At 44.3% G+C, this 57,671-nt stretch carries 39 protein-coding genes, 1 rRNA gene and 1 pseudogene; 9 read left to right on the top strand and 32 right to left on the bottom strand.

All coding sequences use genetic code 11. The features are described from left to right. Positions 1–14 precede the first annotated feature (14 nt). A complete protein-coding gene (locus J2Z65_RS29035; RefSeq protein ID WP_167055537.1) occupies positions 15–404 on the top strand; it encodes a PaaI family thioesterase in 390 nt (129 codons plus the stop codon). A 106-nt stretch (positions 405–510) separates the two neighbouring features. Here the strand turns inward: J2Z65_RS29035 and J2Z65_RS29030 are convergent, their stop codons facing one another. The 7 genes from J2Z65_RS29030 to J2Z65_RS29000 form a co-directional block, all read right to left on the bottom strand. After that, entirely contained in the window at positions 511–1,569 is a 1,059-nt protein-coding gene (locus J2Z65_RS29030) for a Gfo/Idh/MocA family protein (RefSeq protein ID WP_167055448.1), read from the bottom strand. Further along, positions 1,566–2,390, bottom strand: a complete 825-nt coding sequence (locus J2Z65_RS29025; protein WP_167055446.1) for a sugar phosphate isomerase/epimerase family protein — start codon at positions 2,388–2,390, stop codon at positions 1,566–1,568. The genes J2Z65_RS29030 and J2Z65_RS29025 overlap by 4 nt, the downstream gene beginning before the upstream one ends. Before the next feature lie 60 nt (positions 2,391–2,450). Beyond that, positions 2,451–3,230, bottom strand: a complete 780-nt coding sequence (locus J2Z65_RS29020) for a phytanoyl-CoA dioxygenase family protein (protein WP_167055444.1) — start codon at positions 3,228–3,230, stop codon at positions 2,451–2,453. Between the two features lie 37 nt (positions 3,231–3,267). After that, positions 3,268–4,149 (bottom strand): carbohydrate ABC transporter permease, encoded by an 882-nt coding sequence (locus tag J2Z65_RS29015; RefSeq protein ID WP_167055442.1) that lies wholly within the window; start codon positions 4,147–4,149, stop codon positions 3,268–3,270. 12 nt (positions 4,150–4,161) lie between these two features. After that, complete coding sequence (locus tag J2Z65_RS29010; RefSeq protein ID WP_167055440.1) at positions 4,162–5,139, bottom strand: ABC transporter permease; 978 nt, start codon at positions 5,137–5,139, stop codon at positions 4,162–4,164. A gap of 105 nt (positions 5,140–5,244) precedes the next feature. Further along, a complete protein-coding gene (locus tag J2Z65_RS29005; RefSeq protein WP_167055438.1) occupies positions 5,245–6,918 on the bottom strand; it encodes a type 2 periplasmic-binding domain-containing protein in 1,674 nt (557 codons plus the stop codon). 38 nt (positions 6,919–6,956) lie between these two features. Continuing rightward, positions 6,957–8,138: a Gfo/Idh/MocA family protein gene (locus J2Z65_RS29000; RefSeq protein WP_167055435.1), complete on the bottom strand. Its 1,182-nt coding sequence runs from the start codon at positions 8,136–8,138 to the stop codon at positions 6,957–6,959. A 393-nt stretch (positions 8,139–8,531) separates the two neighbouring features. Here J2Z65_RS29000 and J2Z65_RS28995 point away from each other — a divergent pair, with 393 nt between their 5' ends. Beyond that, on the top strand, positions 8,532–9,377 hold the full coding sequence (locus J2Z65_RS28995; protein ID WP_167055432.1) for an AraC family transcriptional regulator: 846 nt from the start codon (positions 8,532–8,534) through the stop codon (positions 9,375–9,377). Beyond that, positions 9,374–10,468 (top strand): DUF3626 domain-containing protein, encoded by a 1,095-nt coding sequence (locus tag J2Z65_RS28990; protein ID WP_167055429.1) that lies wholly within the window; start codon positions 9,374–9,376, stop codon positions 10,466–10,468. Before J2Z65_RS28995 ends, J2Z65_RS28990 begins: the two co-directional genes overlap by 4 nt. 81 nt (positions 10,469–10,549) lie before the next feature. Here the strand turns inward: J2Z65_RS28990 and J2Z65_RS28985 are convergent, their stop codons facing one another. From J2Z65_RS28985 to J2Z65_RS28935, 12 genes are all read right to left on the bottom strand, one after another. Continuing rightward, positions 10,550–11,377 carry a carbohydrate ABC transporter permease gene (locus J2Z65_RS28985; protein WP_167055535.1) on the bottom strand — a complete coding sequence of 276 codons (828 nt, stop codon included), beginning with the start codon at positions 11,375–11,377 and terminating at the stop codon, positions 10,550–10,552. A gap of 73 nt (positions 11,378–11,450) precedes the next feature. Continuing rightward, positions 11,451–12,407: an ABC transporter permease gene (locus J2Z65_RS28980; protein WP_167055427.1), complete on the bottom strand. Its 957-nt coding sequence runs from the start codon at positions 12,405–12,407 to the stop codon at positions 11,451–11,453. Between the two features lie 162 nt (positions 12,408–12,569). Then, entirely contained in the window at positions 12,570–14,396 is a 1,827-nt protein-coding gene (locus J2Z65_RS28975; protein ID WP_167055424.1) for a cache domain-containing sensor histidine kinase, read from the bottom strand. Continuing rightward, on the bottom strand, positions 14,393–15,409 hold the full coding sequence (locus J2Z65_RS28970) for a response regulator (RefSeq protein ID WP_167055421.1): 1,017 nt from the start codon (positions 15,407–15,409) through the stop codon (positions 14,393–14,395). Before J2Z65_RS28970 ends, J2Z65_RS28975 begins: the two co-directional genes overlap by 4 nt. Before the next feature lie 157 nt (positions 15,410–15,566). Next, the gene (locus J2Z65_RS28965; RefSeq protein ID WP_167055418.1) at positions 15,567–17,129 is read right to left on the bottom strand and encodes a type 2 periplasmic-binding domain-containing protein; all 1,563 of its coding nucleotides are present in this window, start codon (positions 17,127–17,129) and stop codon (positions 15,567–15,569) included. Positions 17,130–17,279: 150 nt separating this feature from the next. Continuing rightward, positions 17,280–17,498, bottom strand: a complete 219-nt coding sequence (locus J2Z65_RS35975; RefSeq protein WP_420850780.1) for a glycoside hydrolase family 95-like protein — start codon at positions 17,496–17,498, stop codon at positions 17,280–17,282. 155 nt (positions 17,499–17,653) lie between these two features. Next, a complete protein-coding gene (locus J2Z65_RS28960) occupies positions 17,654–19,264 on the bottom strand; it encodes an S-layer homology domain-containing protein (RefSeq protein WP_167055415.1) in 1,611 nt (536 codons plus the stop codon). An 88-nt stretch (positions 19,265–19,352) separates the two neighbouring features. Then, the gene (locus tag J2Z65_RS28955; protein ID WP_167055412.1) at positions 19,353–24,122 is read right to left on the bottom strand and encodes a pectinesterase family protein; all 4,770 of its coding nucleotides are present in this window, start codon (positions 24,120–24,122) and stop codon (positions 19,353–19,355) included. A gap of 22 nt (positions 24,123–24,144) precedes the next feature. Next, a complete protein-coding gene (locus tag J2Z65_RS28950) occupies positions 24,145–26,622 on the bottom strand; it encodes a hypothetical protein (protein WP_167055409.1) in 2,478 nt (825 codons plus the stop codon). A 593-nt stretch (positions 26,623–27,215) separates the two neighbouring features. Then, on the bottom strand, positions 27,216–27,962 hold the full coding sequence (locus J2Z65_RS28945) for a polysaccharide deacetylase family protein (RefSeq protein ID WP_167055406.1): 747 nt from the start codon (positions 27,960–27,962) through the stop codon (positions 27,216–27,218). A gap of 42 nt (positions 27,963–28,004) precedes the next feature. After that, positions 28,005–29,174: an MGDG synthase family glycosyltransferase gene (locus J2Z65_RS28940; RefSeq protein WP_167055404.1), complete on the bottom strand. Its 1,170-nt coding sequence runs from the start codon at positions 29,172–29,174 to the stop codon at positions 28,005–28,007. Then, entirely contained in the window at positions 29,158–29,826 is a 669-nt protein-coding gene (locus J2Z65_RS28935) for a phosphatase PAP2 family protein (RefSeq protein WP_167055401.1), read from the bottom strand. The genes J2Z65_RS28940 and J2Z65_RS28935 overlap by 17 nt, the downstream gene beginning before the upstream one ends. A gap of 177 nt (positions 29,827–30,003) precedes the next feature. On the opposite strand from J2Z65_RS28935, the gene J2Z65_RS28930 reads away from it, so the two are divergent. Continuing rightward, complete coding sequence (locus J2Z65_RS28930) at positions 30,004–30,720, top strand: response regulator transcription factor (protein WP_167055398.1); 717 nt, start codon at positions 30,004–30,006, stop codon at positions 30,718–30,720. Further along, positions 30,710–32,287, top strand: coding sequence for a sensor histidine kinase (locus J2Z65_RS28925; RefSeq protein WP_167055395.1), 1,578 nt, complete (start codon positions 30,710–30,712; stop codon positions 32,285–32,287). The genes J2Z65_RS28930 and J2Z65_RS28925 overlap by 11 nt, the downstream gene beginning before the upstream one ends. 58 nt (positions 32,288–32,345) lie before the next feature. Here J2Z65_RS28925 and J2Z65_RS35815 read toward each other — a convergent pair whose 3' ends face one another. Both J2Z65_RS35815 and J2Z65_RS28920 read right to left on the bottom strand, forming a co-directional pair. Beyond that, positions 32,346–32,480, bottom strand: coding sequence for a hypothetical protein (locus J2Z65_RS35815; protein WP_275691017.1), 135 nt, complete (start codon positions 32,478–32,480; stop codon positions 32,346–32,348). Continuing rightward, complete coding sequence (locus J2Z65_RS28920) at positions 32,480–33,340, bottom strand: AraC family transcriptional regulator (protein ID WP_167055392.1); 861 nt, start codon at positions 33,338–33,340, stop codon at positions 32,480–32,482. Before J2Z65_RS28920 ends, J2Z65_RS35815 begins: the two co-directional genes overlap by 1 nt. A gap of 208 nt (positions 33,341–33,548) precedes the next feature. On the opposite strand from J2Z65_RS28920, the gene J2Z65_RS28915 reads away from it, so the two are divergent. Further along, positions 33,549–35,063 carry a sulfatase family protein gene (locus tag J2Z65_RS28915; protein ID WP_167055390.1) on the top strand — a complete coding sequence of 505 codons (1,515 nt, stop codon included), beginning with the start codon at positions 33,549–33,551 and terminating at the stop codon, positions 35,061–35,063. Between the two features lie 42 nt (positions 35,064–35,105). Beyond that, complete coding sequence (locus tag J2Z65_RS28910) at positions 35,106–35,405, top strand: hypothetical protein (protein WP_167055387.1); 300 nt, start codon at positions 35,106–35,108, stop codon at positions 35,403–35,405. A gap of 35 nt (positions 35,406–35,440) precedes the next feature. Here J2Z65_RS28910 and J2Z65_RS28905 read toward each other — a convergent pair whose 3' ends face one another. The 6 genes from J2Z65_RS28905 to J2Z65_RS28880 all read right to left on the bottom strand — a co-directional run bounded on the left by J2Z65_RS28905 (position 35,441) and on the right by J2Z65_RS28880 (position 40,896). Continuing rightward, positions 35,441–35,782, bottom strand: coding sequence for a cupin domain-containing protein (locus tag J2Z65_RS28905; RefSeq protein WP_167055384.1), 342 nt, complete (start codon positions 35,780–35,782; stop codon positions 35,441–35,443). A 156-nt stretch (positions 35,783–35,938) separates the two neighbouring features. Continuing rightward, positions 35,939–36,397, bottom strand: a complete 459-nt coding sequence (locus J2Z65_RS28900) for a hypothetical protein (RefSeq protein ID WP_167055381.1) — start codon at positions 36,395–36,397, stop codon at positions 35,939–35,941. Positions 36,398–36,409: 12 nt separating this feature from the next. After that, on the bottom strand, positions 36,410–36,712 hold the full coding sequence (locus tag J2Z65_RS28895; protein ID WP_167055378.1) for a hypothetical protein: 303 nt from the start codon (positions 36,710–36,712) through the stop codon (positions 36,410–36,412). Between the two features lie 164 nt (positions 36,713–36,876). Next, the gene (gene efeB / locus J2Z65_RS28890) at positions 36,877–38,151 is read right to left on the bottom strand and encodes an iron uptake transporter deferrochelatase/peroxidase subunit (RefSeq protein ID WP_167055375.1); all 1,275 of its coding nucleotides are present in this window, start codon (positions 38,149–38,151) and stop codon (positions 36,877–36,879) included. Between the two features lie 24 nt (positions 38,152–38,175). After that, entirely contained in the window at positions 38,176–39,387 is a 1,212-nt protein-coding gene (locus J2Z65_RS28885; protein ID WP_167055372.1) for an EfeM/EfeO family lipoprotein, read from the bottom strand. Between the two features lie 18 nt (positions 39,388–39,405). Further along, positions 39,406–40,896, bottom strand: coding sequence for an FTR1 family iron permease (locus J2Z65_RS28880; protein ID WP_167055369.1), 1,491 nt, complete (start codon positions 40,894–40,896; stop codon positions 39,406–39,408). A 572-nt stretch (positions 40,897–41,468) separates the two neighbouring features. Here J2Z65_RS28880 and J2Z65_RS28875 point away from each other — a divergent pair. After that, positions 41,469–42,590: a PepSY-associated TM helix domain-containing protein gene (locus J2Z65_RS28875; RefSeq protein ID WP_167055366.1), complete on the top strand. Its 1,122-nt coding sequence runs from the start codon at positions 41,469–41,471 to the stop codon at positions 42,588–42,590. Between the two features lie 340 nt (positions 42,591–42,930). Here the strand turns inward: J2Z65_RS28875 and J2Z65_RS28870 are convergent, their stop codons facing one another. From J2Z65_RS28870 to J2Z65_RS28855, 4 genes are all read right to left on the bottom strand, one after another. Further along, positions 42,931–48,663: a beta-galactosidase gene (locus J2Z65_RS28870; protein ID WP_205300924.1), complete on the bottom strand. Its 5,733-nt coding sequence runs from the start codon at positions 48,661–48,663 to the stop codon at positions 42,931–42,933. 111 nt (positions 48,664–48,774) lie between these two features. After that, positions 48,775–54,231 carry an Ig-like domain-containing protein gene (locus J2Z65_RS28865; RefSeq protein WP_167055360.1) on the bottom strand — a complete coding sequence of 1,819 codons (5,457 nt, stop codon included), beginning with the start codon at positions 54,229–54,231 and terminating at the stop codon, positions 48,775–48,777. A gap of 881 nt (positions 54,232–55,112) precedes the next feature. After that, on the bottom strand, positions 55,113–56,060 hold the full coding sequence (locus J2Z65_RS28860; protein ID WP_167055357.1) for a bile acid:sodium symporter family protein: 948 nt from the start codon (positions 56,058–56,060) through the stop codon (positions 55,113–55,115). A gap of 114 nt (positions 56,061–56,174) precedes the next feature. Next, positions 56,175–56,453 (bottom strand): hypothetical protein, encoded by a 279-nt coding sequence (locus J2Z65_RS28855; protein ID WP_167055354.1) that lies wholly within the window; start codon positions 56,451–56,453, stop codon positions 56,175–56,177. A gap of 274 nt (positions 56,454–56,727) precedes the next feature. Between J2Z65_RS28855 and J2Z65_RS28850 the strand changes: the two are divergent. Beyond that, positions 56,728–57,495, top strand: a pseudogene (locus J2Z65_RS28850) (class I SAM-dependent methyltransferase). Positions 57,496–57,584: 89 nt separating this feature from the next. Here the strand turns inward: J2Z65_RS28850 and rrf are convergent. Beyond that, a 5S ribosomal RNA gene (rrf, locus tag J2Z65_RS28845) occupies positions 57,585–57,671 on the bottom strand; the annotation flags it as partial.

Here is a 57,671-nt window from a genome sequence, read left to right as displayed (position 1 = left end):
CTTTTATTTCATTTATGAAGGAAAGAAGCCAGCATACAGCCATCCATGCATTAGGCATCGAGTTTCTGGAGCTCACGCATGATCGCGTGGTGATGACAATGCCTGTTGGGCCTTCCTCACACCAACCTACAGGTATTTTACATGGCGGAGCTTCCGTCCTGCTGGCTGAGACCGCTGCCTCCATCGCCTCTGAGATTAATATCGATAAAGATAAATATGCCGCAGTAGGTCTGGAAATTAACGCCAACCACTTGAAGAGTAAAAAAGACGGCATCGTAACGGCTGTTGCAACCCCTCTGCACAAAGGACGGAAAACCATGGTATGGGATATCCGTATTTCCGATGAGAATGATCAATTGATTTGTATCTCACGCTGCACGGTTGCTATTATTGAAAAAAGATAAAGCAGGCACAAATTTGATCAACGCAAGAAACGGCAGTTTAAGGAGCTTGAAAATAAAAGTCCTAAACTGCCGCCGCTTCATTTAATAGTCTGCCGGATGTGATGGATTATGAATTTTGTCGATGACATTCTTCCATAACGGCAATTTGTTGGCGTACTTGTGATGGTGTAATTTCGAGCTCTTTCCCATGTACGATCGTATTATAAATCATGTTATAGAAGCTTTGGGCCATCGAAGGGAATAAATCTTTTCCCTGTTCAGCGGGAATGTCCCAGCTCTCTTCGTACCACTTTAGTTGTTCACGGCAGTAAGCCGGCTCATTTTTTTCGTTGACCATTGGCGTTGTCACTAATTTCAGCTCTCCCGCTTCCTCCTGTTTGAAATATTTCCAGTCCAGATGGGTTGTGCTCCCTTTGATTCCGCCTCTAGTCCCTTGGACATTATAAGTGAAACTCGGATATGCGCAGCAAGAGGAAATTTCCACATCAATGACAGGTCGTCCATGCCCATGTAAAATGATCTTCACATAGTCCTCGGCGTCTCCAGCCGTATTCGCGCGATCCATCATTGAAGTGATATGCGGCATTTCTTCGCTTCCGAAAAATTGGAGGGCTTGATCTACCGGGTGTGGACCCGTATTTAAGAGATTGCCTCCATCATTAGCTTTTAAAGTCTGCCAATCCCATCTTCTTGCAAAATTGTTGTAGGCAATACTGACCTGAACCACTCGTCCGATCACGCCGGATTTGATAATTTCCTGCACTTGGCGATAAGCGGGCGCATACCTGGACTGCTGAAAAATAGCAAGCAATTTCCCTGTTTTCTTCGCCGTATCAATCAAAATATCAACCTCATGTGCCGTTCGGGCAAGCGGTTTCTCAGATAGTACATGAAATCCGCTTTCCATAATTTCTTTAGAAATCGTGAAATGAAAATGGCTAGGCGATGCATTAATGATTAAATCAAGATCGTTTCTCTTGAACAGATCACGGTAATCACGGTAAACCTCACAATTCAACTCTTTTTTGGCTCGCTCCAGTCGCTCCTCCAACATGTCAGCTACAGCAACAATTTCATATTGCTCTTTCATTTGACTTAACGAATTGGCATGTATATCACGGCCGCTGCGGCCTTGGCCTATAATCGCTACTCTGATCTTTTTCATATCATTACCTCCGATGCTAACTTACGCATATAGCCTACATATTGGGGAAATGCTATTTCTGGGTTTTCCAGTTCAGGATGCCACTTTTTCTCCCATTCCAAAGTGAAATAGCCTTGATACCCCTCACGTTTCAGTAAGTTGCAGATTTCCTTCAACGGAATATCGCCTTCTCCGGTTAAACAGTATTGGAAGTCTTCCTTCCCATTATCCCCGATGCGCGAGTCTTTCACATGCGTGTATTCGATCCATTGTCCCAATGTCTTCCAGGTTTCCTCAGGCTGTTCTCCCACCATGCGGTAAGGATGGTGCACATCCCACAGTACCCCGACGGCTTCCGTATCCACCTGCTCCAGCACCTTTTTCATATTAACGCATGAAATCCAATCATCATGTGTTTCAATCAAAAGCTTAACACCATGTTCCTTAGCGATTTTTGCCATTTCGCTTACATGCTGGGCAACCATTTGCACGGCCGTATCCAGGCTAGTATCGCTAATTTTACCGCCAAACACACGAATGTAGCGAGTCCCGAAAATGCGGCAAAGCTTAGAAAATTCCCTAATCTCCTGCATATTCTTCTCAAAGTTTTCGGCCGAGAATAAATGGACGGAGCTTGAAAAGCAAGATACATGGAGTCCGGCATCGGTAATTTTACGAAGCGTTTGCTCCACTTGCCCCGAAAACTCCGGAAGCTTGTAGATATTCATTTCTCCGGTTAAACCTCTAAAATCAATTGCGTCAAATCCATATTCTGTCGCGCAGGAAATAATTTTGTCTAAGGGCCACTCGGGGCACCCTAATGTAGTAAAAGATAATTTCATCTACGTTCACTCCTAATTTGTTCATTATTTTATATATATCAGGCAATAGGTTGTCCACGATCAAGCTTTCACTAATGTCCCTTCATATTTATAGTTTCTGAATGTTGGATTGATGCCGTGAAGCATCAGCCCCTGCCCCCAATTTACATGTTTATCATTCGCCGGCTCATCCTCAGGATCACGAACCTGGACCAGTATGTTTCTACGCGTCCGATCGCTGCGGTTTATAGGCGAGCCATGAATCGTTAAATAGTTAAAAAATAAGACATCCCCGGATTCAGCTATACAAGGAATTCCGCTCTCAATAGGATATTCTTTATGATTCAAATAGTAGCTTCCTACATGAGGTAACGGCCCCTGTCTATGCGATCCCGGAATGACATGCAAACAGCCGTTTTCCTCATTCGTATGATCCAAATGGATACTGGCGAGCATCATACTGTGCTTGCTGTGCGGGAAATACGGATAATCCTGATGCATGGGGAAGGCCGCTCCCTTCTCTGGGGGTTTGACCATCATCTTGGTATGATGCAGTTGAACATTATCGCCAATCAATTTGGTGAAAATCGTGATCAAATTCCTTTGCGTTATCATGCGCATAAACTGGGCGTCATGATATTGAACATCATGGAAGCCCTTAAGTACCAGCTTCTTTAATTCTTCCGGCGGCAGGTAGTCTCCAGCCCAAGCATGGCTCCGGTCAAATTTAGATGCAGCCGCCCTCTTCAGGAATGTTTCTACTGATTCACGGAACGTTTCAACTTCCTCTGCGTCATATACACCTTTTACAAGTAAGTAACCATTCTCATGATAAAACTTCACTTGGTCCTCAGAGATCATGCCAATTCCTCGCTTCAACTATAATTTTGCCTATTACTCAACCCTTCACAGCGCCTACCAAAACCCCTTTGGTAAAGTATTTTTGCAAGAAAGGGTACACGGCAATGATCGGTAATGTGGCAATAATGATCGTGCAATATTTAATAATTTCGCTAACGGCCTCTTTATCGCTCCCGCCGGACCCAGTGATCATACTGTCGGTACTGCTGTTTATCAAAATCTCACGCAAGAAGAGCTGTAAAGGATAAGCATCTCGATCTCGCAAGTAAATCATAGCGCTGAACCACGAATTCCAATGGGCCACAGCGTAAAACAAAATCATAACGGCGATCACGGCTTGCGATAACGGCAGGACGATTCGAAACAAGATCGTAAGATCATTGGCTCCGTCAATACGTGCGGATTCTTCCAAACTATCCGGAATCGCCGCAAACGAGGTTCTCATAATAATCAAATTATAGGTGCTGATGGCCCCCGGAAGAATGAGTGCCCACATCGTGTCAAACATGCCGAGACTTTTCACAAGCAAATAGTTAGGAATCAAGCCGCCGCTAAAAAACATCGTAAACACAATCATCATCATGATCGAATCCCGCAGCATGACACCTTTTCTCGATAAAACGTAGGCTCCAAGCGAGGTAATAATTACATTGATGCTTGTTCCCACAACAACATAAATTAACGTATTGGTGTAACCCGTGATGATATTGGGATTTTTAAAAACACTGATGTAGCCGTCTACATTAAATCCCAAAGGCCAGAGCAACAAACCGGAATGACTCGCTAAACTAGAGGGGTTGCTTAAAGACGCCATAGTAACATATAGAAATGGATAAAGTGTAATTAAAGCTAGAAACAGCAAGAAGCATATATTAAAAAAACCGAAAATAGCTTCGGCTTTGCTTCGCTTTAGATTCATCGTCATCCCTCCCTACCAAAGACTGGTTTCGTTGACTTTTTTACTGATTTTGTTAGTAGCTACCAAGAGCGCAAAATTGATCACCGAGTTAAATAATCCAACGGCTGCGCTGAAGCTGTAGTTTGCTTCCAGAATCCCTTTGCGGTATACATAGGTTGAAATCACATCCGAAGTTTCGTAGGTAACCGGATTGTATAACAGGAAGATTTTATCAAATCCGACGTTCATCATGCTTCCCATTCTTAAAATAAACAGAATGATAATGGTGGGCATAATCCCCGGCAGTGTAACATTCAGCATTTGCTTAAAACGTCCTGCCCCATCAATCGTCGCCGCTTCATACAGGTCCTGATCGATCCCGGCTAAAGCAGCCAAATAGATAATCGAGCCCCAACCTACCTCCTGCCAAATATTAGAGCTCACATAGATGGTTCGGAATAATCCGGGTTCCAGCAGCATCGTAATTCTTTCCATTCCCATGAAAGCAAGTAAATCATTAACAATCCCGTTTCTTGCTGTGAAATCTACAATTAAACCGCATAAAACCAGGACCGAAATAAAATGCGGCAAATACGTCACCGATTGCACAAACCTTTTAAATACATCATTTTTTCGCACTTCGTTTAATAGCAGCGCCAAAATGATCGGTGCCGGAAATCCAAAGATAATATTATATACACTAATTAAAAGGGTATTCGTAAGAATTCTTCCGAAATAGACATCGTTAAAAAAATCGGTAAAATGCTGCATTCCCACCCAAGTGCTGCCCCAAATTCCCTTCATTGGGGAGAAGTCTTTAAAGGCTATCGTTGCTCCATACATAGGAATATATTGAAAAATAATATAATAGGCGATCACGGGCAAAGCCATGAAATAAATGATTCTGTTTTTATACAAATCTCTACGAAGTCTATGGACAATACCGCTTTGCTTCTTTGTCTGATAGACACTTCTGGAATGCGCCACCTCACCAACCCTAATATTCTCCATTGTTCGTTCCCCTTTGAGCGAAGAAATTCGCGCAGCAGGCATCCAGCATTGATCTTACCTTTGGTGGGCGATCAGATGCTGGCGCTCTTGCTGCTAGCCAATCAATTATCTTGCCATGTATCTGTCATATGCGGCTTGCTGAATTTTGATCGCATCTTCGATTCCCATACCTTTTAATTTGCTCATATAATTATCAAACTCGCTAATAGGTACTTGTCCCATGATCATTTTAGAGAATATCTCATCCCTATACGTATTAACCGCAGAAATAATGGACGCCATCTTGGTTGATTCCTCAATGGTTGGCGTTACCCCTGGCGGCATGGTTCTATCGTAGGAGCCTGCTTTCCATAAGCCAATAATTTGCTGCTGTTCAGGTAAAGCCATGCGCTGCTGCCAAATCTCAGGTGTCATGACAAAGGCCAGTCCTCCAGATCCTCTGGAATATTTAGATAACGCTTCATCAATCGACAAGCCCTTTGAATTATTCGTAATCTCTGGAAGCAGTTGAGGCGAACCGTTCACCATCTTGTAGCTTTCGCCTTCGATACCGAAGGTATTGAGCAGTGATCCTTCCGGACTGTAGCCATAGTCCAGCCACATCGCAGCTTCCTTCGCATACTTACTTTTTGCGGATATCGCGACACCGCCGCCACTAGCAACCTTGATTTCATCAACATTGAAATTGTAGGACTTCGTGCCTTTAACGTAAGGCGGAACCGTTCCCGATAATTTTACCGACGGATCTTTCGCTTTCATCAATTGAACAAATCTTCCGAATGTACCTGATGTCGATCCCGTCCATGAGCCTGCACGGTTACCCATTACTTTGGTATCGAATTGTTTGGCATCCGTAATTCCAAAATCAGGGTCGATCAAGCCCTCTTTATACCACTTTGCTAAGGTTGTTAGCGCTTCTTTGTACTCCGGGGTGTAAGGTCCATATTTGACTTTATCGCCGTCATGATAAAACCCATAGTTGATCCCCCATGCTCTGACCCAGTTCTGCAGGTCCCCCGCTCCTTTAGGCGCCAAAGGAATTTCGTCATTTTTACCGCTGCCGCTAGGATTTTTCGTTTTAAACGCTTTTAACACTTCATACCAATCGTCTATCGTTTCAGGTGACTTTAGATTCAGTTTTTCCAACCAATCCTGGCGGATCTGCCATCCAAAAGTCTGGAAAGCAGGATTCGGATTAGGGTTTACTTTCGCATACTGATTCGGTGATTGGGCCTCGGGATAAACATAGATCGTACCATCGTCTGTACGCAGCTGTTTATTCGCTTTAGGGTCGGAGTTCATAAATGCTTTAAGATTGGGTGAATACTTATCTACCAAATCATTCAGCGGCAAAATAACGCCATCCTTGATCGCTTTATTAGGCCCTCCGTTATAATCGCCTATCCAGTTATAATAAATCAGATCAGGTAAATCGCCCGACGCGACCATAAGGTTGAACTGTTCTTTGATCGCTGCCCCATCCATAGATGCAGGATGAATGAACTCGATATGAATCCCTGTCCTTTTTTCCAATTCTTTAAAGACGGCGATTTCATTATAATTTTTCATGGTTGCCGCTACTTTGGCATCCATGGGCACAAACATTTTTAAGGTGATAGGCTTATTTACGATAGGCAGCGGGATTGAAGATAAACTTGCTTCATTTTTTTCTGACGTACTTGTTTGCTTCGTAGCATTAGAGGTGCACCCTGTTAATACACTTGCGAGTAATACAACAGAAAGAGATAAAGCTGAAACCATGCCGAGTTTACCCTTCATTGGTAGTTCCCCCTAGACGTTTTGTTAGTTGATAAGACCTAACCCTGGGAATAGCTGATATCCATAGCGCCATCCTGTCTCACTGTCTTCTTGTATTTGGAGCTTCGGATCAGTTCCTCAAGCTTCTTCTCATATTCGTCTGCATCCATAGGCAGCTTGATGGTTTGATCGTTGAATGAAGAAAGCATAATCGCGTTCGCTATGGTTAATCCGTTGATCCCCTCCGGACCATGTGCGATAAGCTCCCCGCCGCCATTTTGTATGGCCGCGATAAATTTCTCTGTCACGACTTGATGCCCTGTAGGCACATTCACGTTCACAGGAATTTCCGTGTACCAATTTTCAACATTGCCCATCCTGCTTGGCGATTCCTTGATAAAACGAAGCATCGACTCACGGGTTCGATAAAAAACAAGTTGATTATCCTCATAAACCAATTTTCCGTACTCTCCCACGATCTCCATCCGGTTGGATCCAGGTGTTTCTGCGGTAGTCACGATAAAATGTCCAACCATCCCGTTCTCATGCTCAAAGTAGGCCGTCACTTCGTCTTCGACTTCGATATCATGATATTTGCCAATATGCGCAAAACCGTTAATCCGTGACGGAAGGCCGAATAACCACTGGTAGAGATCCAGATTATGCGGACACTGGTTGGTCAAAATCCCTCCGCCTTCTCCAGCCCAAGTTGCACGCCATTCGCCGCTATCGTAGTAAAGTTGAGATCGGAACCATTTGGTATTAATCCAGGTCGCTCTGATTAATTTACCCAGCTCGCCGCCATCAAGAATGTCTTTGATTTTTTTATGGTGAGGATAGGTCCTTTCTTGAAACATAATGCCAAACATCAGATTGGGATGGTGTTCCTTGGCACTTTCATAGGCGTCTATCGTTTTTTGAGCATCATTGACATGCACCGCAATAGGTTTCTCACAAAGAACATGGATTCCTTTATGGAAGGCATCAATCGATATAGGCGTATGATCGTAATGGGGAACGGCTATTAATACAGCCTCTATGCCCGATTTGTCGAAAAGCTCCGTATGGCTGTAATAGGCCTTGGCATGATATAGAGCCGCTGCTTTGTCAGCCTTTTCATGTACAACTTCACAAACGGCTACAACTTCAACCGTATCCATCTGTGTCAGGTACTTGAGATGACTGCTTCCCATTCCACCTAAACCTATAACACCTATTTTCACTTTGTTTTTCGGACTCATCCCAATAACCCTCCTGGTATATTGAAGTGTAATTTAAGCAAGAAAATTTCCTTAATATGCCGCAAGACATATAATAAAAGCGCTTACTTTTGCTATTCTAAAATATTACTCGAGATATGTCATAGTTTTTTGTGATTAAAATATCGTTTTTTGTGCAGTATCTATTAAGAAGAAATTAGGGGAAATTGGAGTTTAAGTGGATCAGGGGAAGCTGGATTAGCTACTTGCTTCTCTTCTCGGGAGTCTGTAAAATAGTTTGTGTAAACTTCTTTAATATGGAAGCAGAGGAAGAGTTGAGGCGGTCATTATTCACCACTGTGCTGGATGTTATCCGGCATCAGTAACACTACAATTCACCTGAACCTTTCAGGTATTTAAAGTGAGGTAATAGGGATGAACTTAGCTTATGAAAGTATTGACGAATGCATCCGTTATGAACGCAAACTCTATAATCCCAATATATGTAATGTTAACTTTCATTTGCACGAAGAGTTTGAGATTTACTTTTTAATCTCAGGTGATGTGAACTATTTTGTTGAAAAGAACATGTATCCAATCAAATATGGCGATTTAATGATTACAAATAATCAAGAAATCCATAAACCTTCCTTTCAAAACGATCATGTATACGAACGAATTACGTTACAATTTGCACCACATATCGTCCGTACGTTTAATTCTCCAAGTCTCGATCTTCTAAGCTGCTTTCTAAACAAACCTAAAGGCCAACAAAATAAGATTACGCTTCAACCTAGCCAAATTAAAGAAATTCTGCGTCTTTTTAATCAAATAGAGAATCTTAAACCCCATGCCGGCTATAAGATTTTGAAACTGAATTATCTCATTGAAGTGTTAGTCTTGATCAATATTATATTCAAAGACGTTAATCGTTCGGAAAATCTTTCTTCTATGCCAGAATTATTAACTTCACTATTAGACTATATTGATATGAATTTGGAAAAGGATCTTACGCTTGAATCTCTTTCTACTAAGTTTTATGTGGATCGATTCTATATGGGGAGAGTTTTCAAGAAATATATCGGCAGTAACATCCATGAATATATTCTTTTCAAACGAATATCCAAAGCTAAACAAATTCTCTCGGAGGGCTATAGCGTCACAGATACCTGCGAACTGTGTGGATTTAATGATTATTCTAATTTTTTAAAAATGTTTAAACGAACCGTTGGTGTCTCCCCCGGAAAATATAAGGGTAATTTAGAACTTATCGATCCATGAAATTATCAAAGTCACAATTATTGGCTATAGCGCATATGACCAAGTACGCAAGAAACCACAAAAGCGAAGCTGAGCGAGCAATTAAGGAAGTTCTTCAAATGTCTAATATCGCATTCGACACATTTGAAGATACCGTGGCAAAGCTAAAGGCGCACGCAAAAGTCGCCCTGCATTTTCATCCGGACAGACCGGATCCGACGATGAAAAGTGTAGCCGAAGCTCTGCTTGAGCAGGGAATTTATAAGAGCCAGTTTGAGACATTATTATCTAATGGCAGCGTATCGGCTTATCCTGGCGGCCAACGCGACCTTTGGGAGGATAAAATGTTTGGAGGAGCCTATCAACTTATGGGTTCAACCAATAACCAACGTCCCAAGTATGGGGCGCTGGATCTGATGGTACATCCTGATGGCCCAGCTCCGCGTTTTGGATCGTGCTATTTCCTTCTCTCCCCGAAGGTCTCCTATCGCTGCACATTCACTTATTTGGATTCGCATCAAGACCCTAAGGAAAAGGGTACCTACGAGGAGTTTGATCTCATTCTGGCGGCTCTCATGCAGGATGCGTTTTTTAGAGATTCTGCTCTCGGTGAAAGAGATCTGACGCCACGGGAACTCATCAATCATGTGCTGCTTCATCTCGAGAAGCCCTTCTCGAGTCCTGAGTTCAAAGAACCTGGCCGCAATCTTAACCATTATATTGAAGCCCAGGTACATGGCGATATTTCTCTTAAAGAAGACGTCGAAGTGCTTGTTGCAGACCCTTCATTCAAAGGCACTCAGGTAGGGCGGACTCTGGAGCAAATATGCCTGCAGTATTCAATTGATCTCCATTGGCACATGGGCTTTGGACTTTTGGTCGACGAGGTTCCCACCGATTTTAGAGGTCCCTCAATGCCTTCCTTGGCCAGACGCATTGCGCCAGAAGATTTTATCGATGTATGTATGATTGGATCTGCTGCAATGGACTTAAAACGCGATCCCGATTCTTGGAGCGATCGCGGAACCTATAAGGAAGTACTTCAAGAATTAAAGCTATTGTGGCATGTACTCGTGAGATATGGAAAGCCGCTTCGAAACTTTAAACGATAAAATGTGAGAAACACCAACCATCCGTAGTCATCTACGAGATTGGTTGGTGTTTCGTCTTTCAATAACGTCCTTAATTAGCTATTACGATTTAATGGATCCAACCATCATACCTTTAATAAAGTGCTTTTGAAGAAACGGATACACCAGCATAATCGGGATAGTGGCCACAACGATAACCGCCATTTTCAGTCCTTCCGGGGAAACGGACAACAGCAATTCAGATGATACGTCAGCCGAGCCCAAGTTGTCCGTAATAACGATTTCACGCAACCGTACCTGCAATGGAATCAACGACCTACTGCTGATGTAGTAAATGGCTTGCGAATACATATTCCAGTTGCCAACGGCGTACATGATTCCCATCGTAGCCATGATCGGCTTGGATAACGGGAGAACCACACGCCAGATCATGCGGAACTCGCCGCATCCATCCATTTTGGCAGAGTCAAACATCTCCGTAGGCAGCGTCATAAAGAAAGAACGCATGACGAACAAGTTGTAGGCACTAACTGCGCCGGGAATGATCAACACCCACAAAGTATCGAGCATATGCAGATTTTTTAGGAGCAGGTAATTCGGAATAAGAGGCGCATGGAAGATCATGGTGAACAGCACCAGTAAAAGCGCCGGTTTTCTGTAAATGTATTCGGCTCTGGACAATGGGTAGGCCAAGCTTGCCGTTGCCATTAAATTAATGCATGTACCGAACACCGTAATCATGACACTGTTTCGGAAAGAGATCCATATCGAAGGATCCTTTAAAATCATATGATAATTTTCGAGCGTAAAGCCTACAGGCCACAGCCCTACGGTTCCGCTGTTAATTGAAACCGCATTGCTAAAAGATTGCGAAATGACATTCAAGATTGGAAGAAACATCGTGAGGCCGATTACGAGTAGAAAAATCATATTGAATAGCTGGAAGGCACGCTGTCCTTTTGTTAAAATCACGTCTTTTATCCTCCTTTTGACTGAAATAAAGTTAGTACAGGCCGTTTCCGGTAGTTTTTTTACTCAGTGTATTACCAAGCATAATAAGCAATAAGCCAATAACAGATTTGAAGAGTCCGATTGCTGTTGTATAGCTGTACTGACGATCTATAAGACCAGCGCGATATACATAAGTATCCAGGATTTGACCATTCTCACTGTTAAGCGAGTTTAAGAATACATAAACCCTTTCAAACCCAAAGTCCAAAAAGCTTCCAATGTGCAATAAGAATAAGATTGTAATAGTAGGCAAAATCGAGGGAAGAGTAATCGAAATCACCTGGCGGAACTTGCCCGCTCCATCGATTTCAGCTGCCTCATAAAGGTCTGGATTAATACCCGCGATAGCTGCCAAATAAATAATCGTTCCCCATCCGCTATCCTTCCATATGCCTGAGCTGATCAGGATGGAACGAATGTAGCTATTCTCACCTAGAAAATAAATAGGTTCAACATGGAACAAGCCTAGGATGTGGTTAATAATTCCTGTAGAAGGAGAAAGGATCCCGATGACAATCCCGCCGACAATCACCCAGGAAAGAAAATGCGGCATGTAGATAATCGTCTGCATCGCTCTTTTGTAGCCATTGAACCGAATTTCATTTAACAGCAGAGCTAGTATAATCGGTATAGGAAATGCAAAGACCAAATCATACATGCCGATCAATATCGTATTTTTTAAAATGGTAAGGAATTCGTCATAAGCGAACATCCGTTTAAAGTGTTCCAATCCTACCCACGGACTGCCTGTTAGTCCTTTAAAAATATTGTAGTTTTGAAAGGCAATGGACGAGCCAAGCAAGGGAATATATTTAAAAATGACAAAATAAATAAGCCCCGGAATAGAAATCACGTATAAAGGCCAGTGTTTCATTACAAACGCTCTTTTAGCTTTTTGGGATGTAAATGTATATACGGTTTGTCCTGCCGAATCTGTTTTTGACGCCATGGTTGTCTTTCCTTTCTGTCCATCTGAATGTTTGATGGTCTCATCATACTATGAGCCCCCGAGTGAGAACATGGAGAAACTTCAATTCTAGGTGTGTTTTTCAACAATCAGGCACAAAAAAAGACCGCAGCGTCAGCGGTCCTTTCTCCTCATTTATGGTCTCTATATGAGTTCCTTTAAAGTCGTAGGCATGATCATGGTCAGCTTGGTTCCCTTTTCCACTTGACTCTCGATCTGCAAGCCGTACTGCTCGCCAAACACCATCTGAATTCTCCGATGAACGTTGACAATACCGATGCCGCCAATCCCTTTAGAAGAATCGTTCTCTTTATCCGCTAGCTGATTCGTGTGCAGTTTCTCACGCAGTTCCTCAAGCCTGGCCTCGTTGATACCAAGACCATTATCCTCGACGCTAACCCAGAACTTATCTTTATCCTCGCCAGCATCAATTCGAATATAATGATAATCCTCCACACCGTCTGCAAAAGCATGCTGAAAGGCATTTTCAATCAGCGGCTGCAGTGTTAACCGAACCATATTATTGAGCAAATAATTCGGATGAATGCATACATCTACTTCAAATTCCCGGCCGATACGATGTTTAAGAACCACCAGATAGAACATGACATGCTTTAATTCGTTAGATACAGTTATCTCTTCCAGATTGGTTTGCACGGAATAACGCAGCATATAGGCAAGCGCTTTGACAATTTCATAGATTTCCTTGGAATCCCTAATGACCGCATAGCAAACAATCGTTTCCAACGTATTGTATAGAAAATGAGGATTAATTTGCAGCTGCAAAGACTGCAGCTCTGCCTTTTGACGCTCCATTTGGCTCTTCTGATCACTTAACTCAGCCTGATACACTTTATCTACAAGCTCCGAAAGACGGGTCACCATCAGATTGTACCGGCTCATCAGCTCTGTGATCTCGTCACGATGCTCCGGAAGCGGAATTTGGACCCATTTCCCCTGCTCAGTTTGACGCATTGCCCCTCTCAATATGCGTATCGGCCCTGTGATCGATTTCCCGAACCGGAAAGCTATCCATAGCGCGATTCCCAATGTAAAGCATCCGACAACGATCGTCGTTGTCCGAATCGTATCACTCGGTCTGCGCAGCTCCTCCACCGACATTGCTACGACCAACCGCCAATTGCCATAGGTTGATCGGCGGCTCATGAACATTTGCGGCTTATCGTCGATTACGGCAATAAAGGCGTTGGAGCTTGCCTCTAACACCTGACTGCGTATGGCTTTGGGTAGTTCCGCTTCCGCAGCCGCAGCTGTTTTCTCCGTATCCGGTTGGTACACATACTTGCCATTTTCGTCCGTAATAAAAAAGTAGCCATCCTCCCCCAAATCTATGCCCTTCCACAGCTCTGACAACTCAGCCGCCCGTAATTCCACCACAAGAATCCCTTTGGGTTCCGTAGAGGAAAGCCCACGAATCTGCCGGGCCAATGTTATATTTTGTTGTCCTGACAAAATGCTGTGGTTCAGTACACTCAAGCTTCCATCTGGATTCGTATTCTCTTTGAAAAACTCCAGTTGTTGTTGAGCTTCCTCCTTACCAAACGATCCGCCTACTGAATCATTATAAAAATACATCGCATTATGATTAAAACTAATCATATAAATGTTGGAAATTTCCGGATTGCGCGCAAACGCCGGCTCGATGAGAAGCTCCTTTATCAGCTTCCGCAGCTCATAATATGGATAGCCGATTTCCTCCTCTGGCAAATCAATGAACCGCTTAACATAGTTGCTGCTCAATAAAGAAACCATGGACCGCTCATAGCTTCGGATATACAGATCTGTATGGTGGGCGGCGTTACCTACCACCTGCGTCAGCTGCTTCTCCACGATCTGATCAAGCTCGCTGGAAGAGCTCCAGTATGAAAATACACCGACGCTGGTCAAAGAAATCATAATAACAACGAAATAGGATAGGAACAGCTTGGGGTATAAATTAATTTTTTTCATTTCATTCCCAACGAATCCCGATAATCCGATGGAGAAATACCAAAGACTTTCTTAAAGGTTTTGGTGAAATGGGGGTAATCGTCATATCCTACCTCTGCCGCTATATCCACGGTTCGTTTATGAGGAATCGACAGCAGCTCACGAGCCTTGTCCATTCTTTTATTGATCCGGTAACTGACGAACGTTTCATTGCTCATTTTTTTGAACAAAGTACTGAAATAATTCGGTGTGATACCTACCATGTCCGCCACTTCCCTTAAAGAGATATCAACGGACAAATGATTGTCAATGTAAGCCTTGGCTTCCTCCATGGGGTCCTTAAAATTGCCACGGCGTACGACCAAAATATCCATCATAACGGTTTGCAGCCGTTCCTCAAATTCTTTAAAAAGCTCCGCCTTGGATGATGAACGGAAGGCTTCCGTCAAATCCGAGCTGAGCCGGCGGTTTTTCTCTTGAAATTGCTTTTGCAGCAGGACGGCCGCATCGAGCAGCTGCTCTTTCAGCTGAGGCGCAGACAAATGGGAGCAATGGTCTTTCCACTCCTCCATCGTCTTCAGCAATTCCTCCTCCTGCAATAGCCAAATACTGTTCTCTATCCGTTCAACCCAATCTACATACCGGGATACGGGGATATAGCCTTGCGATTGCGATTTCACAATGATATCGAACACATCGTGCAGATCCGGCGGTGTAACCGGCTTAAGCAAATAGTGTTTGACCCCGTATAACAGGCACTTTTGCGCATAATCAAAATCACTATAGCCCGAAACAACGACCATCATAATATGAGGATATTTCTCGTATACGTTCCGGCAAAGCTCTAAGCCGTCCATTTTGGGCATGCGGATATCCGTCAGAAGCAGGTCTGGTTCAAACTGAATGATTTGCTCCAGAGCATCAAGTCCGTTTACTGAGGTTTTAATTTCTTGAAACTTATGCGTATAGCTCTGCGCCATCATCATCAGGCCGCTGCGAATTACGGGTTCATCATCTACGATTAACAATCTCACGAAAGTCCAAGCCTCCACTTCTAACGTTTGTCACTTAGAAAAATTATACGCCCAAGAAAAGAAGAAAACCATGGCAATCAAAAAAGAGACTCCTTCTAAAGAAAAAAGGGACTTGCCCGCTGCTTGCGAAACAAATCCTTTTTCTATGGAATTGAATTTAATTTATGTTCTTGGTAACGATAGCTCCATTGCCCTTTTTATAACGCTCTGTAGCTTCCTTCAGGATATCGTTGCCGCCTTTACTTTTGTATTCCTCAATGACTTTCGGCCAATCTGAGATCGGTTCCTTACCGTAAATCATCTTAACCATATGGTCGAGAATTAATTTCGGTCCTACATCATCGGAGGCAGGAGCTACATCCGGATACTTCGAGTACGATTCAAGCTGCGGTACGAAGCGGATAGAACCCAAGCCTTCTTTGGAAACAATCGTATCTAAATACTTGATCATGTCGCGTCCGTCCTCAGACATCTCTTCTTTGGCTTTATTGTAGACTAGATCGTGTACAAACCAGAACATACCGCGGAATTGATCCTCTTCAATGGCTGCAGTGGCCGTTGGAGGCGTGAATTTGATTTTGCCATTCTCTGTTGTATACGTCTCGCCTTCGATACCAAAGGAGAAATATTTCTCGGCTTCCGGAGTTAGCATCCATTCAAAGAACTGAATAATCCGGATCGCTTTCTCCTTCGACACCTTGTTATTGATGTAATAAGAAGTACCTACACTGGAATAGAGCAAATGTCCGCCGAAATTTTCCGGTCCGCGCGGGGATGAAATAATTTCAATTTTTCCATCAGGTACCAGGTTCTTCAACTTGCTGCGGTAACCGGACAAGCTTTGTGCATTAGCCGACCACATGCCTACCTTACCAGCTTCGATGTTTTTGTTATAATCGGCTGAACTGATCGATGCGAAATCTTTCGGGATTAAGCCTTCGTCAAACATGGTCTTGAAGGTTTGAAGCGCTTTGGTCATGTTCTCCACATCGAAGAATTTCGGTACGACTTGATCTCCCTTTACTTCGAATTGAGCAGGAAGCACATCGTAGGCTCCAAGAATCGTATCTGCGTACTTGAAGTTTTCACGCATTTGATAAGGGTTCTCTACCCCTTTTGCTTTGAGTGCTCTCATCACCGTCATAAATTCATCAACCGTTTTCGGCGCAGGAAGCCCTGTTTTGGCAAGTAAATCAGTTCTAATGAAGGTGGCACGGCGGGAAGGATTGGAAAGCCACGATGGAATCCCGTAGATTTTACCGTTAAAGCTGGTTTCTTGCCACGCTTCCTTTGGCACCGCTTTCATGATGTTTGGAGCATACTGCTTCAACAAATCGTCCAAAGGCATGAACACGCCAGCTTCTACAGAACCGGACATCCCCTTTGTGGTAGCGCCTCCAACATTTTGGACAACATCTGGAAGATCATTGGAAGCAAACATCAGCGACATTTTTTGGTCAAAATCTTTCAAAGGAATCATACGAAGGTCTAGATCTACTTTTGAAAGCTCCTCCAGCTTTTTTACCCATTTTTCCTTATTAACATCTGCAGTTTGCTCTGCATATTTAAATCCGCTTGTACTCATTGACATAGAAAACTTCTGTACTTCTTCTTTTTTGGCTGCATCGCCAGACTTTGGATTCTTTTCTACACTACCACAACCCGAGAGCGTTCCAGTAGTCAAAACCAAGGTTAATGCGACAACCATCCCTATTTTCATTCGTTTCTGCCCCATTCTCTATCGTAATTATCCAACGTATTGGATATCTACATCTTACCTTCCCTTGGTTTGATCTGGAATGTGTTTTTTTCCAATGGTGTTGTGTTTGTGTTAACACTTAATTTATTGTACTACATTCGCAACCTCACTTCATCGTGCAATGATTTGGTATATGTTGCCATGCTGTACGTTGAAACTCGTTAGTTGTCCCATGTTTGAACAGGCGATCTCCTCTTCGTTTAAGACAACGACAATAGGCCATGAGGAGCGAACCGTACAAATACCATCCCTAGATGCTTGTATCGTCGCCTCGCTTAATCGCCCCTTTTCCCAAGCCAAATCAACGAGAAACCCGCCTCGCGCTCTCAAGCCTTTGATGAAGCCCGACGCCCAAGCGCCCGGCAGAGCCGGTAGGCATGTATTTCCCCATTCAAATCAGTAAAAAACAGCTTGAAAATATCAGACGAAAGCCATATGAACTTTCCCCCAAAAAAAGTGCCGAGCATTTGCAGCTCGGCACGATCTTATATCCCGAAATAAATATCGGAAACGCCTGGGTTAACGGTCTGAGTTAGTTGATTGTGATAGATCCTATAAAGCAATACTGCCGCTTCCGCTCTAGTGGCGTAGCCAACCGGATTCAGTATGTTTCCGCTGCCTTCGACGATACCGCCCTTAATCAATGCGGCAACATCGTTTACAGCGTATGAAGCGACATTCGACTTATCGCTAAACGCGTCAAGATCGCTCGCCGTCCCCTTGCCAGCGAATATCCCCGCTTTGCTCATCGCTCTTGAAAGAAGCACCATCATGTCCTGTCTGGAAATCTGTTCAGTCGGACTAAACACGCCGTCCCCTTGACCTTCAGCCAAGCCAAGCTGCTTTGCGACCCCAACCGCTTCATAGAAGTAATCGGTAGTCCGGACGTCGCTAAAGTTAGATTTAACATCAGCGGTAAATCCGAACGTTTTCGTTAACAACATCATGAAATCGGCGCGTGTAACATTCGCTTCGGGACTAAACGACGTATCCGAGGTGCCGGAAATAATCCCCTTTGACGCCATCACTTCGATCGCCTTCTTCGCCCAATCCACAGAAGCTAAGTCAGAGAAACTCTTCTTCACATAAGCTACAGCAAATGTGCTGAAATGTGTGGTTTTAAAATTCACAGTTCCCGTTTCAGCATCGTATACGCCGCTCGGAACTGATTGAGCTTTTCCCGTTTGATCGATATACCATACCACAATGTGCTCGGGATCCTTCAATTCCTCTACCGTAGGTTGATACGGAATGGCAACTTGAACGACCGCATTCGGATTATCAACGATGACGGGTTTGCCATCGACCGTTACTTTTACTTCAATAACCGGTTTATTCTCGATTTGATGTTTGATAGCGTCCGGAATCCCGCTGATGTCGGCAATAGCTATCACAAAACCTACTTCTTTAGCCTCATCGAGATTGATATGGCTTAACAGATGACTTGGAATCATAATGGATCCAAACTCCGTTACAATCGTCATATTTTGCTCGGAAGTCCCTGAGAACAGGCTTGCCGGTGCATATAATTGATACTGATTGGTACCTGCGACACTTTGGATCTCAACTACCAACTGAGTATCGCCGGCTGTTATAGCCTTTTCCACGTCTTCTTGATCAAGCTTAGCCGAAACTATTCCGTTGATTGGGTCCACTGTAACGTGTGGAGCAGCCTTTACGCCAGCTCCTCCCACCCCTACATATGAATTCGGAGGATTATCGGTATCGCGATCCGGTGATGTAGATGACTTCACCTCAAACGTTGTTCCAATTACTTGATCTGACTGTTGTACGCTAACGTTGACAAAATATTTACCGGCTATTCTTGTCTTCAACACATAGTTGAATTGGTATGATCCGTCTGAGCCGATTGCGGTTTGGTCTAATACATCCAACTGGTTCAGCGGATTTATGACGTGTAAAGTAACGAGCGTGCCTTGCTCTGAGCTTAATATACCGGATATCGTAACTTGACCATTTTGATCATTATATGATGCATGAACATCAACCGGCGAAGCAACTGCGGACGAAATCATCGTTCCGACATACATCAAAACGGCTACTAACAGAATCGTCCATCTTCGTAAGCTTATCAAACATATTCCTCCTCGGAATAAGGATTAAGGGAAGGTATGCCTATAAGAACCCTCCCGCATCTCCCATCACATGATTAAGTTAACTGATCTAAGGAATGATGACTTCGTTTGAGATTCTTATTCGACTTGATGTGTTGTTCCAAACAAAGGCTTTTAATTTGTACCCTATAACACTATCAGGCACCCTCATGATGGTCTTCATTTGCTTATTTTCACCAGCCGAGAACGAACTAGAAACAAAGGAGTACCGTACCAACCGGTTTTGCTGATCAAACATCCCTATAATTAGAACCCCATTCTGACTTATTGCCGAATTGTTTTGAACAGAAATACTCGCTACAACATCGGTAGAACGAATTAGGCCGGTTACCGCATTCCCGGTACGATCGCTCAGAGATAAGTCCTTCACGCCAAACAGTTGCTCTCCCCAGTTTTTAACAAAATTCACCTGAAAGGTTTGCAAACCAACGTTTTGATAGTCGTCAAGACTTGATACTTCGATTTCGTTCATTCCTTCTTTCAAAGTCATAGGAACTGTAAAAGTTACATTACTGGACGTTCTGGCATTTGTGAGCACTGCGTTTCCATTGACTTTGACAGTTACCTTGGCATCTCTGTTAATACTGCCCAATAAAGAAAAGGCTGGTGAGTCAACGACCATAGGAATATCGACAGAAGGTGTAAATATAACTGCTGCCTTATGATAGTTGACCACAATTGTCTTGGAGCTTGAAACATTGCCAAACAGCTCTTCATTAGATGCAGATACGACAATCGTATTAACACCTTCATTTAGTGTCACTTTTTTCGAGAAATTCTGACCCGCTTCTGTATATACGGCATCCACTACTGATACGCCGTTATTGGTTATCGCTATTTTCGCGCGATCGGTAACAGAGCCCGAGACGGTATAGTCAGGAATCTCAGACATATCGTTCGCAGCATTATCAAGTGAAAATTGCGGCGAAGAAGATACATGAAGGTCGGTAAAAGTGGCAGCCATTAAATAATCAATGTTTGTGGTCGACTTTGCTGCGTCTACAGCCATGCCGACATAAACTGTTTCACCATAATCGACAACATTGGAAGCAACCAAAGACCAATCTGTTCCATCCTTCGAAACGTATCCGGAAACTGTATTTTCTTTACGTTCAAGTTTTATCCAATAGGGAGCTTTTAAGCTCGTACTTCTACGCAGCTGCTCTTTATACCCGCTCCCAGCTTGGTTGCGGTTTATTACTGAGATCTTTATACCGCTGGTATCCACACTAAAATCATCGGTTGGATCCGTAGACAGGAATACCCCGGTTGCTTTTGATGAAGGATCAAGGCTTTCGCGCATCATAAACCCAGTCTTGACATCATCGTCGTATTCCGAATCAAACGCGACATTCGCATACATTTCAAAGTTCCCTTTCACCGGTTTATATACATAATGGAACGAGTCTGATACTCCCTTGATGTTGATTTCACCGGACCCTTTCACTTTGTATACATTTCCCGTCAGGTTGGCGGTACCGGGAATTTTGACTGAACCGATATCTTGAGACGTCCATGACACTACGTTATCTGGGCCGTTCGTGTACGCAATGGCAGGCTCGGACAAAGTCATTACCCCGTTATTATCAACTGCTTTTGCATAAATGTAATGCTGGCCTTCCGGAGCGTTTTCCCAAGTAAACTCGAAAGGTTCACTCGCATCCTCAAATAGCTTCTGGTCCCTATCGTAGAAAACCACCTTAGAGATGGATCCCCCGCTGGCAGCCGCTGCTGCTGTTGCACGAATATGGATCGGCTCGTTAATGTGATAAGACTGGTGCATGGTCGGCATCTCGATAGAAACAGTAGGATTAAGCGGCACAGGTACATCGACCAATCCATTGATGTAGTCCTCAATATTGGTATAACCGTTCCCGTTTATATCGCCGAAGCTGCCATTTGGGTTGCTTGGGATTTTATTGTGGGCGGAATCCAGACCGTTATCGTTTGGATCCAAACCATGTGCAAGTTCCCAATCGTCCGGCATGCCGTCGCCGTCGGTGTCAACCGGTGCTGGCGCGGACATTAATTCCGGCAAACCGCCATCGTTTGCAATCTTGTTTACGGTTCTTCCGGTTCCGTTTTTCACTTCACTCACGATACGGGCATCAAGCGAATCCCGCTTCGGAATGGAGGCCCCTCCATGGAGCAGTACTTTCTCATAGGCCACTTCAGCAGAATCTGTTGATGTCGGTCCGCCAACGGGATTATTCGCATCCGGATAAATAAATGGTGTCGATTTGAGTGTGAAAGTGGAATCCGGGTTTATTGCTTTGTAAGAACCGTTCGAATTTTTCACCAAGTTATTCGCTGTTACTTCAGGATCGCCTACAACATAATTTCCGTTGACATAAAAGGCTCCTCCGCCTGCATCCCCAGCCGAGGGCGCGACAATTCGGTTAAAAGCGTTATACGTATTAGGCCCCGGCTTATAATAATTGTTGATCATGTTAATCCCTGTTGCCATTTCCCCGCCATATGCCGTATTGCCTGCCCAGTTATAAATAACGTTGTTACGATAGTCAATCTTCTGAGGGTAATTCACGATATCCGTCGCCCGTGCAAACCGAACATTGCGGTTAATATGGTTAGTAATCAAATTGTGTGCAAACGTGATATTCGATCCTCCCCATATACCGCCGTAGCCATGAGGGCCTTTCGTGTGAATGGAGTGGTTTAAGCTGTTCGTGATGAAACTCCATTGGAGCGTAAAATTTTTGTTATTCTCCGAAGAGAATAATTCATCCGTACTCCAACTGCCTGAAACGTGATCGATAATTACATTGTCTCCTGTAATGTTGAACGTATCGTCAAGAAGTGCTTCACCGCCACGGAATCGGATATATCTGACAATAATATTTCCTCCTGCCGTACTCGTTCCACTGCCAACTTTAACCGCATACCCGCTAAGGGCAATGCCGTCGCCAGGAGCCGTTTGTCCGGCAACCGTAAGATTGGGCTGACCGATCGTCAACGGTCTAACCAAGTTGATGTTCCCGGATACGCTGAAAATAATCGTCCGGTTTGGCTGGCTTACGGCGTCGCGAAACGACCCAGGGATAGGAGCAGCACCGTCCGCGTAATCCAAAAGATTATTGACCACATATACGGAACCGCCACGGCCTCCGGTTACATATTTGCCTCCGCCTTCAGCGCCTGGGAACGCCGGTGTTCTAGCTATTTCGGCAGGGTCAATTTTAATCGAAATTTGTTTACTCGTGCTAGGAGTTCCTATTGCGTCAACGTACCGATATTCAATGGTGTGTGTGCCTGTATCGCTAACCGTAAATTCTTTTGTGTAAAATACCCATTGTCCATCATTTAAACGGTACTGCACTCGATCCGCAGCCGGGGCATCGTTGTTCACTTCCATATAAACGATGACTGGCTTGGTGTAAGCGCCCAAAGTTCCGTCCGGCAGCGCAGGATCCTTAATGGGTACAACAGATTCGAAGAGTTTCGGGTAAATAACTCTCCGGCTTGGATCCCATCCTCCAAATATACGAGGTATCGTAAACAGGCTTGCCTGTTCTGCAGTCATAGCAAAATGACTGGGATCTGTGTCGTTTTGCAGCTTTCGCGTAGTTGGACTTGCGCCAGGTCCCGAGCTATTGTACTCGGAGTAATGGTAAGTAAGATTATCCGTCATGACCGTCCAACCGTCTTGGTGAATATGTTCATCCATCCACGTATTAATAAAACGTACGGTTGGCTGGTCCTGCCAAGGACGCCCTAAGTAGTGTTTTCCTTGCGTCGTGCTGTCCTTCAATAAACGGGAGTTCATAAACACGATTCCGGGAAGTTCGCCGGTTGGATTTTGGGTAGCGGCTGCTGTAATGTATCCTCCAGAGCGTGAAGGACCGTTCCTGCTGACGATGTCAGAATGATCGAAAACAGCCGCAGTTGCCGGCCCATAAATAAAATCAACGGATCCCATGATTTCACAATTGCGATAATATTGTCTGCTGGTTTTATCGTAGTAGGTGACTCCTACGTAAAGGGTATCTTGATAACCGATAAATCTGACATTCTCGAAGACCACTTGATCTGCAATGACGCGCGCAGCTAGTGCTCGGCCTTTCGTAACATCAGAGGAATTCTCTAAGGTTAAGTTAGCTGCATAAAAATTATTTGCTGTCGTTTTTGTACCATCCGGCCTATCCTTCGTTCCACCGACGGTAATCGTCGCCGTATCCAAAGCAGCTAGTGTTGAGGTTGCGCCGCTCGAGGTTGGTGTAAATTCATTATCATTGTAAAAAATCCTGGTTTTATCCTTGCCCGCACCGATTAAAGACACATAAGGCACAGTGACAGAGATTTTTTCGTTATAGGATCCCTCTTTGATGTAAATAATCTTTCTAGATGAATTGTTGCTAGGGATCGATTCAAGAGCAGACTTGATACTGGAAAAATCGCCGGTTCCGTTTTGAGCCACAGTCAATACCATGGCAGGATTCGCAATAATTTCCCCACTAGGGCTGCTTTCACCGCTTGTATTGGAAGCACTTACAAGATAGTAGTAAATGGTACCATTCGTGACACTTGTATCTGTATACGAAGAAGCAGTTAACGTGTTGGTTAGTACGGTATAAGGGCCGCCGCTTTCTGTACTTCTCTTAACTGAGTACGCATTTGCTCCTGATACAGATGACCACGACAGCTCAACGCTGCCATCATTCGCAATCGCAGCGACATCTGCCGGTGCTGACAATTGGCCTGTTTGACTCGTTTCAGCAGCATCGACAACGGTCACGCCAGGAAACAGCAGAATATTTAGCATAAGCAAGAAACAGATCCCTATACTTAGGGCTTTCTTCATTGTGCAACCTCCTATTCAATGATTACTGCACTACGAGCTCTTCCGAAAGCGGACTTTGACCTAGAATATCCTTAAGACTGTCCCAAATAAAAACTTTTACTTTATATCCGGTCACTTGAGCAGGTAGCGTAAATCCAACGCCTAACGTTTTTGTTTCTCCTGGCTTAAGCTCCGCAATGGATGAAGAAAAGTCGATCATCGTATTGTTTACGTCATACAGAATAAACCATAGGGTTAGCTGCTTCTTGCTCGCCGTCGTATTAACGACTTTCTTTTCAGCAAATATATCCTTCGAAGCTGTAAGTGTATGTACAGAATTTCCACTCGAATCATTGATAATGCCTTGTCCTGCCCAGAAAATGTAGGCCATTGTGTAACTTGTTTTGTTGGTATTACCAGCTAAATCGATGGTAGAAACTTCAATGGAATTATTCCCTTCTTCTAATGTCAGCGGATAGGAGAAAGACTGATTGGCTTCTTGATAGACAGAATCCACTACATTCGCACCATTTAATTTAATGGTTAGGCTGGCCGCTTTACTTAAGGATCCTTCAAGCATATAGACGGCTTCTCTAACAGCTGTTGGCGGCGTTGGAATGCGTATTTCGGGAACGATACTGTCCTGATTAACGGTTGCCTCGACACGATCGAAGAACGTTGATTTATCGCGATTGGCATAAACTTCAAACAAGTTCGCACCTGACACTAAGTCCAGATTCCACTCAAAACTTCCTCCGCCGCTTATAAAACCGCCCATTGGCAGCGTTACGGGAGCTTTATTTTGATATACCGATACATAGACACTTTCGCTCACGGAGCCTGATAATTTATACGTAGATGTGTTCACCCATTCGGTAACTGGATCTAGCTTCAATCCGGTTGTGACTCTTTCAGCCATAACAAAGTAGCCGGCGTTCTTTGAGAGATCAAAATTAGCGTAATCGTTATAGCCCAGCAGCACGGAAGAACCTGCGGCAAAACTCTTTTTATAAATATTGAATGTGTATCCCGAATTCGCACCCGTCATCTTAATAACATCACCGGTGTTGGTCCAGTCGGCTAGCCATGCCGGCAGAGTAGCGTTTTTATCCATTGCCACATATACCGTCGTTTGATCCTTCACATTGAAACCGATAAGCTGATTTTGTACGGGACCGTCAGCACCTAAGGGGTATCTCATCACGTCCTTGTGTGTGGTGACTATGCGATCCATACTTGCATATTTATTAGGAATTGCCTCGAACTGAATGGTGGCGTTATCCAAAAACGGATAGTCCCCTATTTTCGAACCATCTTGCAATTTCCACAAGTATCCATAATAGTTCGCAGACGATGTAAGCTGGTCAATGACACTGGTATCCGTTGTCGGTACAGGTGTTGTTGCATATGGCGTGCCGTCAAATTCCGTTATTGTACTTTCAAAATCTCTTGGAACCCCATTATTGTATACACCGGATTCATCACGGGTAACAACAGACAAGCCTAATGTATAAGTCTGGCCGTTTACTAGGGGTGTGGATGCTAATTTTGCGCTATCGTAAAATGCGTTAATATCTGAAGCCGGGATTAGATTCGTCCCCGTATAATCCTTAAAAAATGTGGTAGCATTCCCAATCGGTCTCCAATTCGACTCACCCTTCACCTTAATTCGAAGCCGATACTTTGAAGCGTAGGCATAGTGCTCCGATGTCCACATAACCCTTGAGTTGCGTGATCCGGAAGAAACGATTTTCGGAGCCGGCGGCTCTGGCATGAATGGAGAATGAGTCACTTTAACGCCGCGAATCCAAAGATCCCCTGAGGTACCGGGTGCTGCAATAACTAATCTCTTCAGATTATAAATGGGAAGACTTTTGTTCATATTGTTCCGGGCTTGTACAATGTTACCGTCGTAGTATAAGCTGTATTTTTGGGAAACTGTATTAAAATCCAATCTTATGGTATGCCATTCGCCTAATTGATACTGACCTAACGAACCTGATGGCGCTGTCGATAAGAGGTATCCCAAACCTTTGTCAGCCGTCACGCCTGCGCCAACCAAAAATGTCGTTCCGGATGAAGGGAAAAATTGAATGATGCGGTCATCTTTTTTAGTGCCTGTTTGCATGAAAGTAATTTCCGTTGAGATCGTTCCCGTGTAAGGCTCTCCGAAGGTTTTACTGATTTGAAATTCATTTCTTAATGCTCCATCCGTTACAATACCGTTAGCTTTAAGATGAAGAGCACGAGTCCCCGTATAGGGATCCGCTTCGATCACGGCAGAAGCCGTGCCTGAAGTATAGGAGGAATAATCAAACCCCAGATCGGAACCCGTTAATCCGAGAGGCGTAGTGGTGAAATCCTTATCAAAAACCGAAACGGGTTCATAGGTATTGTCCATGACTGAGGAACTGCCACTTTCCGCTGATACCGTTGGAACGTTATCAGGGCAAACCATAAGCACGTTGAAAAGCAGCGCTAAGCATAACACTAGCGCAATCTGATTACCCTTTTTACGCAAGGCAATAGACACCTCCATTGAATATTTTCATCTGACCAGTTTAAGATAACCTGTTCTAACGATTTGGACGATAAGCTGATCCTCCCTTCTTTATACGAATGACAAAGTCATCCCCCCCTTCACAAAAGTTAAGAGCGCAATATACGTTGATCAGCAGCAAATATTCAGCGGATTTGGTAACGTTTTCATGAATGTTAAGGTTTTGTATTCTACTGTAGTCTTGAAGTCTTATGGCAGACAAAGGCAGGGGGAGCTGAGAGCAGCACTTGTGGTGTTAGATCTAAGGAGGAAAAATCGGTAGAAAATAGTCCGGATTTTATCTAAAGATACTATAAGTTTAAAAAATAATCATAGGGGATTCCTTCCACAATTACAGACGATCCGATCAATTATTATGGCTGCTTCTCGGCGCAAAATGGGAACGAGACGGCTTTCAGGCCCTCTCGGCCGGGCTCGGGGGGTTCCGACTGTGAGAGGGCCTTTTCGGCTTTCTCGCTGGAGATTTCGCGGGATTGCGGCTACTTTTCAGCAAGAGACGGCCGCGAAGCGGCCTTTTCGCCTCTCTTCTGGGAAATCACTCTATTTTGAAATCATTAAGAACTCGTTTGAATTTCTTTCAACTTAACGCATTCGACTTGTTCATCCTGCGCCATTTTTTCATCCACTCTGAGAAAGGAATACCCTCTAGATAAGACTTCATCTATAAATTCATTCAGCGCCTCCAACATGAATGTGGGAGCATTCCGATCTGCTCCAAAGGTTTGACCGCTATCATGAAGAACGATAACCGCGCCACCCTTTAACTTGGACAGCAGCCGCTGTTTAATTTTTTGTTTGCCGCCGGAGCTTCTCCAATCGCCTACGATAACCGACCAAAGAATCAAGCGAAAGTTTTTCATCAGAAGAAAATCGAAGATGTTGATAATTCCCCATGGAGGCCGGTAATAGATAGGTCTTTCACCAATAATGCGATAAATCACATTGACTGTGTTGTTTACTTGCAATCGGACTCTCTTGGGAGTCATCAAGGCGTTCGCCCCATGTACATAATTGTGAACACCAACGAGATGTCCTTCATGATGCATTCGTTTGATAAGTTCAGGATATTGCTTTGCCTTCAAACCAAGGACAAAAAAGGTCGCTTTTACATTATGCTGCTTCAATAAATCAAGCAAACGTGGCGTATACTCCGGATCCGGTCCATCATCAAAAGTCAGAGCGATCGAATGCGCGGCTGTTCCCTTCTTATAAACTCCGATACCAAAGAGTCTGATCATCATCGTTGGAATAATGGTATAGACGAACAATGCGATGACAATAAAAATAAATATCCGCTCCATAATCTTCCCCCTCATCGATAGAAATAAATCTTGCTTTACCTCTCAGGAGTACTTCCTTACTTTATTGCCTCTATTATTAACTTCTTTTGCTTCAAAAATTACTTCTACGGATGCATACGCGGATTCTTTAGGATGGAATTGTTTTGTATTTTCTCTCATTCGTTGAAGAAGTTTTGCATCATGAAGCAATTGTGATAAAAGTAATGTAAGATCACAAGCTGTTTCTGCTTGAATCGCTACACCTGAACCAACCAAAAATTGCGCATTATCCTGTTCTTGACCGGGAATTGGCTTATAAAGAAGCATAGGCAATTCCATGGCAATCGCCTCAAAAGTCGTAACGCCCCCTGGTTTTGTAATCATAAGATCGGAAACCGCCATTAATTCATGAACATAATTAATATATCCGGTAAGATGAATGCGATGTTTGGAACTCTTCCGTTTTTCACTCAGCTGCATACGGAGTTTTTCGTTATTTCCGCAAACAATGATGAATTGTACAGGTAGTGACAAGGCATCGAACGCTTGGATGGTGGAGCTGCCTTCTCCAATCATGCCACATCCGCCTCCCATTACTAATACGGTATGCATACGAGGATCTAAACCATGCTTCTCTGCTAGTAACTCCCGATTAAAGGACTGTGAAAATTGCGATCGAATAGGAATTCCTGTATCCGCAATCCGCGCCTCTTCAACGCCTAAGTCAATCAAAGAATCACGAACATTTCTCGAGCCGACGATATATTGATCCGTATAAGGATAAATCCAGGAACTATGGTCCGTATGATCGGTAATGGTCGTCACTGTAGGAATATCGGTTAAACCATATGATTTCAATTTTGACATCACGCCGGCTGCCAAAGGGAACGTGCTAACTACAACCGTTGGTTGTACTTCATTGATCAATTTCATCATCCGTCCGATGCCTGAAGAAAAAATGGTCTTTATCATATTCGACAATGAGTTCTCTCGCCGCGTTTTCTGATAAAGATAACCATAAACCTGAGGGAATGTTTTCACGCCTTGGAGGTAAACGAACCGGCTTAAATGATTCACATAGGGATGGACCCATTCCATAAAATCAATAATGACAGGCTCCGAATCTGGATATCGAACTCGCATCGCATCATGCAGGGCTTGGGCAACTTGAATATGGCCATCTCCGTAATTACCGGTAAGGATCAAAACTTTATGTTTATTTACGATTTTCATTGATCTCAACTCCTTTAATTGTGTTATACATGTTTGGTGCGGACAACCACCGATACACAAGTTCTACCCCTTTAAATAAACACTCAACCAATAATATGGCGGCTGCCACGTCCATGATGACATGTTGTTTGATAAACAAAGTCGCAAGGATAATGGAGGTTGAGCACAATCCGATGATCCACTGGATCCACGCGTTTTTCCACGAACTGTTACGAATGGCTCGAATCATTAAATAACTGCTCATGACGTGAATGCTCGGAAAACTATTGTATGGATGGTCGATCTGATATACATAATGAAGTAGATCAGATATCCAATCATGGCCCATGATCTCCGGGCGTACCGGCCCTTCCGTTTGAAAAAAATAATAAACGAGAAAACAGACCAGTAACCCAAGGTCAAAAACAAGGATCGTTTTGAATGCAAGCCTGCGATCTTTGAAACAGAGGTAAATTAACGTGATTGCCAAATAACCTATCCAAGCAATGTAGGGAAGCACAAAAATTTTTACAACTGGAATAGCTTTATCAAAATCCGTAACAAGCGTATGAACACCATTCTCGGGTGTATTTAAATAAGGATAAATCATCATGATAGCCGGTATACTTAGCAGAAAACTAAATAACCCAGCTAATTTCCATTTGTCATCCATTGTCTACGTCCTCCTCGTCTGAATGTAATGTTACCTGAAAGTTCTTAAGGAAAAATGACAATGCCTCTGAAGAATTTCTTAAAAGTCTAGAACGAACTTCAGAAACTCTTAAGAAAATACGTTCTTTTTTCTTAAGAGAAGTAGAGTACACTGTAAGCACAGAAAGGAGTGCTTTCAATGGCACAAGAAACCATTCTCATTATTGATGATGAAAAGGAAATTCGGAATTTAGTGGGGATATACCTAACGAATGAAGGATACAATATCCTTAAAGCAGCAGATGGACTAGAGGGGTTAGCTTACCTTGAAAATGAAACCGTTCATTTGGTGATTTTAGACATCATGATGCCGCGCATGGATGGCATTCAGGCGTGTATGAAAATCAGAGAAAGTAAAAATGTTCCGATTATCATGTTAACCGCCAAATCACAGGATATGGACAAAATCATGGGTTTGACTACCGGTGCGGATGATTATGTAACAAAACCTTTTCAACCATTGGAATTAGTGGCAAGAGTGAAATCTCAACTTCGCCGTTATCTCCGTTTGAATCAAATGAATGGAAACCTGCAAACCAATACATCCGAAAAGATGGATGTTATTTCCATAGATGATCTATGCATCAACGTCACAACGCACGACGTCACGGTAGAAGGCAGAGAAATCAAATTGACACCACGGGAGTTTGCCATATTAGAACTTTTGGCTCGAAACCCTGGTGTTGTGTTCAATACGGAGAAAATCTATGAACGCGTATGGAATGAACCCTTCTATGAGTCGGAAAACACCGTCATGGTCCACATTCGAAATATACGTGAAAAACTTGAAGACAACTCAAGATCCCCACGATATATAAAAACGGTGTGGGGGGTCGGCTATAAAATTGAACTATAAGAAACTGCCCTTAAGAATCCTCCATCAAATGAGAGCTAGCCTCCGAGTTCAGATGATACTAGCTTTTATATGCTGTATGCTTGTTTCCGTGCTGATCGATCTCGCCTCTGCTCCTTTATTTGCCCATAAAGAACGCAGATTGGATTTTACCGAGGGGATTGTCACGATTGATGAGAGCGGAAGAGATTTAGTTAAGCGTTTTAATCAAATGAATCAAGATATCAATGGGTTAGTGAAACAATTGGGGAACGAAGATCCTGCGTTCAAGAATAAGTTTCTCAACCGCCCGCTTCCCTCGTTAACTGGTAACGATGAGTGGATAACGGTTCCAAGCGATGGGGATTCTGTTTATCACTTAACAAGAAATGAGATCATTCAATTCCTACTCAATATACCGAAACAACAAAATAATCTCAATGCAGTCATGACGGATTCGGATGGTAAAGTTCTTTACAACTCGGATGGAGTGACTGACACTCAAGTTGATATTCCGAATGCGATGGCCGAAGCCAAAAAGCCCTTTTTTAACCAAGACCAAGGCAAGCATCCTAAAGTTACAAGGCTTTATACGATGACGATGAATGGTGGAACTGCCTATTGTATCGTACGAGGTTCCCCGCAACCCACCGTTGTATATGTGAATGAATCCGAAATTCCTCCCATTTTGCTTGGAGTCGTTACGTTTTTTATTTGTTTTTACTTCATTACGAAGCGCAAAATGAAAGAATTTGAAGAGATTGCTTTAGGTTTAATGGAAATAGCGACGGGGAATTTAAAATTTAGGATTCGAGAAAAAAGTAAAGATGAGCTGGGTTCTCTTGCAGCCAATATTAATTTCATGGCTTCGGAATTGGACCAAATGATCGAGAGGGAAAGACAGGCAGAAAAATTAAAAGATGAGCTTATTACCAATGTTTCGCATGACTTGCGTACACCTTTAACCTCGATCATGGGTTATATGAGACTTGTGAAAGATCATCAGTATAAGAGTAAAGCCCAATTAGATGAATATGTGGATATCGCTTACGGGAAGTCCGAACAATTGAAAAAATTAATTGAGGATTTATTCGATTTTACGCGATTAAATTATGAGGGAGTACAGCTCAAAAAAGAAAAAGTCAGCCTTAATCAAATGCTGAGACAGCTAACTGAAGAACTGGATCCTATTGCGAAGGAAAGCAATGTTACATTTATTAAAGATCTCCCTAAAGAACCAATCATCATGGAGGTCGATCCCAACCAAATGGTTCGGGCATTCGAGAATGTGTTAACCAATGCGATCAAATATAGTACACACCCTGGAACCATTCATATACAAATTGTTAATCATAAACATTCCGTTCAAATTACAGTGTCAAATCCATGTGAAGCTCTATCCGAAGACGAGGTTAATCGATTGTTTGACCGATTTTACCGAGTGGATACCTCGCGTTCTTCCAGCAAGTCCGGTGCAGGGTTAGGATTAGCGATAACCAAAAGCATTATCGATTTGCATCAGGGAACCATACATGTGGATTATGAAAATCAAGTCATCCGATTAACGATTACTTTGCCTTTCCATGTATGACAAAGGAGCTTGCATCGGCTAGCTCCTTGTTTTGATTTTGCCGACGCAAGCATGTCTGTTACCGTGTTACCGTCAGCGGTGAAATCGTCCAAGCCGTCGATACACCGCTTAGGCCGATACGGCCATGAAGAAACGCATTCGGGTCCGTCCATGTCAAGAGAGGCTCGTTGGTGAGGAAAAGGGATATCCCCATCACGGCTTGCTGCCCGGAGAATAGCCATAATAATTGCGATAAGCTCGTGAGAACGAATACAGACTCGGATAGCCGACCGTATAAGCGACCTCTGTTATATTCCGATCTCCTAATAAGATCAACGCTGCTGCCTTTTCCATTCTAAGCCGGTACAGATAGCGGTTAGGTGCTAGGCCTATCATTTTCTTGAAAATATCCGAGAAGTAAGATCGGTGTACCCCCGCCGCCTCGGCAACCTCCTTGATGCTGATTCCTTCCATATAATGCAATTGCATAAAATCAAGTGATCTCTTCAGCCACGGTATGTCAGGCACGCTGCCTTCGGCATCGCTATGCGTCTTTCCCTCTTTCATAAGCACGGCAAAAATAGCGTATAGCTTTTCCTGCAGATCTAATGAAAAGCCGATAGCCTGGACTCCGTCAGGTTGATCCGAGATATAATCAAGCAATGCATATAGTTTAGTCCAAACTTCCCTGCTGCATCTTCCACGCAGAATAGGATTGAACTGGGTTAATCCTAGCGATTCAAGCAAAGGTGCAGCCTGAGGTCCTTGAAAAGCAATCCAGATAAGCTTTAGGGTCTTTTCCGGTTCGTAGATACGGTATGTATAGGATTCATCCGGGAAGAAGCAGCAAATATCGCCACGATGGAGAATCGCTTCCCGATCCTCATATTGCAGCAGCAATTGACCTTCAACTACGAAATGAAGGCTGTAGCATTCGATTCTTTTAGGTCCCACCTGATAGTTTGGTTTGGCAACGTTATGCCCAAGGCGGAGACACCACAAACCACTCATTTTTACAAACTCACTCGGGTTCAAATACAGCTGTTGGGCATATTCGTGGGCAAGTTCCTGCATGTGTTTTTTCTCCTTAAAACTTGGTTATTACTCACAACACTTCCACTCCATCATATTCCTTTTACTTTTTCATCTCAAGATCGACTTAATCGACTGAACCTAACTCAACCTAACAAAATGTTAAACGAATCTGAAATTGTGATATTTCCAATCTCCCTCAGGGAGCTTATTCTTATTGTAGAAACATGATTATTGGAGGAATAACCGGATGAAGAAACCTAATATATTGTTAATTACCAGCGATCAGCAGCATTGGAATACGCTAGGTGCTTTTAATTCAGAAATTAAGACACCGAATCTGGATCGTCTGGTGAAGGAAGGAACTACATTTACACGCTCATATTGTCCGAACCCCACTTGTACCCCGACAAGGGCTTCTATTATTACCGGTATGTACCCAAGTCAGCATGGAGCATGGACACTCGGCACTAAGCTGTTAGAAAATGTTCATACCGTCGGTGAAGATTTTCATGAAGCCGGTTACCATTCTGCTCTCGTAGGCAAAGCTCATTTTCAGCCGCTAGCATCTACGGAGCAATATCCTTCTCTCGAGGCTTATCCGGTCTTGCAGGATCTTGATTTCTGGAAGGAAAATAACGGGCCTTTTTACGGCTTTGATCACGTAGAGTTAGCACGTAATCATACGAATGAGTCACACGTCGGCCAACATTATGCACTATGGATGGAAGAAAAGGGCTGCTTGAACTGGCGCGACTATTTCCTGCCGCCAACAGGCACGATGGACCGCTCCATTCTCCATAAATGGCCTATCCCGGAAAAATACCACTACAATACCTGGATTGCAGAAAGGACGAACGCTCTTCTGGAGCAATATAAAGAAGACGATCAAAGTTTCTTCCTCTGGTCCAGTTTCTTTGATCCACATCCGGATTATTTGGTCCCTGAACCGTGGGATACGATGTATGACCCGAAGCAACTGACCATTCCAGTCGTTACTCCCGGTGAGCATGATCAAAATCCGCCCCATTTTCATTTAACGCAAATGGAGCAACCGGATTTTGCACCCTGGAAGGAAGGCGAGTTTGGGATACATGGCTATCATTCCCATTCGGTGTTATATTCCGAGCATGACCGCAAACAACTGGTAGCAACCTACTACGGCATGATCAGTCTGATGGACAAATACATTGGGAATATCCTAAACAAGCTTGATGAGCTGGGGCTTGCAGATAATACAATCGTTGTATTTACTACAGATCATGGGCATTTCTTTGGTCAACATGGCCTTCAGGCCAAAGGAGGCTTTCATTACGAAGACTTGATCAAAATTCCATTTATCGTCCGGTTTCCTGGTAAAGTTCCTGCTGGGGCAACCTCGCCCGCCATCCAGTCATTGGTAGATTTGGCCCCTACCTTTTTATCTTTATGCGGCATCTCGATTCCCCACAACATGACAGGATTGGATCAGTCACAAGTATGGTGCGGTCAGAAGAGCCAGGCCAGAGATCATGCCATCTGCGAGTTTCTTCATACGCCAACGACAATTCATCAAAAAACATATGTTGATGAAAGATATAAAATTACCGTGTACTATAACCAAACTTATGGTGAAATCTTTGATTTGCAAGAGGATCCGGGCGAAATCCGCAATTTATGGGATAAGCCTGAGTACCAAACCTTAAAATCGGAGCTTTTGTTGAAATATATATGGGCAGAACTAGGCAAAGAGTCTATGGGCATGCCTCGAGTCTGGCATGCATGAAGATATTGAATAAACCACGAGGAACAATGGAGCTATATAAGGTTGAACGTTAGCGGAAACTGGCTTCTGAAGATGCTTGAAGCTTACCAACTGCTGTCCCATGTCGTAACGCAGGAACGCGGGTTGGAACGTTTGTTTAGAGAGGCTATTGAGAGCGCTAAGCAAAAATCAGTAGAGGACACGCAAACAGAGCTTCAGATCATCCTTATGCGAATTATCGTTAGTCTCTCCGAAACTTTGCGTAAAAGAGGGGATGCTTTAACCTCAACGGTTCAAGCGATTAAGCAATTTTTGGATAACAGTATCTTTCGAAAAACATTGATGAAGCTGCCAGCCATTTAGCGCGGCAGCCTCTTCTAATTTCGCTCTTCATTCGATTAATCTACAACAATCCTGTCACCTTTACTATTCGGTTGAGAAATCACCAAAAATTCAACTTCATCCTGTGACTTATTAAACATTTGATGTGGCGTTAGCGGGGGAACCTCGATTCCCTCCTGCTGATGTAATACAATCTCTTTATCCCCCACTTCCAAAGTCGCTGTACCCGATAGGACAAAGAAGAATTGCCGGGCATTTTGATGATAATGCTTTACTTCCGATGTGTTTATCGGCATTCGTTCATGAATAATGCTTAAGTTTTCACCTTTAACTAAATGCCAACCATCACAAATGTCTCCCCAAATGTAGTGTTCAGCGTTATGCTTGCTTACTTTCATTGCAGTAACTCCCTTCATCTAACGTTTATATCAATATCGAATTATTATACAAATTCATGAATAATAATTCAATGCACTCGAAGTCCTGGCACTTATAGCTAGCAAAACAAATACAACCTGCTCTCAAGAGGGCAGGCTGAATTTGTATAAAGGCTTTTAAGTCGATGGAATGATTCGAATATCCTTATCCAAATTGGAGAGCATCAGGAAATTGCGATTGAAAGTAAAGATACGTTTGACCTGATAATAGGACATGGTCACAGCAGTGAATGCTTCGCTGAGCGAGAAACGGAGCTCAGGTCTGTCCATAAGCAGTCTGCGCGATTCCCCCTCAAATTCGGGACCGCTGGTAATGACCGTCAACTTGCCTTTACTCACGGCTTTATCAATAGCATTCAGAAAATATCCTGCCAGCTCATAGCTGTATTCATTGCGAAGCCATTCGTGAAGATCAAATATGATGGAGTTGGTCGTCAAATAATTACGCTCAAGATCATGCAAATCCAGAAACAGGGAACGGGCTTTCGCATAATAAGGGTCTTCAGGGTTCATTAAAGCGGCTAAAGCTGTTTCATCCAGAAAAATTGCATTCTGAACGTTCAAGTGATTATCCATCGTCGGCACTCCTTAATCCTCTAATTTGCAAATACCATCCAAATACAGAAGCGGGTTATCTTCCTTTTGATCCACTGAGATGGGGGCTGATTCGTGGGGGGCGCTTGTCAGGTATTGGACAATGATTCCATTGACGATCGCTTCCACGGTCGTATGCTGCATATCGGCGATTGCTTTCAGCTCATAATAGTATTGCGGATTGATTTCTATGATGCCTTCTTCTGGTTCTTCATTTCTTGAAGAAATGAATTCGGAAGCGGTAGACTTTGCTTTTTCGAATTGATTTTGAATGAAGCGTTTGTAATTATTCGCCATCGTGATTCACTCCTTATGCATAGCTCATATAAGGATTCGTCGATTTTTGTCGATTTCAGGGGGTGCTGTCGGGAGGAAAAGCAGCTGCCATAGACAAGAGATCAATCCTATGCTGACGCAAAAAAACGAGAGACAAATGTCTCCCGTTTCTTCTCTATAGCTATTTAGGCAAATAAATGCTGTCCCAAATAATTACCTTTGGTTGTTACACCAGGAAGAACCGCAAAATATCCTCCACCTGTAGTCGTCGTGTAAGATAACATCTGATCGGGCATTTTGGGGTTTGTTAAACGCTTTTGAATAGACTCAAACTGTGTTTGTAAATTTCTATTAAAACATACAAATAGCAGCCCGGCATTCATTCTTCCCACGCTATCCAGATTCTCCATGAAGTTATAGCCCCGGCGAAGAATCCGTTCACGCTCCGATTTCTCCCCATCTCTTGGATTCGAGAGTCGTATATGGGAATCTAAAGCTGTTTTATCTCCTTTAGAATCTAAGGCAAAATTAGGTTGATCAAATTCATTTTTACCGTCCATCGGAGCACCTGAAACCTTTTGACGACCAATAATTTCTTCCTGATTGGAAAATGGCTGCTGATCCCATGTCTCGATTCGCATATTAATGCGGCGGACGACCATATAAGTTCCTCCTGCAAGCCATGGGGTTCCGTCAGCACTGTCAATCCAAACGTTATTTTTCATAAAAGCTTCGTCTTTCAGAGCCGGATTGTTCGTACCGTCTTTGAAACCGAACAAATTACGTTTTGTGCCATCAGATTTAATGCCTAACTGGCCGGTTTGCTGCCATCTCAAATGCGCAACGCCACGTGCCGCTTTAGCCAAATTCCGAATGGCATGGAAGCATACCATAGGATCGTCGGAGCAAGCTTGGACGACAATATCCCCGTGTGTCAACTGGTCCTGCAGAGAGTCTTTGTGGAAAATTGGCATCTCTGTGAGACCTTGAGGCTTGCGCGAGCGAAGTCCGTAGCGATCTTTTCCCTCTTTATCAAAAAGGGTACTGCCGACAGCAAAGGTTAGCGTGAGCTTGCCGGTAGCCAGTCCGATTTGTTCGCCAGTATCTACTGGAGGAAATTTGCCCTCTTGAGGCTCGGCTGCTAACGGTTTTCCGTCCATTAAGGTAGCTGCCATTTCCGTCCAGGTCTTGAATAATTCCTGTAATTGCTGCCGATCATCTGTGGTTACATCAAATGCTGCAACATTTGCAAAGTTTTGCTGCGGAGTTATGACACCGGCTTGATGGGTACCGTAGAAAGATATCGTTTCAGCCTTGCCTTCATCAGTAGCCTCTTGATTTGTTACAGGAGTAATTAGCTCATGCTGCTGCTCCTTGCCAATAAAATCTCCTAGAATCAATCCAGCAGCACCTGCAGCAGTCATCCCTAGAAATGTACGACGATTTATTTTATCTCCCATAGCGATGTCTTACTCCCTTCTGGATTATTGCCCTAGTGTTCCAGGCATTTTTACAAGCGGTTCTGCTAAGGCTTCCAGCTTATTTTTCAAATCTACTTGCTTCGATTGCTCGATTTTCGCGAAATCGTTCCAGGTCGTTCCCACTGGAGATAGGGTGTTCATAGCTTCGATAACGCTCGATAGGCTTTTGCTAATTTTATCGTCAAGCGCAGCATCTTTCTTCTTTAATTCTACTTTTACAAGATCATAAATCTGCTGAGCGCCTTCTACATTTGCTCTAATAACAGGAACCGTTGCGCCGCTCCAACGCTCTTCTTCACCTGTAATCTTCGAGGTCTGTGCCTCTTCCATCAGTTCGCCTACACCAGTAACAAAATCTGTTGCTTCGATGTTAGTTGCAGCAATACTTTGTTGCATTTTCTTACCGTCTTCCAGCAATCTAACTGCAAATGGTTCAGCGTCTTTTACTGCTTTTTGCACAAATAATAAGTTCTCAATGCGATGGTAACCTGTAAATTCAGGATCTTTTTCATCTTTAAAGTCGTCTACGCGCGCATCCATCACTCCATCAAGCTCTTTGAATTTTTCGATGACAGGCTCGATTCTTTCATAAGGCATCCGCGATGCAACATAGGCTTCCTGCGCTTTTTTCAAATCGCCGCTCTTCACAGCCGCGTTCAATTGTTCCAAAAGTGTGACCATTTGATTGCCTTGGTCTTGTACGTATTTATTATAAGCTTTTGTTGCCTCTTGCAGAGCTTGCGAACCTGAAATCGCCGCGTCGTTTACTGCACCTTTATTTTCATTTAAGGAAGCGCTCAGCTCTGTTAATGCACCTTTCAATCCGTCATTTAATTGGCCCAAAATCGCAAAGTCAAGCTTATCTTGTGTTAATCCCGCTTCTAACGGCGTCAAAAACTTCTCAACTTTCACATACAATTCAGGGTATTTCAGTTTAACTTCATCTTCAAAGGTAGCCCAGTCAACTACTAAGGAAGAAGATACCTTTTTAGAATCCGTCACCTGCTTTTGATCTAATTGTCCTTTCAAGCCATCAATAGACTTTAGAAAAGCTGCTGCGCCTTCTTTCGCAGGCACTTTCGTTACATTCGGTGTCGGGCTTGCCACGGGAGCTGCGGCAGTTGTTGCTGATGGTGTCGTTGCCCCTTTGCTGCATCCTACTGCTACAAGTGCGATAGCTGCTGTTAAAATGATTAATTGTTTGCGTTTATTCATAGGATAAACCTCCAAATTTTAGTTTTCTTTTATAATCAAAGATGCTTTTCTGAGTTGCATCGTTTTACGTGCATCCGTTAGAACCGCAATAAGCGCACAGATGAGAAGAACAAACTGAGGAATTGCACTTTCAAGCGTTGGATACAAGGCAAGGAACTCCAAACTCGGTACCCACGAAGCCGTTGTCGCAGGTAAGTAACCCGCCAGCTGCAAGCCATGTACGCCCATGCCAGCAAATTTAAAGCAGAGATAAAAAACGAACACACTTGAGATTAGGAAGAATGGGCGCATCGGCACCTTCATTCCGATCTTCAAAATCAAGAAAGCAACAACAATCAATATCCCAACCCCGATTAGAATGCCGCCTAGCAAAGAGGATATCGAGATCGAAGATGCCATCCCAATCATGAAAAGGGCTGTTTCCGTCCCTTCGCGGAAAACGGCTAGAAAAGCCAACAAACTCAGTGAAAATAGGCTGCCTGTGGCTAATGCTTTGACGCTTTGATTACGTATGTACTGCTGCCAATTGGAAATATTAGATTTGCTGTGAAGCCAGTAACTCATATATGCCAACATGAGTGCTGCAAATATCCCGGTACAACCTGCAATTAGGAAGTTGTTGTTACCAAAAGCACTTGTGGAAAATAATTGTTGAACGATAATGCCTAGCAGAATACTAACGAATAGTCCTCCGCCTACACCATACCAGATCCAACGCTTCTTATCCGCATGGCCTGACTTGGTCAGAAAGCCTAGCAAAGCAATAATGACAAGCAGGGCTTCCAGTCCTTCTCTTAACAAAATGGTTGTGGCATCAAGCATGGTGTAGCTTGTTTTACCTGCTAGTGGTCCGAGAGCTTCATGCATGCGCTCCACTGTCATCGCAGCTTCTTTGGCTTTAACGGGTTCTGCGCTCAGCAATGCATAGGCGGTGACCATGTCTCTTTCCATTAAGGAATATACCGCTGAAGACTGCGTTAAGACGATACTTTCGATGTCAAGCCAAGAACTCCGAAGCTTCTGAACGTTGGCTTTTGCTCCTTCATAATCGCTTTGCTTCAATTGCTCTTGCGTTGTTTCCAGCAAAGTAACCAGGGAGGCAATCGTGACCTTCTCTGTGCTTTGGGCCACTTGTCCGAATGCACCCAGCTTCCCGGATATGAAGCTTGCATTTAAATCATGCAGTACTTTCAATGTATCTGTAAGCTTGGTTTGATCAATCGGCTGTTTCAAAGTGGCAAAAGAAACCTCACCCATGGCTTGCTCAATCTTTTGGTAGGCGGCGAGTGAGGTGACTTTAATGCCTTCCTCTATCGTAAGCCAATTTGCTTGAAACTTGTCAAAAAGCTTGGAGGCATCTTCTACCTTGCCGCTCTGGGCTAATTGAATGGCTTGTTGTATGTCCGCGTCGGCCTTTTTCAGATCATCTTCCCCGCTAGCACTTGCCGAGATCGGAATAGACAACATCAAAAGTAGAGCGATCCAACTCATTATCAAAACTTTGCGCATAATCACCACACCTAACTTGAAATTTCCCTTAACAACATGCAATTAACATTGATAATCATTATCGATTCACTCAGTCTATTTTACTCTCCTTAATGAATCTGTCAATTGCAATTTTTACAACGTCGGTCTTGAAAAATTACCCATTTATTATTGAAGCGTTTACATAAAAAAAGACGTCCGAATATGTGAACAAAAATAGCCAGCCAGTTCTGTGAGAAATAGCCATGCCCCTACTAATGGAACCCCATTCCCTTATTCAAGCAAATAGCCGAATTTCGTAGGTTGGAGGGGAACTACAGGCTCTTATTCAAACTTTATCGACCAAATATCTGTCAAAATGTCGAAATAGCGGAATCTGGTTCCCTCTCCTTCACGCAAGGGGCTGTTTCTGGCAAAATAGCGCCCTGTAGTTCCCCTACACAAACATAGAAATGATATGTCAAAAAATATTATCACTCGATTTTCCATAATCGTATTGACATTAGAACTGATAATGAATATCATTTGCAATATCCGAAAAATGATTCTCAGTAATAAAATGGCATTTTACAAGCATACCGGAGGGATAATCTTTGCGAAAAATTGTTTTAACCATTCATTTGTTTCTCAGCTTAATTCTTGGTCTCTTTGTTGTAGTTACATGTACAAGTGGCAGTCTTTTAATGATCGAATCTGACGTAGAACGACTGGTTCATCCTATCGGTCAACAACCAACACCTGGTGATGTAGGCGTTAAAGTCATTCAGCAGCAGGCAGATGCGATGAATCCTGATTTGAAATCGGATCGTATCGAATGGCCTGCTCAAGATGGTTTCTACCACATCCATCTAATTAAGGAAGGAGGAAAGGATGCCGGTTTAGTCTATGCGGACCCTGGCACGGGTAAGGTCTTTGGAAAGGTACAGAAAGAGCGTCGTGAACCTTTTGCGACCATTTATAACCTGCACCGCTACTTTCTATTAACAGATGTAATCGGCAAACAGCAAGCCGCTTACTTCGTCGGATTTCTAGGCATTGGATTGCTGCTCATCCTTGTGACCGGTATTTATTTGTGGTGGCCGGGCATTCGAAAATGGGCGCTTGGTTTTCGATTCATTCGTAATCGCGGTAAACTAGCCTATAATATGAGCCTACATAAAATGGTTGGAATCATTTCTATCCCTGTGTTATTGATCATCACTCTAACTGGTGTTGTTAATGCCTATGAGAAATCAATTCCAGTATGGTTTGGCTTTACTGCAAAGGAAACGATACCTGCTTCAGCTTTACAGTCCAAAAGCAAAGATCAACCGATGCTTAGCATTGAGAATGTCGTAAATCTGGTTGAGAAGTCTTATCCCGAAAGTAAGTTAACGAAAATTCAGCTTCCACTCAAACCCGGACAATCCATTCAAGTTGGTTTGAAAGAAGGGTTTGGTGCATCAAGCAGCAACAACAGCACGGTTTATATGGATGCTTCAACGGGAGATATTTTGTATAAAACAAATCCCAATCTCGCCATTAACCTTTACAACACATGGAGAAAAGGACTTCATTTTGCCACTTGGGGCGGGGAAACTACTAAGCTGATCTACTTTGTGTTTGGAATGATGCCTCTTATATTAATGTTTACGGGCATTATGATGTGGCAGTTAAAAGCACGTGCCCGCAGAAAAAATACGAAGAAAAAAGCTAATGAAGCTATTGCCGCATAACCGAACAAATAGACATAGAAAAAAGCACCGCGACACGATTTAGCGCGGTGCTTTATTTTTTTTGGACGAACTTGCCACGCACTTACTGAGGGAACTACACTCCCTTATTTAAGCAAAAAGCCGAATTTCGTGGGTTGGAGGGGAACTACAGGCTCTTATTCAACCTCCATCTCGTCCAATTATGTGTCAAATGGCAAAATAGTGGACCCTGGTTCCCACTCCCTCACGCAAAGGGATCTTTTGGGTAAAATAGCGACCTGTTGTCCCCCTCCAAACATAAAAATCTTATATGTCAAAAGAGGTCAACCGGTTTTCACTGGTTGACCTCTCCCACCTATTTTTACTGCTGAAGAATCCTATTAGCAACAGCTGCAAGGTCAAGAACGTCGACTTTGCTATCACCGTTGATATCGGCAACCTTGTATTGATCCCAATCCGCATCCGCAGATGTCTTACCGTATGCTACGGCCACGAGTGCCAAGTCACCGATGCTGACTACACTGTCTCCGTTTACATCGCCTGGCGTACGTTGAACCACCGAGGCTTTGAACGCATTCAATGCCGCATTCAAGTCGATTACCGTTTGATCTACGTTTGCCTGCGTGGCTGCCACGTTAGTAATCACCGCTTTTGCATTGTCAATAGCGGTTTGCAGTGCCGCCTTCGAGCCAGGAACATATTGTCCTACTGCTGTTCCTTCCACTGCCGCATCGTGCTGTCCTTGGGCATTAGCAATCAATGCGCTAAGCGCGGTCGTGTCCACGACAACAATCAAGTTCGTGAATGTTTGCAATGCCGCGGTCAAGTTGTTTACCGCCTGCGTAATATCAGCTTGCGTAGCTGCTGTATTCGCAAGTACCGCCTTGGCACTGTCAATGGCGCTTTGAAGCGTTGCTTTCGAGCCAACAGGGTATTGTCCTGCCCCCATTCCTTCCACTGCCGCATCGTGCTGTCCTTGGGCATTAGCAATCAATGCGCTAAGCGCCGTCGTGTCTAGCGCCGTGATTTGCACGCTATGTGACGTGCCGTTCACTTGTGTTTCAACAGCCGTATCGTCCGCAATAACCACCTTGGTTACCGCTACCGTTGTGGCCGTCGATTCCGTTGATTTGGCACGGAACGTCAAGGTCAACCAATTTCCATTCGTCTGATGGTCTGCCCCAACACTTGCAGTAATCAGACGTACTTGACCTGATGTGGCTACTTTATCGACAATAATAAAATGATCATTCAACGAATCCGCTGAAACAAAATCCAGTTTCTGCGGGTCGTAGGTAAACGTAATATCTTGTGCAAACGTATTTTGCGAAACTCCTGTCAGGCCGTAAGTCAGCGTAAACGATTGTCCGGAGTTTGCTGTGCCGCTGCCTGTTAACGTCGCTCCCGCCAATACCTGCAGTCCTGTTACAGCCGTCTGCAGTGCTGCTGTTGCTGCGTCAACCTGCTCTTGTGTGGCATTCGCATTATTGTTCACACTGCCAGCCGCCGTCAACACGTCTTGCAGTGAAGCCCACGATGCCGTTGTGTAACTATTGCTATTCAATGTTTGTACGGTGGCAATTGCTGCATTTAGCGCCGTTTTATTGACTGTCAACAATTTATATACATTGAAATTGTCGAGCCATGAGCTCCACGCCATTGTAGCGCCGGAATTTCGTGTTGCGTAAAGTTCAAGCCCACCGAAATTATTATTGAAGGTGACGCCTGTTGCATACGGAACGGTAACCGTCACAGTTTGCGCTGCATCGGCTGCATTGGTCAGTGTGAAACTTACTTGTTTCGTTACCATATCAAGAACAGCATCTACATGGTACGTCGCATTTGCTGTATTAAACCCGCTATTCGCGACCTGTGTTGCATTGGATGTAGAAAGTGCAGCGCCGGAAGTAATGACAGTAGGATTTGTTGTATACACAAGCCGGCTTGTCGCGCCTGCCGCAACCCCAATTGCAACATACGTGTTATGGGAACTGTCTTGAATTCGAAGTTGTCCCGTACCCCCACTTGGAGAGCCTACATTCCAATCAAACATAAGCTCCACTTTGTTGTTTGCAATCGGTGTGGCAAATGTTTTGTAAGCACTTCGAGCACCGGTTCCACCACCGGTGAAATTGAGCACTTGGCCCGTCACGCTTGAAGCAGGACCAACCGCTGCGGAAATCGCACCTGCTGTGCTGCCCTTTGTAACATTCCAACTGGAACCTGATGTTTGATTTTCAAAACTTTCACTTATCGTCGGAACATAAACGGCCGTCGTAACTGTGTATCCACCATCTTGTGTGGTGGAGTTGATCCGGGCCTTACCTTCTTTAAGCCCTGTTACCACGCCCATTGCGTCAACCGTTGCAACAGTCGGATTATCGGATGTCCAAGTTACACGTGTATCTGTCGCATCAAAGGGTTGAATGTTTGCAACCAACTGTGTTTTTGGTGCATAAGCAGTCGGATTCGATGCTGAAAAATAATCCGAAGCAAAATGGTACATAGTCGTATTGACACTTACACCCGTTACAGCTGTTTTATCTGCTTGTACGGTAATGTCAGCTGATTTTGAGTATCCGCCGTCCGCTGTTTTTGCAGTGATCACTGCATTTCCAAGCGCAACGCCAGTTACGTTTCCATTTTGGTCTACAGTTGCAACAGTTGGATCTGATGAACTCCATTTAACTGCTTTGTTATAAGCATCTGAAGGCGTAATGACCGCAACCAACGGCATTGTGGTACCTGGAACGAGATGCAAAATCGACTTATCAAGCGTAACTCCAGAAACAGCTGTTGAGGAAATCGCTGCGTTTCCTAGCTGCAGCAACGCACTCGTTTTATCCGTTTTTGTATCGGTATAGGTCGCGTTTGCAGACAACTGCACCTGATACCCCGGGTAGTAACTTGGAGGTGTTACGTTCCACAGCAGCTTTTGCGATTGACCCGGTTGAAGGCTTCCGCTTGCGCTCGCACTCGTTAACGAAACTGTCCAATCTAATGGAGCATTCAGATTCACACTGCTCACTTGAATAGGCCCAGTTCCATTGTTTGTAAGAACGCCTGTGATCGTTTGTGTTTGTCCGCCAGCAATGGTTGTAGAAGGAGAAGACAATGACAACACTGCGTTGTCAGCAACCGTTGGGGTTTTGCCGGAAAATAGAGTACCGTAGTCCGGACTATCGTTCACTTGTACAGGAACGCCGCCTGCATAATTCCCAAGTCCTTGAAGACTTACTTGGCCAAGCCCCGTTGATGCTCCGTCGAGCGCCCAAACCGCAATCGCTACATCATTGTTGCCATTTGGATTCAATACCCCAGGCGGCAAGGAAAAGAGATGCTGAGGTCCTAAGTTGTTAATATATTGACCGACAAGCCATCCATTGACGTAGATGTATGACCGATAGTTCTTGGATGCGGAATCGCTAATATTTAATCCAAGTGGAACATCACTCATCATTGGGAAGTTCAAATTGAAAGATGTCCGATACCACGCAACACCTTCTGGAAGTCCACGCTGTGACCAATTATCCGGAAGACTTACGTCGCTCCAAGACTGATTTGGGAAACCTGGCAGCGCCCATCCGTTGTTTTCTCCAAATAGTCCGCCTACATTCATCACGCCGCGAGTTGGATCTCCAAGAACTTGTCCGCCTTCATTGCCATGAATCTTCCAAGCAATCGATGTGGATGCGCCTTGGAAAGACGCTTGGACAAGGCCACGAGGATTTTTCTGAGAATCGTTGGACCCTCCATCTTCGTCATGTCCCATATTTTGCACCATGACCGATACCACATTGTCACCGTCTTTATTCAAAACATTGGATGGAAATGAGAATACTTTGGTACCGCTTAAGGAAGAACCGAGATACGAACCATTCAGCCACACAGCATATGCACCGTTGTCTCCGCCTTCCCCATCGAGTGTAATTCCCGTTTCATTTCCGCTTGCGGTAAAGTGACCGCGATACCAGATCATACCGTGATGGAATCCATAATCATCCGCATATAAAACCGTTGGAGTCGAAGGTTTTGTCGGATTATTAGTTGTTGTGTGATCCGCATTGATCCATGCGGAATCATTAAAGCTAGGGTTTGCTTCATGTGTTTCATAGGAAAACTTCCAATTGGTTAGCTGCGGAATCGTAACTGGCGCTGGATCAGCAAGGGAAAATGTATAGGATCCAGATTGTGTTACTGCTGTTTCCATTGCAACGCCATTCCATGTGATTTGGTTTGTTGGTGCACCGAATACTTCAATCGGCGTCGCTTGATCATTGTCACCTTGAAGTGCTAGGTTTCCGTTTGCATCGGTCGATGCTGAGCGCAACAAATAGGGTCCTTCTACCAGTACAGACCCATTCCCTGTATCCCCTCGCCAGAACGTTCGCGCTGTTATTTCGGTCGTCAGAAGAAGCAGCAGCTCTTTGCCACCTTCTTGGATGAGAACCTTCGAAACACTCCCATCATGTGTATAATTAAGACGCAAATCGCCGCTTACTGGATCATAGGTCGATGTTACGTTCCCAGATAAAGCAGTGACTGTTGGTTGTGCAGCGTATCGCAAAACCGTTTCACCGTCTGACCCTTGCCCGCCGTAGAAGAGAGCGGTATCCCGGTTTCCTTGTGTCGCATACGTATATAAGTTCGATGTCGAATATACCAAATGCTGCGAGCCTAGCGCATAGTTGGCAACTAGAAATTTAGACTCTTGTCCGTTTACTTGAATGAAAGTACCAGCTTTCTTCGGGATCGTATAGGAACCATCCGCACTTGTCATGTTGAGGGTTGTTGTATCGTTGCTTGTCGATGCTGCATTGCTATGCCGCAACACGTAAAACTGGGTTCCCGTATCCGGATTTTTCAATCCATTCACCGTTAGATTCGCATTGCTTGGAGCTGTTACGCTTAAAGGATTGGTCTTCGTCAGTGGTGTCAGCGTTTGATACATCGTGGCAAGAAGTTTCTCCTCGTTGTATTTTGCTCCAAGTTGACGACTTTCGCTGATCGCCGCTGAGTAATCATAGGAGGAATACACACCCGGAAATGGTAGATATCCCCAATTCGTTCCTCCGTATGTCATATAAATGCTCATCATGGTAGCGCCTTGTGACACCACGTGGTTGTAAATGATGTTTTCATAATTGGCGTTATGCGATGACGCTACTGATGAATACCCTGGTCCCCCCCAAGGATCAAACCAACCACCACCGAGTTCAGCGACAAATACAGGACTATTGGGAGCAAAGTTATGCGAATCTCCATAATAGGTTGGAAGACCACCTAGGCTGGGATAACTATCATACGCGTATATATCGACAGCGCCCGTTCCGCTTGCCCATTTTCCTTGAGGACCGCTCTTGTCGTTGTGGTACAAAGGAACATTGATTCCGTCCGCACGAGCTTTGTCCTCAATTTGCTGCATGTAGGTCGCATCTGAACCCGTATACTCGTTCTCTACATTATACAGAACGACGCTTCCACCGTTTGTAATCTGGTGTCTGGCAATAATCGCATTAATTTGACTCAGCCACTCTCGATAGGCCGCCGTATAATCGGCTGCAGACGTGCGTGCTTTACCTGACTGTGTCATGAGCCATCCGGGGAATCCCCCGCCATCGGTTTCGGCGTTGATGTATGGACCCGGCCTTGCGATGACATAAATCCCAGCTTGTTGTGCCAAGGTAAGCAGTTTGTCCACATCACGAATACCTGTGAAATCATACTGTCCAGGTGAAGGAGAATGGTAGTTCCAGTTGAAATAAATGCTAACCGCATTAAATCCCGCTGACTTCATTTTCTGTAACACATCGAGCCATTCGGATTGGCTTGGAAGACGCCAATAATCAAACTCACCGGCATAGATGAACGTTCGCTTGCCGTCGATCATAAGCGAGTAATGATCGAAGGACACGGTGTGCGATCCGGTTAACCCTTGTGAGGCAGGCAGAGTAAATGTCCCTTGATTCTGTTGAGGCGCAGCTGGTTGTGTATCGGCATACGACACAGCTGGTGCCGATACCAACGAAACCGAAAGGCCAATGCTCATAAGGGGAATACTTGCTTTTTTAAAACGTTTTATTAACTCACTCACATTTTTTCCTACCTCTCTAGTTGGGCTCATCGACAAACGGATATTTGTGATTGAAGGATTAGAGGAAGGCATAAATGCCCTCCCCCAACCATTTCTTCTTTGTATAGACAATTACTGTTGCGAAATAATGTTCTGTGCTACGCTCGCAAGATCGGTAATATCAATCACGCCATCGTTATTGGTATCCGCGCTCGCCAGCCAGTTCGGACTGCTCTTCGTTTCTCCATAGTGACTAGCCACAATAGCCAAGTCGCCGATGCTGATTTTGCCGTCACCGCTCAGATCCCCAGGAATCGCAACATTGATCGATGCAAGGAAGGATTGCAGCGCTGCATTCAAATCATTCACCGCTTGCCCCACTTGATTTGGTGTCGCTGCCGAGTTGTTGGCCACGGTTTGCGCAGCAGTGATCGCTGCTTGAAGAACCGCTTTCGATCCAACCGGATATTGTCCCGGGTTGCTTCCTTCGACAGCCGCATCGTATTTCGCTTGTGCGGTTGCGATCAGCGTATTTAACGCTGTTTTATCCACGGTCGTAATTTGTACGCTGCTGGATGCGCCTTGTATTTGCGTTTCAACTCCATGGCTATCAGAAACAGCTACTTCCGACAAGGAGACGGTACTGGTCGCCGCTACTACCGCTGGATTCACCTGGAAGCTCAGCTTCAAGATCGCTGCACTGTTGTCGCTCATAATGGCATTAGCGGCTCCTTGACTCGCCGAAATGATTCGAACGTGCCCAGGCGTTCCTGCCTGGATTACAAAAATACCATCTTTCAACGGCGCTACCGTACCTAACTGCAATTGAGTTGGATCATAATTGACAGTCAATTCTTCCGCATATACGCCTCCATTTACGATAGAACCCAGATTGCTTAATCCATAGGTTAGATCAAACGATTGGCCTGGATATACGGCGCCTGTTTCAGTTAACGTTGCCGCAGGTGCTGCTGCGACCGTTTTGGCCGGTACAACGACTGGCAGGCTGCCAGTAAGCGCTTTTGCACCATCCAATGTCCGGGTCACTTCCAGGACGAGATTCACCGTCGTATCTGCACTTTGCGGGATAATCGTTCCATCGGTTTGAATGACCGACGTATTATCTGAGCTCTTTATCGTCACCGTATAGCCGTCAGGTACAGTCGGGAGCGTCAGATTTGTCGCATCTTTTGCCGGTGCTGCTATGCTCGTAATGCCAGAAGCGATATCTGCAGCAGTCGGCTGAGCAACATTAATCATATAGATAGCCTGCGTCGTTCCGTCTGCAGCCGTTACAATGAGCTTATCTCCGCTCACTAGCGCTCCGGAAGTCTTGGCTGTGCCACCTGCATCCGTAACGATATAGGTTTGCCTCGAGGCATCGCTCGATGTCACTTGATCTGTGATTTGTTGAACCGTTGTTCCATTTATCACTGTCGCTGTATGTGCAGTAGAATCGACAGATGTCACATTCGGATGGTTCGCAGCAAGCTGAATATTCGTGTTAGCCGGGGCAGGAGTTACCGTTACACTCGCCTTGGCTTTGATGGTCGTACCATTCACTGTGCCTTGAACCTCGAAGTTTCCTTGCTGTGCATAGGAGGAGGCATCTATACTATCCCAAGTGACAGTAGTCTGTGCCGTTGATCCATCCTCATACACGGCTTGAACGACTGTCGGTAATACAGGTGCTACCCCTGCTTGTGTTGTAACACTAACCGGTTGGATACTCGTGATCGCAAGGTCTTTAGGCTTGTTGCCGTAGACTTCAAGCTCGGTGATCGTCATACCGCCGGCAGTGGCCGAGTACGGAGTTGCGTTCTCCATGCCGATTCGAATCTTTGTCGTGGTGACCATGTTAAAAGTTACTGCGCTTTCTTGATTAGATGCAGTTGCCCATACAACGTTCTGGTTGCCTGCAGAAACCCAATGTAAACCATCCCAATACTGAACATCTAGCGATTTCGGCAGATTGGTTGTTGGTGCAGAACCACCCGTGGTGAAGTACAGCTTGATAGAACTAAAGGTATTGAATTGAGGCCAGTTTACCTGCACAAACTCATAAGGACGTGTATTGTTGACAGCCGGCAAGTTTGCCGTTGCAGCAATACTGTATTTGTTGGTCCATCCTCCGCTAGTCTTATTTCCATCCAACATTAAATTCGGATAGGAGGTTCCGTTTGTGAACGTTGCTGTAGCTACGGGTCCCGTTGCCGAAACAGTATCTTGGGCCCCTGTTCCTGCTGCACTAGCAGCAAGATTAACGTTTGGCGTAAAGGAATTCGAAACATTGATTGTGGCAATTGCTTTATGAGCTAGATCTGCAATTTGGCCTTCAACCGTTAGGGCACCGCTAGACTGAACCTGACTTAATGTAAGACTAGGCCAAACGACCGGCATGCTTACACTGAGACCATTCGTAAAGTCGACTTTTACATGTGCCGGCAAGACCGGAATGTCACCTGCTGCCACAGATAGGTTAACGGAAGCATTAGCAAAATCGTATACGCTCACGTTAGCAACTGCTTGGAGACCGTCTACTTGCGCAGTAGCCTGGAAAGTTCCTACTACGTTTGTGGATGGGACATTCGTCCAATTTACAGAGGACTGAGAAGTCGTGCCATCCGCATGAACAACGGTAACGCTTGACGGCAGGTTAACGATACTGTCTTTCATAACGCTAACGTTTACCGGCACAATGCCCGCGTTGCCTGTCGCGTTCGCTGCTTGAGCAAATACTGTAGCCTGTGCTGGCAAAGAGCCATCAAAAGAGGCATTGACCGTAATTGGACCCGTTTGGCCTTTGTTGGATTGAACAATCACCAGAACCTTGCCATTGTATGCACTGCGTTCGGAGTGCGTATTGCGCTCAACATTCCCCCACTTGTAGAGCTCGCTGCTCTCCTGCTTGCCGTTGTCCACCCCGACGATAGCACCGCCAGTTACGTCAAACTTAACCAGGTTGCCGGCATCCGGGACTATATTTCCATCCTTGTCGATAATATCAGCTTCAATGTAGGAAAGACTTCTGCCGTCTGCTGTAATTACCTTTTTGTCAGGAGTCATACTTACCATGTACGCTTGGCCAGCCGTTTTAACTACATCCGTCGCTGTAACCACGTTACTGGTCGTATCTGCATAAGTCTTAACCTCCAAGGTACCGGGCGTAAACGGTACTTTCCATGTTAAGTGCAGCTTACCGCTGCTTCCGTTAGGGCTGAGGTAACCGCCAGTGTTTGTGTTGCTTGTGTTGAGTTTGTCATCTTGAGTAGCTTCAGATGTTTCATAGTATTGCTTCCCGTAATTCGTTGTCTTTACGTCGAAACTCTTGCGGCCGAGAGAAACACCGTTTAAGAAAAGCTCTGCGCTTTGCTGATTCGTGTTTACCCAAACATCGACCGTCTCTCCCTGACGCCAATTGGTCCAGTTCATCGGAAGGATATGCGCCATAGGCTGCGGGTTCCATTGGCTCTTAAAGAGATAGAAGGAATCCTTAGGAAAGCCTGCGGTATCGATAGCACCGAAAGAAGAAACACCTACCGGATAAATGCTATAAGGAGTAGGTTCACCAATGTAATCAAAGCCGGACCAGATAAATTGTCCGATAAATGCCTTGCGGTCACGGTCTTTTTTAAGACCATACTCGTTACCCATCGTCCAAGATGCGAAGTTATTGTCGTAAGACGATGTCCCGCGAGAACCTGGCGTCTGGTTGACACCGGTATTCACCAAGCTCGGATCCTGATAGACCCCGCGAGCACTCGTTTGAGAGGAGGATTCGGACTCAAAGAAGGACGTGTTCGGGAATCGAGTCATTAGAACGTCGACGGATTGAGCTGTGTTGTAGTTAAGGCCATAACCGTTTAGCGTATTGTTAATGAGCCCCCAAGGACTTGAGGTGGTTGACGGCGGTGTCCGCTCTTGGTCGCCCCCCATAACAATGGGTCTAGTCGGATCCAATGCCTGTACATCACGCATCAAGCGGATGGACTCGCTATACTCATTGAATGCGCTTACGCCATACATCGTTTGAGTGTTCATCCACGCAGGCTTAGTGCCAACTCCGCGGATCTCGTTGCCTATGGACCACATAATAATGGCTGGTGAGTTCTTGTCGCGGTTAACCATTTCTTGGATGACCCAATCACTCCACATGTATTGAGCGCCTGGAGTCGAAGGAACCGGAGCAAGAGTTGACCCTTTCCATTCCTCAGGGACAGTTGTCAAGAACCAGTTTCCGAAGTCATATGTCGCCTTGGCAGCCCCCCATCCATCAAAGGCTTCTTCCATGACAACGATACCGAGGCGTTCACAGGCAGCGATGACCTCTCTGCTTGGAGGATTGTGGGATGTGCGGTAAGCATTAACACCCATATCCTTCAAGATTTTGAATTTACGCATGGCGGCATCCAGGCTGCTTGCAGCTCCAAGCGATCCGTCATCATGATGCAGATCAACACCTTGAAGTTTGGTATAAACGCCATTGAGATAAAAACCTCCGGAATTAGCAATCGTATTGGCATTCGTGGTATCCACGTGCGCCATCTTAATCCAGCGGAAACCGTAAGAGGTATCCAGTGTATCTACAACACTTGGACCCGTCCCTCCATTAATCTCGGTGATCAGTTCAGTACGAATTGTGTAGAGGTACGGATCGTTCGTAGACCACAGGTGAACGTTAGGTACCATAATGCCATCGTTCAAAGTGAGCTTTGTTGAGGGATTATAATCAACTGGATCACTCGTACTAGTCGCTACGACATTACCGTTAGCATCGATGACGGAGGTCCGAATCTTAGCAACACCGTTGGAAGCTTCAGAATAGATATCGGCACTCACAATCAAATCTGCGCTGTGAGCTGCATTGTAGAGAGCTTCCAGATGATCAGTTGAATACGTAATGCCATTTCGTAGAAAGCGTGTCTTGTCAGTCACAACCAGGTGAACCGGTCTTGTAATACCTGATCCTGTATACCAGCGTCCTGATGGGGACATGTTCTGTACCTTAACAACGATAACGTTCGGGTTATCATTCCCATATGTGAGATATGGCGTAATATCATAAGAGAATCCTGTATAACCGCTTGGATACTCACCAATCATATTACCGTTAACGTACACAATCGAGTCAGCGTAGACACCATCAAAGTCAATGGAAACTTTCTTGTCGCTCATCGTATCTGGCAAAACAAAGCTTTTCCGGTACCATCCCAAACCGCCCTGCAGGTAGCCTTGAGAGTTGCTTCCCGTGGAAACCTTCTGTCCTTCAATACTCCAGTCGTGAGGGACATTAACGGTTCTCCATGAACTAGCGTCGAAAGCGGGATTAATAATCTCCGCCGTACTAGGTGCACCCACAGGGTCTTGCAATCCGTTTTTTACCCCACCCGTATTGACGGTTGGAGTACGTGTTGCAAGATAGAATTGCCAGTCATCGTTAAAGTCGATATTACGGGTTCCGTCATTTGCTATGGTAGTCGCATTGGCAGAAGCAATCATTGGAGCACCGTATGCGACAAGGTTTAACGACAATGGACTCAGCATGACTACTGCCATTAACATCCCTATAATTTTCCATGAAAATTTCATTCTCCCTAATCCTCCCTGTACACAATTTGCATCTTTTTCGAATCTTGAAACGCTTCAATTTGTGGGTAAGCGCTTACAATAACGATTGGGCAATAGGATCGTTCTTTGGATTACATTCATCATTTTGAGTCAAACATTCCTCCGTTTCATCTGTTCGAAATAGACCGCTCGTTGGATTATCTCTACATTGCGCCTTTATCATGCCTTCCGTATCTATCGATATCGCCGCAACCCCAAAATATTCTCTTCATTTTTTAAAAAATTCTCTCGCCTCCTTCTTATCAAAGAAGATACGAATCGTATCTCCCTTTGCATGCTACATTACTTATTATCCTTGATATTCATCTTTGTGTACATTTGAAATCCTCATTTTTTGTATGAATATTCTAATATAATTGATTGCAGAATCCTCATGATCTTCAAATAAGAGGATTCTGCCCCATCACACCTACCCTTCTTCACGGTATTGTCCCGGCGTCATGCCTAGCATTCCTTAAGCCATTTCTTAGCCATATCAATTCGATAATCCGGTCCAGAGGGATAGACAATTCCTGCCCGAATTTAAGGAGATCAACCAGCAGCCGCATCAATGACAGCTGATAGTCCCGATGCTACGTATTGGGCTGAAACAGCTTTCCGATAAAATGCTTCAAAGCCAACTAGTCTCATCTTAATGGAGGGTTCTGTTTGCCGTCGATAGTCCCCGCTTGTTCAGATCGTCTGTTGAAGGCTGTTCTTGTGGCGATATATCGCAAATAGTCATTAGTTGCGCTCATTGTCACTGATTGTTTTTTGTAGATACATGGCAAAAAAAAGCCGGTACCCGCATAGGATACCGACTCTTAACTCTCCAATTAACATTTTCGTAGTAAAAATGCAGCTTAGCTTTTCTTCAAGTCCTCTTTCTCAGCACGGCGCGCAAACCAAGTGGCCATCAGGGAACCGGAAATGTTATGCCACACACTAAAGATTGCACTCGGAACGGCTGCGATCGGGCTGAAATGAGCAGAAGCCAAAGCAGCTCCAAGACCGGAGTTCTGCATCCCTGTTTCAAACATAATCGCTTTGCGTTTGCTATAATTCATCCGGAACAGCTTAGCGAACCCGTAACCCAACAAATAGCCAAGACCATTGTGCAAAATGACGACTGCAAAAATAAGCAACCCGCTTTCAATAATTTTGGCTTTGCTGCCGCCTACTACAATAGCCACAATGATGACAATTGCCAGTGTGGATACGAGCGGAAGCGCCTGAACGCTGGCTTCGGCTTGTTTTTTAAACAGACTCTTTACGATAACACCAAGAATAATAGGGAGAATAACAACCATTAGAATGTCCTTAATGAGCGCTCCGCCATCAATCGGCATCCAGCGTCCCGCAAGCAGGCTGATTAAAGCTGGTGTTGCCAGCGGCGCGATCAGCGTAGAAACCGAAGCGATGGAAACACCAAGCGCAACGTCACCTTTTGCAAGCAACGCCATCACATTGGAGGAAGTGCCGCTCGGACAGCAGCCGACGAGAATGACGCCAACCGCTATTTCGGGCGGGAGCTTCAACACAATCGCCAGCACATAGGCTAGCAGCGGCATAATAATATAATGGCCGACAACGCCAATCAACACTTCTAGCGGACGACGAAATACTTCGCGGAAATCGGCAGAGGACAGCGTAAGTCCCATCCCGAACATGACGATGCCAAGAAAAATGGAAATGTAACCTTTTAACGGCTTAAAGACCTCAGGCCAAAAAAATCCCAGACAAGCAAATACAATGACCCACAGAGAAAATGTTCCTCCTACAAACTTGCTTACTTTTGCAACTGCATTCATTTCTGCTAAACCTCACTTATGATGTAATATCTAGAATTAAACTATTGTACTCCAAAGTTATTGAAAAATCTACCCGGCTTGCCCAAAATCAGCTTCGGCGTAATCCAATTCCATCTACTTCCCTGATGCGATAGCCGTGATAATTTGGATAATCTGATAGATCATATACAAAGCAAAACCGAGTACCGATAGCATTGCATAAATTCTTCGGGGATTCTGATACCACTTTGGAAATTGTTCTAATCGTTTAGGAGCTTGGAAGCCTTGAACAATATCCCCATGTTGGATTACATCGTTAAAGGAAGCTCTCTCGTCTAGCGTATCCGACTGAGTTTGTTTTACATTTGAATCAAGTGTCTCGACATTAAATGGATTGTTGGTAGGATTTTTCATACTAGGCCTCCATGTTTTTATTTTGATTGTCATGGTCTCCAACTAACCACTTTGCTGCGTCTAGGAGGTCCTTGACAACAAAGTCAGGTGATGCTTCCTCGTTTATGACATTCACAGCCTTCCTCTGGCTCATGGGGGCATATATAAGCCGAATCGAACCCCTAGACTTAAAAAGGTAAATTTTGTTTTAATTGTATTGTACCATAGACCAAATTTTTCCTATCGCCTATATTGGAGTTAAAATAGTAAACCCATTTCATGGAGGGATATGTGTATGTCTTTTAGCTACTATGGAGAACTATGTACAGAAGTCTATGACCTCACTAAAAAAATCGGTCAATCTCTTGGCGGTGATTTAGAATATTACCGTGACAGACTTAAACATTGTAAGGGTCCTATTCTTGAAGCAATGGTCGGGTCTGGGCGTGTAATCATTCCGCTTCTCGAATCAGGTCTTCTTGTAGATGGAGTTGATTACTCTCCTGAAATGCTGGCTTCTTGCCGTCAACGTTGTGAAGATCGAAAGTTAGTCCCCCATTTATATGACTCAAATCTCCAAGAACTTTCGTTACCCAATAAATATGAGGCTATTATTATTCCAGGTGGTTCTTTTTTGTTGATTGAAAAAAGAGAGGAGTCACTTAACGCTTTAAGGCGACTTTATCAACACCTTCAGCCAGGTGGACGTCTTATTCTTGATATTTTCCTGCCTGACACGAACTTTGAGTGTGGGCAGTTTGGTGGAACGTCAACATTCAACTTACCGAATGGAGACATCATCACAATGGAAGGCAAGCTTGTAGAAGCAGATTTCTTCAATTAATACAAAGTTTCGTATATCATATATGAAAAATGGCGTAACGGCGCACTGATCCAGACCGAATTGCAGCGTTTTGCTTTACGTTGGTATGGAATCGAGGAATTTAAACTCGTTTTAGAAAGCATCGGCTTTTCGGATGTGATCGTATCGGCTGATTTTGAGTATGGCAAAGCACCGACTAATAGGACGCAGGAATTTGTTTTTGAAGCGATACGAAAGTAAGTAAACCAAAGAGTGCCATTAATCCCCATAAATATAAGGGAAACAAAAAAGTAAAAAAAAGACCCCACTTTTTATAGTGAAGTCATACTGCTTGGCAACGTTCTACTCTCCCAGAACCCTGCGGTTCAAGTACCATCGACGCTGGAGGGCTTAACGGTCGTGTTCGAGATGGGAAC

The organism is Paenibacillus aceris (genome assembly GCF_017874035.1).
Classification (GTDB): Bacteria; Bacillota; Bacilli; order Paenibacillales; family NBRC-103111; genus Paenibacillus_E; species Paenibacillus_E aceris.
The sequence above is the reverse complement of the archived record's forward strand: the minus strand, read 5'-3'. Positions and strand labels throughout refer to the sequence as shown.

Excerpts from the sequence above, each read along its gene's own strand:
- J2Z65_RS29035 (WP_167055537.1), top strand. The coding sequence starts at position 15 with ATGAAGGAAAGAAGCCAGCATACAGCCATCCATGCATTAGGCATCGAG.
- J2Z65_RS29030 (WP_167055448.1), bottom strand. The coding sequence starts at position 1,569 with ATGAAAAAGATCAGAGTAGCGATTATAGGCCAAGGCCGCAGCGGCCGT.
- J2Z65_RS29025 (WP_167055446.1), bottom strand. The coding sequence starts at position 2,390 with ATGAAATTATCTTTTACTACATTAGGGTGCCCCGAGTGGCCCTTAGAC.
- J2Z65_RS29020 (WP_167055444.1), bottom strand. The coding sequence starts at position 3,230 with ATGATCTCTGAGGACCAAGTGAAGTTTTATCATGAGAATGGTTACTTA.
- J2Z65_RS29015 (WP_167055442.1), bottom strand. The coding sequence starts at position 4,149 with ATGAATCTAAAGCGAAGCAAAGCCGAAGCTATTTTCGGTTTTTTTAAT.
- J2Z65_RS29010 (WP_167055440.1), bottom strand. The coding sequence starts at position 5,139 with ATGGAGAATATTAGGGTTGGTGAGGTGGCGCATTCCAGAAGTGTCTAT.
- J2Z65_RS29005 (WP_167055438.1), bottom strand. The coding sequence starts at position 6,918 with ATGAAGGGTAAACTCGGCATGGTTTCAGCTTTATCTCTTTCTGTTGTA.
- J2Z65_RS29000 (WP_167055435.1), bottom strand. The coding sequence starts at position 8,138 with ATGAGTCCGAAAAACAAAGTGAAAATAGGTGTTATAGGTTTAGGTGGA.
- J2Z65_RS28995 (WP_167055432.1), top strand. The coding sequence starts at position 8,532 with ATGAACTTAGCTTATGAAAGTATTGACGAATGCATCCGTTATGAACGC.
- J2Z65_RS28990 (WP_167055429.1), top strand. The coding sequence starts at position 9,374 with ATGAAATTATCAAAGTCACAATTATTGGCTATAGCGCATATGACCAAG.
- J2Z65_RS28985 (WP_167055535.1), bottom strand. The coding sequence starts at position 11,377 with ATGATTTTTCTACTCGTAATCGGCCTCACGATGTTTCTTCCAATCTTG.
- J2Z65_RS28980 (WP_167055427.1), bottom strand. The coding sequence starts at position 12,407 with ATGGCGTCAAAAACAGATTCGGCAGGACAAACCGTATATACATTTACA.
- J2Z65_RS28975 (WP_167055424.1), bottom strand. The coding sequence starts at position 14,396 with ATGAAAAAAATTAATTTATACCCCAAGCTGTTCCTATCCTATTTCGTT.
- J2Z65_RS28965 (WP_167055418.1), bottom strand. The coding sequence starts at position 17,129 with ATGAAAATAGGGATGGTTGTCGCATTAACCTTGGTTTTGACTACTGGA.
- J2Z65_RS28955 (WP_167055412.1), bottom strand. The coding sequence starts at position 24,122 with ATGAAGAAAGCCCTAAGTATAGGGATCTGTTTCTTGCTTATGCTAAAT.
- J2Z65_RS28945 (WP_167055406.1), bottom strand. The coding sequence starts at position 27,962 with ATGGAGCGGATATTTATTTTTATTGTCATCGCATTGTTCGTCTATACC.
- J2Z65_RS28940 (WP_167055404.1), bottom strand. The coding sequence starts at position 29,174 with ATGAAAATCGTAAATAAACATAAAGTTTTGATCCTTACCGGTAATTAC.
- J2Z65_RS28935 (WP_167055401.1), bottom strand. The coding sequence starts at position 29,826 with ATGGATGACAAATGGAAATTAGCTGGGTTATTTAGTTTTCTGCTAAGT.
- J2Z65_RS28930 (WP_167055398.1), top strand. The coding sequence starts at position 30,004 with ATGGCACAAGAAACCATTCTCATTATTGATGATGAAAAGGAAATTCGG.
- J2Z65_RS35815 (WP_275691017.1), bottom strand. The coding sequence starts at position 32,480 with ATGGGGATATCCCTTTTCCTCACCAACGAGCCTCTCTTGACATGGACG.
- J2Z65_RS28920 (WP_167055392.1), bottom strand. The coding sequence starts at position 33,340 with ATGCAGGAACTTGCCCACGAATATGCCCAACAGCTGTATTTGAACCCG.
- J2Z65_RS28915 (WP_167055390.1), top strand. The coding sequence starts at position 33,549 with ATGAAGAAACCTAATATATTGTTAATTACCAGCGATCAGCAGCATTGG.
- J2Z65_RS28905 (WP_167055384.1), bottom strand. The coding sequence starts at position 35,782 with ATGAAAGTAAGCAAGCATAACGCTGAACACTACATTTGGGGAGACATT.
- J2Z65_RS28900 (WP_167055381.1), bottom strand. The coding sequence starts at position 36,397 with ATGGATAATCACTTGAACGTTCAGAATGCAATTTTTCTGGATGAAACA.
- J2Z65_RS28895 (WP_167055378.1), bottom strand. The coding sequence starts at position 36,712 with ATGGCGAATAATTACAAACGCTTCATTCAAAATCAATTCGAAAAAGCA.
- efeB (WP_167055375.1), bottom strand. The coding sequence starts at position 38,151 with ATGGGAGATAAAATAAATCGTCGTACATTTCTAGGGATGACTGCTGCA.
- J2Z65_RS28885 (WP_167055372.1), bottom strand. The coding sequence starts at position 39,387 with ATGAATAAACGCAAACAATTAATCATTTTAACAGCAGCTATCGCACTT.
- J2Z65_RS28880 (WP_167055369.1), bottom strand. The coding sequence starts at position 40,896 with ATGCGCAAAGTTTTGATAATGAGTTGGATCGCTCTACTTTTGATGTTG.
- J2Z65_RS28865 (WP_167055360.1), bottom strand. The coding sequence starts at position 54,231 with ATGAAATTTTCATGGAAAATTATAGGGATGTTAATGGCAGTAGTCATG.
- J2Z65_RS28860 (WP_167055357.1), bottom strand. The coding sequence starts at position 56,060 with ATGAATGCAGTTGCAAAAGTAAGCAAGTTTGTAGGAGGAACATTTTCT.
- J2Z65_RS28855 (WP_167055354.1), bottom strand. The coding sequence starts at position 56,453 with ATGAAAAATCCTACCAACAATCCATTTAATGTCGAGACACTTGATTCA.